Consider the following 57,671-nt stretch of genomic DNA (forward strand, 5'->3'; position numbering starts at 1 on the left):
TCAAGTGGTTCGAGGGTAGCCTGAAAGAACCGCGCGACACCGTGGTGGCAGAGCCGGAAATCGGCCTGGGCCCCTTGCATACCGGCTTTGACGGCAAGGGCAGCGCCTATACCACACTGTTCCTGGACAGCCAGATCGTGAAGTGGAGCCTGGATGCGGCCATCAAGGCCTTCAAGGGCGACAAGAGTGCCAAGGTGGTGCAGGACCGTATCGACGTGCACTACCAGCCAGGCCATGGCTTTACCTCCATGGGCGAAACCAAGGAACCGGATGGCAAGTTCTTCCTGTCCGACAACAAGTTCTCCAAGGACCGTTACCTGCCGGTAGGCCCGTACCATCCGGAAAATGCGCAGCTGATCGACATTTCCGGTGACAAGATGCAGCTGATTCACGATGCCCCGGCCTATCCGGAGCCGCATGACTCCATCATGGTGCGTCGCGACATCATCAAGACCCGTCAGATTTACAACCTGGACGAGTTCCCGCTGGCTGTCAAAAACATGAAGGACAGCCGTGTGGAGCGCAAGGGCAAGAAAGTCACGGTTTACCTGGCGTCACAAGCACCAACTTTCGGTCTGCGCGAATGGAAGGTGAAGAAGGGCGATGAGGTTACCATCATCGTGACCAATCTGGACAAGGTGGAGGACCTGACGCACGGGTTTGCCATCCCCAAGTACAACATCAACTTCGTCATCCATCCTCAGGATACCAAGTCGGTTACCTTCATCGCCGACAAGCCGGGCGTGTTCTGGTGCTACTGCACCAACTTCTGCCATGCACTGCACTTGGAGATGCGTTCACGCATGCTGGTAGAAGCCTGATCATTACTTGCAACGAGACGAGCAATGAATTCCGGGGGAGTTCGCTCCCCCATTTTTTTCCGAGGCTGGCGTGGTAAACATCCGGATTGTTTTTTCCCTGTGTCTGCTGCTGGTGCTGCAGCCGGCACTGGCTGCCACCCTGCAGATATCTGCCAGCGCTGGTGCCATTGCCACTGCGCTGCGTAATGCCCGTCCGGGCGATACCTTGCTGCTGGCACCAGGGCATTACCGGGAAAACCTGCAGATAGCCAAGGCCATCACCCTACAGGCAGCCAATCCGCAGCAGCGGCCGGTGGTGGACGGCTCGGGACTAGGCGATGTCATCCGCATTACCGCCCCAGGCGTGGTGTTGCGCCAGCTCATCATTACCGACAGTGGCAGCGACCTCACCGCACAGAATGCCGGCGTTTACGTACAACCCGGCGCGCATCGGGCGCGGATAGAAGGCTGCGATATCGCCTACAGTCTGTTTGGGCTGTGGATTGAAAAATCCAATGATGTCACCGTCAGCCACAACCTCATCACCGGCAAGCGCGACCTGCAATCCTCGCAGCGTGGCAACGGCATCGAGCTGTACAACACCACCGGTGCGCACATCGAAGGCAATCACATCAGCTATGCCCGCGATGGCATCTATGTGGATGTCTCGCACTATGCCCGCTTTGTCGGCAACCGCATCCACAATGTGCGCTACGGCACGCATTACATGAATTCCTATTACAACATCTGGGAAAACAACGAGGCCTACCACAACCGCAGTGGTCTGGCGTTGATGGAAACCCGTAACCAGATCGTGCGTGGCAACCGTGCGTGGGGCAATAGCGATCACGGCATCATGCTGCGCACCATCCAGGACTCGGTGATCGAAAACAATATCGTCGCCGGCAATCAGCGCGGCTTTTTCATCTACGACGCTGAATACAACGTGCTGCGCAACAACCTGGTGGTAGACAACACCGTGGGTGCCCACTTGTGGGCCGGCTCCTACCGCAACCAGGTGTCGGGCAATGATTTCATTCACAACCGCGAGCAGATCCGCTACGTGGCCAGCCGTGACGTGCAGTGGTCCGGCAACTTTTGGAGCAATTACGCCGGCTGGGACCGTAAGGGCAAGGGCATAGGCGAAGTGCCGTATGCCGCCAACGACGTGGTGGACCGGCTGATGTGGCGTCTGCCCGCCATCCGCCTGCTGATGGGCAGTCCCGCCATCCAGACGCTGCGGCTGATTGCACAGCAGTTTCCGCTGCTGCGTGCCCCCAGCGTGGTGGACGACCAGCCGCACATGCACCCGCTGCATCAGGGCTGGGAACAGTGGTTAGGAAAAAGCAATGATTGAAATCGACAACGTCAGCAAACGCTACGGCCCGCATCTGGCGGTGGATGGTGTCAGCCTGCAGGTGGCCGCCGGCGAGCTGTTCGGCCTGATCGGCCACAATGGTGCCGGCAAAAGCACGCTGTTTCGCATGATACTGGGCCTGATTCCGGCCAGTGACGGTGATATCCGGCTGTGCGACCAGTCCACTCGCAGCTCCGCCTTTCGCAAGGTGCGTCGTCAACTGGGTTATCTGCCGGAAAACGTAGTGCTGTACGACAACCTGACCGGTCTGGAAACCCTGCATTACTTCGCCCGCCTCAAGGGTGCTTCCTGCCAGGAATGCCTGCCGCTGCTTGAGCGCATGGGGCTGAGCGCGGCCGCCACCACGCGAGTACGCACCTACTCCAAGGGAATGCGCCAGCGGCTGGGCTTTGCCCAGGCCCTGTTGGGCAATCCGCAACTGCTGTTTCTGGACGAGCCCACCAACGGGCTGGACCCGGAAGGCGTGCGTGAGTTTTACCAGATTCTGCGCGAGCAGCAGGACCGAGGCGTCACCATAGTCATCACCTCGCACCTGCTGTCGGAAATCCAAGAGCGAGTGAGCCGTCTTGCCATCCTGCGCGCCGGACAGCTGCAGGCAGTGGGCAGCCTGGAAAAGCTACGCGAAGGCTGCAGCCTACCGCTTACCTTTGATGTCAGGTTGAGCCAGCCGGCCAGCGCCGCTCTACGCGACACCCTGCAGGCGCTGCCGGTGGACGCATTGGCTATCAGTGGCGACCGCGCACGGCTGGCCTGCCAGCGCAGTGCCAAGATGACAGTGCTGGGGGCGTTGTTGGCGCTGGGGGAGCAGATCAGCGATCTGCAGATTCGCGAACCCTCGCTGGAAGATGTGTTTCTGGGTTACAGCGGAGACGGGCAATGAGTAGCAAGCAGCACAGCACAAGGATGATGAAATGAACAGTCCTGTCTTGACCATTGCCGGCAAGGAATTCCGTGACCGCTTGCGCAACCGCTGGGTGGTGGCGGTTACGCTGGTATTTGCTGCCTTTGCCTTCACCATCAGCTATTTCGGCGCGGCCACCCAGGGCAGCGTGGGGGTGCAGGGCACCGAGGCCACCATACAAAGCCTGGTCAGCTTGGTGATTTACCTGGTGCCGCTGATTGCCCTGATTCTCGGTTTTGACACCGTGGTGGGGGAGCGCGAACGCGGCTCGCTGGACCTGCTGCTGGCCTTGCCGGTCAGCCGTATCCAGCTGTTGCTGGGCAAGTATCTGGGGTTGGCCAGTACGCTTGCTGTGGCCAGCATACTGGGCTTTGGTGCCGCTGGGGGGCTGATTCTCACCCAGTTGCCGGCCAGTGCCTGGTTTCACTACGTCGGCTTCATGCTTAGCACTTTGCTGCTTGGGCTGGTATTCCTCAGCGTGGCAGTTGCCATTTCGGTAATGGCACAGGACCGCGCCCAAGCCAGCGGCATGGCCATTTTCGTGTGGTTCCTGTTTGTGCTGGTGTACGACCTGCTACTGCTGGGCCTGCTGGTGATGAGTGGTGGCGACATCGCCGGCCCGGCCTTTCCCTATCTGATGCTGCTGAATCCGGCAGACGTGTTCCGCATTCTCAACATCTTTGGCCCGGACGATTTGCGGCTGATGTTTGGTCTTACTAGCCTGTTTCCCCCCGCACTTGCCAGTCCCTGGGTGTTAGGTGCGGTGATGTTGGGCTGGGTGAGTACGCCGCTCTTGCTGGCCATTTGGAGGTTCCGCCAATGAAACCCATCACCCGCCGTTGCTGCTTGGGCATGTTACTGGCAACGCCCTTGCTGGCCGCCTGCAGTCACGAAACCCCGCCGACCGCCAAGGCCGCACTGGAGCCGGACCGTAATACAGCCTGTAGCCTGGATGGTATGAGCCTGAGCGACTACCCCGGCCCCAAGGGGCAGCTGCAATATGCCCAAGGTGCGCCGGACTTCTTCTGCGACACCATTGAGCTGTTTGCCGTCTACCTGAAACCGGAGCAGCAACGCTTGGTGGCTGCCGTGTACGTACAGGACATGAGTAAGGCCGACTGGGAACACCCGGTGGGCCACTGGATGGATGCCCACAATGCATTCTATGTGGTTGGCTCGCGCTTGAAAGGTTCGATGGGCCCGACCTTTGCCAGCTATGGCAGCGAGGCCGCCGCGCGAGCCGTGGCCGCACGCGAGGGGGGCAAGGTTTACCGTTTCAGCGACATCACGCCGGCCATGGCCGAGCTGGACGGTGGTGTGCTCAAAGACAAATCCATGTAAGGGAGGTGCAGATGACCCAATTTTACGACCAGCTCCCGCTGGACACGGCACAGCAGATCGAGCCGCTTAGCTGGCTGTCCTATCAACTGCGGGAAAACCGCAAGGCCCTTCTGGCCCATTATGGCGTGGACAGCGCACAAGCGCTGCTGGCGCGCATCGAGAGCGGCGCGCTGGAAGAACACCCGGCCTACGAACACTATCTGTCACTCTTCATCCTAGAGCAGCAAAGGGAAGCCACGCGCGAGCAACTGCGGCTGGTACTGGCTGGTAACGAGGAGGAAGCACATGTTGCATCTGCATCTTAAGGAAGTGATAGAAGACGACCTGTTCGACATCCTGCGCGAGGAAGTCACCCTGCATCAGGATGCATTGATCGTGGCCTTGAATAATGGAGTGGATATCGAGCTGCGTTTCCGCGACGATGATGTCTATTCCATCAACTGGCGCTGGGGTGATGCCAGCTGCCGTATCGACACGGCACCGCTGCATCCCGAGTTGGCCTCCTTCCCCAATCATCTGCACGATATGGATGGGCGCTTGCGCGCCGACCCGGTCACCCGGCCTGGCGACAGCGCCTGGAGCAATGTACAGCGTCTGCTGCAAACCTTGTCACAAGACCCTTTGCTGCAAACTGTCTGACCGGCATGACCGAGGCTCAATGCTCGCCCGGTTTGCATCCTGTTCATTGCGTGCTGCCCGCCCGGGCGGCTACCGCCTGTCTTGGCACGTGATTCTCATTGTCATGAAAAGTGAAAAAAGAGCTTTATTCCATCTTTTTTTGATTGATTGGTATCAATTTAGCGAGACAAGGCTGAGTGCTAAGCTGCAAATCATTAAATCCTGATGCACAGAGGTTCTCATGCTGAAACACTTCGTCGTTCTTGGTAGTTGTGTCCTGATGCTTGCCGCGTGTGGCAAGAGCGAACCTGCAACCCCGGCGGAACAGCCTGCTTCCGCACCGGCGGCAACGGCTGCCGCATCCGCCCCGACAGCCGTGGCGGTGGCTGAGGTCAGTAATCCCGTCGGCGAAAAAACCTTTAAGTCGGTATGTTCCATGTGCCACCAGAGCGGCGCGGCCGGTGCACCCATTCTTGGCAACAAGGATGACTGGTCACCCCGCATCACCCAAGGCAAGGACACGCTGTACAAGCATGCATTGGAAGGCTTCTCCGGCCAGAAGGGTGCCATGCCGGCCAAGGGCGGCAATCCCTCGCTGTCTGATGCCGACGTGAAGGCCGCGGTTGACTTCATGGTGGCTAAGGCCAGCTAAAAGGAAAATCCATGGCCGCCCGCCTGTTGCAGGCAGCGCTGCTGCCTGCGGTGCTGGGCCTGCTGTCGCTGGCAGCGCCTATGCCATCCTTGCAAATCCTGCCGCAGCTCACTGCACGTGGCATGCCGGTATCTTGGCTTGCCGGGAGACTGCAAGCCAGGGCCGTGCAGTCCTCTTCGTTTGCCGAGGGTGGACTGCAACAGGTGGTGCTGGCTGCACCGCCATCCGCGTGGCGGCGTGGCGGTCAGTGGCAGGTGGCCCTACCGCGGCCTGCCGTCACCCTGCAACTGCAATCCGGCCAGCGCCTGCTGTATGCCTGGCGCAGTCCTCGCATTGTCATTCCCCGCCCACCGGCTGCACAGGCCGTGGCCATCATTCTCGAGCGTACACTCCCCGTGGCCGGATTGGGCCGGCTGCTGCTGGACGCCGGCCATATGCGGGCTTTTCAGGCCGGTTTTGACCGTGGCATCAGCCAGATCTTGCTGCTGGACGGTGAAGGCGGCATCTGGGTTACGCCACGCATGCTGCCTGCCGTACGTTGGCAGGATGGGGCGGCATCCTTCCAGATACTGCAAAGAGTTTGTCAGATGGGCCAGGTGAAGACCGGGCAGTAACGCTAGCCGGCAACAGCGCTGCCGGGATAACAAGACAAGGAAATCAAGGTGCTATCCGCATGTATTAGCAGATTGTCCGCCAGTCACGGTTTGTGGCGTCGTTGTGCGATATTGTTACGCATTGTCTGGCTGGGCTTGCTGTGCTGTCTGGTGTACAGCCCGGCCACACAGGCTTCCAGTTATGAACGGGAGCTGCCCAAGGCGCTGTCTACCGATCCGGACATGTGCCGCTGGGTGGACTGTGCGGCGGTATTGCCTGGCGCAACTGCCTTTTCCTTGCGCAAGGGCGCACCACCCTATGTAGAAGGCTACGGCGCGGACAAGAAGCTGAAGGGCTATGTATTTTTGTCCACCGACATCGTGGATACCCAGGGGTATTCTGGCAAACCCATTGTCACCCTCATCGGTATGGATGGCAGCGGTCACATCAGCGGCGTGCGGGTACTCAAGCACAGCGAGCCCATCCTGCTGGTGGGGATTCCGGAAAACAAGCTCACTGATTTTCTCAACCAGTATCTGGGCCGTTTTGCCGGTGCGCGCATGGAAATCGGCGGCAGCGGCAAGGACAGGCTGGATGCCATCTCCGGTGCAACGGTCACCGTGATTGCGGAAAATCAGCTGATTTCGCGCTGTGCGCAGGCCGTAGCCTACCAGGCTGGCATCATGAAACAGGCGGTACGCCCGCCGGCACGCTTTATTGACAGCAAGCAGCCCGCCAGCTGGCAGGCATTGCTGACGGACGGTAGCGTGCAACATCTGACAGTAACGCCCGCCGATATCGGCACGAGTGGTAGCGAGGCGTATCTGGACCTGTACTACGGCTATCTGAATGCCCCCGGTATTGGCCGCAGCGTGTTGGGTGACGAGGACTATGCCAAGTTGATGAAAACGCTGAAACCGGGCGAACATGCGCTGTTCATCGTCAACAATGGCAGCGGTTCGTTCAAGGGTTCCGGCTTTGTACGTGGTGGCTTGTACGACCGTATCCAGGTGCGGCAGGATCTGTCGGCCTACACCTTCCGCGATACCGATTACCTCAACTTGTATGCCTTGCGCGCAGCCGGTGCGCCGGAATTCCGCGAAAGCGGCATCTTCATCCTGCGTGATCCGCATTTTGCCGCTGCCTGGCCGTGGCGCTTTGCCTTTCTGGCCAATAAGGAAGACCAGCAAACCGGAGCCAAGCAATTCACCTCTTTCGAAAGCAATTACTGGCTGCCGGGCAATCAGCTGCAAGGTGGCCGGCCTGCAGTAGAGCTGCCGCAGGCTGCCTGGAAAAAGGCCTGGCACGACAAGCAGGCCGAAGTGCTGCTGTTTGCGGGCTGGATGGCGGCGGTGCTGGTTTTCTTCATCAGCCGCGACCGCTGGGTGCGCCGTTCGCGCCGTGGCAGCAAGCGCTGGGTGTCCTGGCCCAAGACCATCAGCTGGCTGATTGCCATCGCATTTGCCGGTGGCCTGGAAATGGCCCAGCCATCCATCACCCAGGTGCTGACGGTATTCCATGCGCTGTCTGACGGCTGGAACTGGTCACTGTTTTTGAGTGACCCCTTCATCTTCATGTTCTGGCTGCTGATTGTACCCACCACGCTGATCTGGGGACGTGGCCTGTTCTGCGGCTGGATGTGCCCCTTTGGCTCGCTGTCGGAATTGCTGTACAAGATAGGCCGCTTGCTGCATCTGCCGGTGGGCAAGCTGCCCATGGCCTGGCATAACCGTCTCAAGTGGCTGAAGTACGCCATTTTCTTCCTGCTGCTGGCGGTGTCCTTCTTCTCCATGCCATTGGCGGAGAAACTGGCCGAGGTAGAACCGTTCAAGACCACCTTCCTGGTCGGTGTGCTCAATCGCAGCTGGCCGTTTGCGCTGTTTCTGGCGGTGCTGCTGGGGCTGTCGCTGTTTGTCGAGCGTCCCTTCTGCAAATACCTGTGTCCGCTGGGGGCGTCGCTGGGGCTGCCATCCCGTTTCAACTTGCTGAAGCTGCGCCGCAAGGACGGCTGTAGCAGCTGCAAGGCCTGCGCCGTGGGCTGTGGCTCGCTGTCCATTGACGCAGTAGGACATATCGACTCGCGTGAATGCCTGATGTGTCTGGACTGCATGGTGATGTATTACGACGGCCACAGCTGCCCGCCACTGGCTCAGGAGCGCAAGCGCCGTGAAAAAGCCGGTCAGCCGCTGACGCCGATAGGCCGTGACGGGCTGTATATCCCGATCAAGCCGGTAGCAACGCCGGCCAAGGATACGCTCCGTGCCAAAGGCTGAGGTGCTGGCGGCCACTGCAGTCGGCAGGCCGACGCTAAGGCGGCGCTTGCTGGTCTGGCTGTTGCCGCTGGGCTTGCTGGCGCTGGTGCTGGGCCTGGCCCTGCGCCAGCCGGAACTGCATTCGCAGGGCAGCTATGTGTTTGGCACCCGGGTGCAGTTGTCCATCTCCGGGGTGTCGGCGGAGGAGGCGCGTCAGGCTGAAAATGCCGTGTTCAGCCTGTTTGAAGACATGCACCGCAGCCTGCATGCCTGGCAGCCATCGGAGCTGATGCGCATGAATGCGGCGTTGGCCGAGGGCAAGCCATTCACGGCTTCACCACGGCTGGTGGAAATCCTGCGTGCGGCCCAGGCGCTATCGCGGGAAAGCCAGGGCCTGTTTGATCCGGGCATTGGCCGGCTGATCCAGCTATGGGGCTTTCAGGACGATCAGTTCAATGACAGTCACTTTCCCACCGATGCCGCCGTGCAGGCGCTGATGGTGCAGCACCCCAGTATTGCTGATCTGCAGATTGCAGCCGACGGTACAGTCAGCAGCCGCAAGCGGGTGGTGGCGGTGGATCTGGGAGGCTATGCCAAGGGCTGGGCGCTGGATCTGGCGGCAGCACGTTTGCGCCAGATGGGGGTGAGCAATGCGCTGATCGACGTGGGTGGCAATCTGCTGGCTCTGGGCAGCAAGGGCGGGGAGCCGTGGCAGGTGGGCATCCAGCATCCGCGTACATCCGGCCTGCTGGCCACGCTGCAATTGCAAGATGGCGAGGCCATTGGCACCAGCGGTGACTACTACCGCTATTTCAGTCATGGCGGCATCCGTTACTGCCATATTCTCGATCCGCGCAGCGGCTACCCGGCCCGACAAAGCCAGACCGTGACCGTACTGGCCGATCCCGGCCCGCATGCGGGAGCCATGTCCGATGGTGCCAGCAAGGCACCGTTCATTGGCGGGCCAGGCCATGCACTCACCCTGTCGCGTGCTACCGGTGTCAACAAGGTACTGATGGTAGATGCCGCCGGGCAGGTATGGCTGACGCATGCCATGGCTGCCCGGCTGCACTGGCCCGGACCACGGCCAGTCATTCACTGGCTGGACGGAGGCTGATATGGACGCAGTAAGCATTACCGGTGTGTATCAGCGCCGTGGGCGGCAGCAGGTGCTGGTGGATGCCAATCTGCGCATCGCCGCCGGTGGACTGTGCGCGCTGGTGGGGGCCAATGGTGCGGGCAAAAGTACTTTGCTGGCCTTGCTGGCTACCATGCTGCAGCCCGACCGGGGCAGCATCCACCTATTGGGGCTGGATGTACGCCGTCAGGCGGCGCAGATTCGCCGCCAGTTGGGGGTAGTGTTTCAGGACAGTGCCTTGGAGCCGCGGCTGTCTGTATGGGACAACCTGTTGCTGATTGCCTGTTGCTACGGTTATTCCGGCGCGGCGGCCCGCAGCCGCTGCACGGCACGGCTGGCGGCAGCCGGCTGGGAAAACCGGGCCGGGCAGGCGGTGGAAACCCTGTCCGGTGGTCAGCGCCGGCAACTGGAGCTGATGCGGGCCAGCCTGGCTGCGCCGCGTCTGCTGCTGCTGGATGAGCCGACACAGGGCCTGGATGAGGCCGCCAGCGCAGCGTTCTGGCGACAGATCGCCGTACAGCGCCAGCAAGGGGTTACCGTACTGTTCAGCACCCACCGGCAGGAAGAAGCGGAGGCTGCTGAGCAGTGCGTACGGCTGCTGGAGGGTAGGTTGCTACCGGTGCAGGCTGCTGGGCGCGGGGTGGCGGCATGATGCTGCGGGTGCTGTTGCCGCTGGTTTGGCTGGAGTTAAAGCGTTACTGGCTGAATCCGCTACGCATTGTACTGAGCCTGGCGCAGCCGCTGATGTATCTGTTCATTCTGGGTGCTGGGCTGGCTGGTGGTACTTATGCGCTGGACAGCAGTTACCAAGCCTATATTTATCCCGGCATCGTGGCGATGGCGCTGATGTTTGCCGCCGCATCAGCCGCGGTGGGCGTGGTGCACGACCGTCAGGTAGGGGTGTTCAAGGCACTGCTGGTTTCTCCTTTGCCGCGCAGCACGCTGGCACTGGCGCGGATTCTGTCCGGTGCCGTGCTAGCGCTGGTACAGTCGCTATTGTTGCTGCCATTTGCGCCGCTGCTGGGGCTGGCCTTTTCGCCGCTGTCCTTGCTGTATTTCCTGCTGGCCATGAGCTTGTGCGCCCTGGTATTTTCTGCGCTGGGGCTAGTGATGGCGCTGCCATTCCGCTCGGTAATGGTGTTTCCCGTAGTATCCAATACCTTGACCCTGCCCATGTTCCTGCTATCCGGTGCCTTGTATCCGCTGGAGCTGGCCCCGCGCTGGCTGCAGCTGCTGGCGCGTGGAAACCCTGCCGCCTACGCGGTGGATCTGCTACGCGGTGTGCAAAGCGGCCATTTTCAGTACGGTCTGACGACGGCCGTAGGGGTGTTGCTGCTGATTGGCCTGCTGGCTGTCGGCTGGGTGGTGCGCGCGCTGCATGGCAGGGGTGGACGCGTGTAATTCACCCTATGGGAGGCTGCAGGATTGGCAGTGACTGCCGCAGTTGCATTCGTATGGTGGAGTGCAACTCGCCAAACTGGCTTAGTAAAGAGAAGATTAATCGAAGTATTCTGCATCAAACTGTTGTGCAACGCCGAACACTGCGCTGAAGGCGTACATGTTAGTGGAGTTAGCTACCCCCGACTTCCGTAGAAAAATTCGAGTGTCTGCTTGGCAGCGAAGAGCTGCCGTAAGCTGCATGGCGGCTAAATGACCGATTTGGCCAACCAGCAGTTGGTGAGTCCGCTAGGTAGACGGCAGTTCGGTCAAAGTGGACGGTCCTAGCCAAAGGCACAAAGCCCGCTTTTGTATTGATTGCAGCCGATAAGGTATCTAGAAAAGTAAGGGCGATTCACCTGCAACAGGGACCAGCAGTTTGTCTGATGAATAGGTTGGTAGCGAGAATGGCGAATTCACTCTACGCTTACCTACAAGAGAGACTAGCGACAGTAATCAACCAAGCATGCAATTGAATTCATATCCAATTCCTCCGAATGAGCCAGAACGTCTACAGCTGTTGCACGCGCTCGCCATCCTGGACACCCCTCCTGATGAAGTTTTTGACAGAATTACCCGGCTTGTTTCCAGATTGTTGAAGGTACCGATTGCACTAGTCTCCTTGGTGGACGAGGATCGGCAGTGGTTCAAGTCCAAGGTCGGTTTGACTGCTCCGCAAACACCAAGAGATGTAGCGTTCTGTGCGCATGCCATTGCTCAGACCGAACCTCTGGTTGTTGAAGATACGCAACTGGATGCCCGGTTCTCAAATAATCCCTTGGTAACAAGTTCCCCAGATATCCGTTTCTACGCTGGCGTGCAGATCAGGTCCTGCGGTGGCCTGGCGCTGGGCACCCTATGCGCTATCGATACGAGCCCTCGTGCACTTAGCCCCGAGCAGATTGCGATCCTGGTTGATTTGGCGGAAATGGTCAGCCGAGAAATGCAATTGCGTGAAACGCTCTTGTTGACTGAGGCAGAAATAAATCATTCGCAGGATGTCATTGACGCAGCGGAAATACGATTCCGTACCGTTTTCGAGCGTGCCGGTGTTGGGATCGCGATGGTTGCCCCCGACGGAGGGTGGATCGGCGTCAACGATGCTTTATGCGACATAGTCGGTTACACGCGTGAAGAACTAGCCCATATGACGTTCCAGCATATTACCTATGCTGATGATCTCAACGCCGACTTGAGCATGCTCGAGCAGCTCGTGGCCGGTGAGATTGACCGTTACCAGCTGGATAAACGATACATTCACAAAAGCGGCAAGCTAGTCTGGATCAATTTGACAGTGACCAAGCAGCTGAATAAGCAGGGGCAGTTGGAGTACTTCGTTTCAATCATCAAAGATATTCACTCCAGAAAAGAAGCCGAGAGTTCACTTGCCGACTTAAGACGGACGCTCGAGGTGCGTGTCAAGGATAGGACAAAAGAGCTGCGGTCGGCCAACGAAATGCTTGCGTCGGTCATTAACCAGCAATTGCAAACAGAGCAGGCGCTACGTAAGCGTGACACCGAGCTAAGCGCCATTCTTGAAAATGCAAATGATGCGTATGTGTGCATCAATCAGGCCGGTGTTGTGAGTGCATGGAACCAGCAAGCTGAGAGTACTTTTGGCTGGAGTAAAGATGAAGCCGTTGGTCACCTCCTGGAAGAGCTGATTATTCCTCCGGTCATGCAGGAAAGGCATCGCAAGGGAATGCAGCATTATCTTCAGTCGAGAACATCAGATGTCATTGGCCATCGGCTAGAGCTTGCCGCAATGAGAAGGGATGGCAGTATCATCCCTGTCGAGGTGCGTATCCAGGCATTACAGTTTGATGATGAGATATTGTTCAGTGCATTTCTGCATGACATTTCCGCACGCAAACAGATGGAGACATTGCGTGAGCAAGAGGCTCGGATTGATGCATTGACTGGCCTCCCGAATCGCCGTGCGTTCTTTGAAACCCTACCCAAGGCTATTGTGCGGTGTCAGCGTAGTGATCAAGCCCTAGCTCTCCTCTTTATCGATCTGGATGGCTTCAAGGCCGTCAACGATGCGCAAGGGCACCATACCGGAGATTTGCTCTTGGGCGAGATTGGTCAGCGTCTGTCCGGTCTGCTGCGGGAAACCGATACTGTTGCTCGCCTTGCCGGGGATGAATTCGTAGTCATTCTGGAAAATCTGGATCCTGAAGACCCGAGAGCGCAGGAAATAGCTCAGAAAATTCTAGCCAAAATTGCACAACCTCTCGCTTTGGACCCAGTGTCTGTTCAAGTCAGTGCCAGTATCGGTATCGCGCTACATCGGCCTGGTGATGATATCGATATCGAAGCCTTGCTCAGCCGTGCTGACAAAGCGATGTACGACGCCAAGCATGCGGGGAAGGCCAGGATTGTTCTCGCTTGATTGCACTGGCCTGTGTCCGTGACCGTTGTTTCACTGCCTATGCAGACAGAATGCGGTGGCTGCCCCGAGTCAGCTAGACAGACATGCTGTCAGGTGGTCGGCAGTTAAGAAGAGTCAAATATCTGCTTGCTGATAAGTCGTGACTGACCAGTGAAGACGACTGGTCATTCGGTACGGGCTGAGGAGCATTACCTGCTTCAGGTCAATTTTTCTACGTAAGAACTGGTCAAGAATTTGCAGCATGCAAAGCTGTCGTATATAACATCGTCATTTGATGCACTGCCGTATGGAGCCTAGCATGAATGCCGCAAAAAAATCCGCTTGCTGATCGATTCGGGAGAGAGTCCTGAGCAAGTGCAAGTCTTGAAAGAGATGACCATTGCCTTGCAAATGAAAGACGACTTCAGCATCGACCGGCTGTACCAGATTGACCAGCGCTACTTTGATGTGGCCATGGATCTGCTCAAGGAGTGGCGCTTTGACCATCACATTGCGTCACGCAGCAAGCTAATCGATATGCTGCTTCCAGAAGTCATGCCTGCAGTCCTAGCCGTTGGCAATGAGCCTTAACCACTCCATTGAGTCTGGAGACATCCTCTCCGCCGAGGAGGCAATGAGTAGAGACGAAGTATCTTATCGCGGACGGAAAATCCGGATTTTTGCCATTTACCACGAAGGTGAAAGCAAGTGGGAGGGGTGGTCGGGTATCAGCTTTACCGAAGCGGACCATTTCATTGGCAGTTACTCAGGTCTGCTTGACTTACACGAAACCAGAGAAGGTGCATTGGCGATGGCTCTCTATGTGGCCATGGCATGGCTTGATGCATTCGAGCTGGGCTTGGTGTCTTCCATTGCAGGCGATGCATTGGTCGATCGTGTAGGCTGACCACTTGCATAGCCAGAAAAATAGGTTCTTCACGGATTGCCGGGAAACGCGGCTTTGATCTTCAGAAAGAAATACGCGCTGTCCGGTAGCCGTAGGACGCGTGATATGTGGTTAAGCAACCCCAGAAAAAACAGAGCCTCCGAAAAATCGGGGGTTGGTCAGTAGTCTGACACTACCAACCAGGCGGTGTTTATGGGGCGATCCGCAGGATGGATGAAGCAATTGATAGACAGCGGTGCGATGCACTCTCCAGAGACACTGTCACTTCGGCGAGAGCTAGGAGATAGTTCTGGATTCAGATTGCAACCGGAATCACTAGTAAGAAGGCAGCCGAGGTAATTAGCGTATCGCCGGCCATGGGTTCGCGCTGGTTCCGGCATCGTGGGGCATGCCATTGTTCATGTCTCCAGCAATCAACGGAAGTGGGGCAACTCCAACTCTTGGCATGGAGGTCAAGTGCTGTCAGATACCAGTAAACATCGCAAGGCATCTATATCGATTAGCACTGCAGCAGCCATCACTTGGATGGCAAAGTTGCGGCAGGCTGGTTGTGTTCGAGCCAGACTGGCTGCCCAGGTCTCGATAGCGCCGATCTGCCCGCTGTCGATTAGTATTTTCAGTTGCTCTAATTCAGATGACGTTGGTGGAGTTAAAGCTTGTCTGGCTTGCAGTGCCTCTATCGCCTCGAGCAGTTGATGGGGTTCGGCGGGCTTGCGCAGTGTTAGGTCAAATCGAAAGGAAATATCCGCTGGCGGCTGCTCTGGTATGGCTGAATACAACAACACAGCCTGTGACATTCCCTCTGCGCGCATAGCTGATAGTAAATCCCAGCCGTTGCACTGCAGCATATGCTGCTCGCTGATTACTGCATCGATGGGATATTGAGTGAGCAGCCGTAACGCGTCTTCGACATTTTTCGCTTGATATGCCTGATGGTTGGCCACTTGCAGCCAATGCGCGGTCAATGCCCGACTATCTGCGATGTCATCAACAACTAATATGCTGTAGCTGCGTCCTGTCGCAGTAAGCGGAGCGGGGCTGGCCGGAATCTTGGCTAAAAGCTCGGTTTCTGCGCCGATATCCAACTGCAGGATAAAGGAGAAACTGCTGCCTTGGCCCAATTGGCTTTGAACTGTCAGATCACCTCCCAGTTTGTGAACCAATCTTTGGGAAATGAAAAGACCAAGGCCGCTACCCTGAACGCCGGCGCTATTGTCTCCACGCTTAAATGGCTGAAACAACCTGAACTGAGTGGCGGCTGACATACCGATTCCGTTGTCGTCTACCCGAAAAATCAGGCTAACTTTGCTCGGTTGATCCCCTTTCCCCAGGCGCTCAATATGCAAGGACAATAGACCTTGCTCGGTGAATTTGGAAGCATTGGATAGTAGGTTGGACAGCACCTGCCGTAACCGCTTGTAGTCGGTCTTGAGCACGGGCGGCAAGTCCATGGCTTGGTGCAGTTCGAACCGATTACCATGTTGCGCAGCGAGCTGACGAGTGTCTGAAGCAATGCCGTCGATAAAGGTGTACCAGTAACCCGAACGTGGACTCAGGGCGACTTCACCGTGCTCGATACAGGAGTAGTCAACCAGTTCGTCTATGAGTTCCAGTTGGTGCTGGGCATTTTCCTCGATGGCGTGTCGATATTGAGCAGGCAGGAGCCTAGCATAACCGATAATGACTGAGGCAGGCGCTCGCAAATCGTGGCTGATGTGTGCCAGCAGGGTATTTTTGGCCTGATTGGCTTGCCGGGCAGATTCGAGGGCGCGATTGATTTCTTGAGTGCGAACGGCCACCAATTGCTCCAGCGCTTCCATTTCCTGCTCCTGAAGGGCAAGCAGTAAAGAGGTCGCTTCGTCTTTCTGCTGCTGAATGCGCTGTACTTGCTGGGTAAATGCGATCAATAGCAACATGGAGCAGAGTACGCCAGCCAGTGGTGTGCCATATGCAGATAGCTGATCAGGCGTGCGCAAGCCCAGCGCCTCAAGTACTCGGGGGAGATTGCCAAGCGCAATCATGAACATGGCCATGGGATAAGCCCAACTGATGGCGGGTCCGCGCACTAAAGTCCAGAAGCAGAACAGTGGCAGTATGCCTGTAAACAACAGGCCAAGCTGGGTACCTAGGCGCGCGCCCGTGGTGTAGTCTATGAGTTGCGACAGCACTGCTGATATCACTGGGGCGGTCATCAGCGCTAGAATAAGCGTGTCATAGCGGGGCATGCGCTTGCGCGTGTCAAGAAGTTCGCGGAAGAATAGCAGGCTGCAGATGAGTGAAATACTCATACTGAGTGAAATCAACCGGGTTGCCCAGGTGCCGGCCTCTGGCCATAAATAGCGAAACCCTATGCCGCTCATGCATAGTTCATAGACAACGAAAGCCAGAGTGGAGGCACTGTGGAATGCGTAGCCGCGTTGCTTGAGCGAGAGGAACAGCATCAGGCTATAAAGCCCCAGCACCGCTAATGGCCCAAGATATAGTCCATGCACCAGGTTGGCGGTGGCCTCGTTGGCGCGAAATAGTTCTGGCGTCCAGATTCGGGGAGCAATAGAGAGCGCTGTAGCAGACGCGACTCGCCACAGCACTGGCTTACTTTCGCCTGGCTGGAGGATGATGGGGAAGACCGGTGTCGCAGTATCAAGTGGGCGGGCAGCAAACGCAAGTTTAGTGCCCGCCTGCTGTAGCTGCCAATGCTGATCAGTGAATTGGTAGAGAGTGACTTCTTGCAGCCTGGGAATACCGACCTCCAGCCATACTGTGTGAGGATGCATTGTAGGGTTGTACAGAACGGTCCGCAGCCAGAAAGCTGAACGCGAATAACCCGGAATCAGTTGCGCTTGCGTAACCGGCGCAAAGCCCCGTGTTTTCAGCGCATCCTCCAACGTGGCGCTGCCACTGCGATCTTCCAGCAGTTCAACATAGGGTTGCAAGGAGCGGCCATGCTCCTGCGGCTGCAGCGGTACTGGGCTGGCGATGGCAAGTGGCCTGAGGCACAGGCTCAGGAGGAATAGGCAGATAAAGCGATACAAGCTAGCTCGCATTTGAGACGTTCGCCACTGCTGCGCAACGCATCATTTTACGGTAGGTACTTGGGCTTACCTCAAAGCGCTCGCGAAAAGCCGTTGCAAAGTTGCCGGCATTCTGAAAGCCGAGCTGCTCAGCGATGGCCTGTATACTGCTTTCCGTTTCGGCCAGCCAGTTGCGCGCTTGCTTTAGCCGTTCTTCGCGTAGATAAGCAAACACAGTCAAGTCAGTATGCTGACGAAATACTGCAGATAGCTTTTTCTCATAACTGCCCAGCCGTCTTGCAATATCTTCTACTGTGAGTGGTTCGTGCAGGCAGCTGCGGATCAACTGGATGCCTGCTTGTAATAGCACTTCATCAGGTGTGTGCTTCAAGCCCTGGTCGAGAGCATCTGCCACGGTCATTCCGCGGGTTGACAGTTTCAGGTGTATGTGAATGCGTGCCAACACCTCCTCCGCTGAAAATGGCTTGATAACATAGTCAACTCCGCCAATGGAAAGGCCGGTCAAGCGTTCCTGCGTGCTTTGCGCGGCCGTCAGGAAAATAATAGGAATATGGCGAGTTCTGGGGTCGGCTTTCAATAAGCGACAGGCAGCGAAGCCGTCCATTCGTGGCATCTGCACATCAAGCAAAATCAAATCGGGCTGTAGAAGCTGCGCGCGCGTATAGCCCTGATGGCCATCGAAAGCAACCGATAGCTGGAAGTTGTGCGCATCCAGCAATTGCTTTAATAAGCGCAACTCATCGAGAGAATCGTCGACGACCAACAGGCGTGCATGAGGCTGTTTTTGAGTATGGTTCATAAAAAATATTACAAATTCAAACTAAATTAATTTATTTTCAATCAGCAATAGGACGGCGGTTTCGTGGTAAATCCACGCCCAAGGCTGCCTGGGTTTGCCCTTGTCTTTCAGGCGTAGGGGATCATTTTGTTGTGCATTTCGGGCCCTGTATCGATCGGCATGCTGGTTTCTGTGTAGCTCATCTGCTGATGACGCTTTTACAACGGTCAACGAGTTTACCGATAGTAGTCTGACCTGATTTTTGGTTGCTAAGGACTTGAATCTGATATCTTTCGCACTCGATGAGATGGTGGTATTGCATTCTCGTGCTCCTGACTTGCGTGTCAAAGAGCGGGGGAATTTACCTCATCTCACCACCCGCCTCCAGGCATGCCTGTCGTTGCACTTGCTCCTTGAATTCGCCCAGTTCCTGTTGGGTAAACTGGCTTAAATCGGCTCCCTTGGGCAGGTACTCCCGCAACAGACCGTTGGTATTCTCATTGATCCCACGTTGCCAAGGACTGTGAGGATCGGCGAAGTAAATCTTCAATCCCGTCCGCTCTTCCAGCCTTTGGTGGTATGCCATCTCTTTACCCTGATCGTACGTCAGGGTCTTGCATAGCTCTTCATCGAATGGCGCGAAAGCGCGGGCAAAGCCCTCCAAGGCAGCCGCTGCAGTACAGCCCTCCATCTTCGCCAGTACAACCAGTAAGGTTTTACGGCACACCAGGGTACCCACCGCGGAGCGGTTCCCAGCCCCCACCAGGAAATCACCTTCCCAGTGGCCAGGCAACAAGCGCTCATTAGCCTCCGGAGGTCGAACATGAATGCTGGCTACGTCCTGAAGCTGACCACGCCGATCTGTACCTCGCGTACGAGGCCGGCGAGCTCCTCGTCCTTGGCGCAAGAGCGCAACGAGTTCTCGACGCAAAGCCCCTTTGGGGGCGGCATAGATCGCCGTATAAATGGTTTCGTGCGAGACGTGCAAAGTCTGTTGTCCTGGGTAGTCCTGTTTTAGTCTGCCAGCGATTTGCTCGGGCGACCACCGATCCTCCCGCAGTGCACGAACCTTGGTCCATAACGGTCCCGCCGGATCCAGCTTTTTCACGCGTCGAACTTTGTATTTCAAGCGGCGAGCACGCTTTCCCGCTCGTAGTGCATCGTACCCGCCAGCTACGCGAGGGCGTCCGATTGGACCGATCTCATACGGTGGCTTATATCCATTACGGCGCAGTTCTCGACAAATTGTGCTGGGTGCCCGGTGCAATGCCTTTGCAATAGCCCTGGCACTCTCTCCCTGCTGCTTCATTGCCATGATGAACCCGCGTTCTTCGGCACTTAGGTGCTCATAAGTTCTTTGCATGCAACAACTTAACCTTTAATTGGTTCGTGTTGCACTTGGCCCTTGAAACCGCCCACCCCTATTTTTATCGGCTCTGCATAAAGCGTCTTGGCAAAAATTCAAAGTATTTTTCTGCTTTTGCAAAGTTGCAGGTCTATGTATCTGTGTAAGCTACATCGATCTCCGGTGAGCTGCTTTTCTTGTAAAACCCACTATTATCAGCGCCGATGGGTATTGTTGCATAAATCGTTGTTTTCATCCGTTTTGCATTCGTCTGGTATAGCGTCCGCCACTCACAAGCATGGGTGTAAGTTAACTTTATCCAAATTTATTTATGGAAATATTATGCGAAAAGCATCTTTAAATCATGTGTTTAGAGTGGTCTGGAATTCAACTAGCGGTTGCTGGGTTGTTGTTTCCGAAATAGCAAAAAACCATTGCAAAAAGAGCAGTAAGGTGGCTGGTGTTATCGCTTCTGCTTTCTTGATTTCCAATAGTGTATGGGCGGATGCGCCGATAGCCGTCGACTTAGACACTTATTTTGCTAATTCCACTGTCCTCAATGGAAATGGCGGGACAGGTTGCATGGTCGGTGTGTCTGCAGCCTCCTGCGGTCAGAACCCTACGTCTTCCTCATCAAGCCCGGTAACATTCACCAACTATAAAACTGTAGGCGGAACGGGTAGCGGCGGCGGCGCCGGTTTGGGCGGTGTACTGTATGTAAACACTGGCTCATCACTGACATTGAACAACGTTCAATTTACAGGTAATACCGTGCAAGGTGGTGCAGGCGGCATCGGTACGATTGGAGGTACGTTAAACAATATCAGCAATACTTCGCTTAGCTTCCTAAATGGTTCGAATGGGGCGAATGCTGATTCTAGTTACGCCAGCTACAGTAATGGTAATGGTGGTCCTGGTCATGCGGGGGCTGCCGGACTTAATGCAATTGCCAGCGTGGGTGGGAGTGGCGGTAAAGGCGGAGATGGATCGGATGGGGCAACGTCAACGACTACCTATATCATCAATGCTGCTTTGGCTATCTACAATGGTATTAAAGCAGGCCTGACTACTGCAGATACTGCTGCTTATACTGCACTTGCGGCTGCTGCTGCTGCAAACCCTTTTACGTCACCACTCGCAGCTCAATTTACAGCTTTAGCAACGGCAAGCGGCTCCGATGCAACAGCAGCAAGTGCTTCGGCTGCGGCTCAAAGCCTCTATAATACAGCCCTCTCCATACAAGCTTACGAAGCGGGTGCTTTCGGTAATGGCGGGGCCGGCGCAACTGGCGGCAAAGGAGGCAATGGTAGTTCCTTTTACGGTGGCGGTGCTGGCGGAAATGGCGGTACTGGTGGTAATGCTGCTTATGATGGCGGCGGTGGAATCGGTGGCGCGGGTGGCGCGGGTGGCGCGGGTGGCGCAGGCGGCTTCGGGGCCGGCGGCGGCTCCGGTGGTTTGGGGGCGACTGGGGGACGCTCTGAATCCGGTGTTGATGGTGCGACCGGAGTGAATGGCATAGGTGGTGCAGGCGGGTTTGGTGGTGGTGTAGGATCCAGTGGCACCCAAGGCGGTGGCGGCGGGTCTGGCTATGGCGGTGCCATTTTTGTAGGTTATGATGCGACTACATCCACCGGCGGCTCCTTGACGATTACCGGCAATGCTTTATTCCGTAACAACACGGTACAGGCTGGTTCCAGCAATAATGGCGGCACAGCCGGTCAGGCTGCCGGGGCTGATATCTTTATCATGCGCGGAGCAAATGTGACACTGGCTCCAGGTGCTGGCAATACCATCCGGATTGAAGATGGCATTGCCGATGATAGCACGGCGAGCATCAATAGCGCTTCTTGGGCATCCGGCAATGGCGCGAATGTGACAATTGCTGGTGGCGGTTTGATTCAATTTGCGGCACAGAACACCTACACAGGCAAGACTATTATTACCGGTGCAACGCTGGAAACCCAGCTTGATATTGGGATTAACAAAGATAGCAGCATCCTTTTTGCAGGGCAAGGCGCGATTGGTAGTTTGCAGCCACACTCAAATGCGGGCGTGCTGTTGTTGACTGGGGCAGTGACACGGCTTGCCGGCACTAGCGTGCCGGGGCAGATTGCCTGGAATGGTGCAGGTGGTTTTGCTGCAGATAGCACAGATGGTCTAGTAGTAAATTTTGGTCGAACTTCTAATTCAGCCAGCAGTGGTCAGACGTTATTGTGGGGATCTAACTATCTGACGACCAACTCCACACTAGTCTTTGGTTCTGAATACGGCTTGGGCTCTGTGTCCTGGATGAATGCCATCAATTTGCAGGGGAATACCGGCAATGTGGTTGTATATGATAGCCAGCAGGTTGTTGATGGCCAAACTGTTGGCGATGCCGCTTATATGCGCGGGAATATTACAAATGGTGCTTTGAATGTTGGCTCCGCTGGCTACAGCGGCACTCTCTACCTGACAGGACAGAATGCACTTACTGGTATTGCTGTAAATGCTGGAATCGTTTCCACCAGCGATGGGGCGATAACCGGTCGTCTGTTTAATAGCAATGGCGGTTATGCGACGGTGCATAGTGGTGGTGAGCTGCAGTTGCAAGGCAGTGAGAACGTTACTACGGTTAATGTTGATAATGGTGGCATTTTGCTGACAAAAGCCGGAACGACGTTAACCTCGACTAGTGGTATTAATAATAGCGGCACCATGGTGCTTGCAGGTAACTTGAGCACTACGACAGTTACCAATAATGTGTCAGGCAATTTCACCAATACTGGGACAATTAACGCTACTGGTGTTGTGAATAATGCAGGAACTTGGTCTCAGGGTTTCCTAACAAACTCTGCGAGTGATCTACAAGTTACTGATAATGCCAATATCAGCGCAGCAAGTGTTGTAAACACGGGGAGCTGGGGTGTTGTCGGTACGCAAAAGATTGCGACACAATCTCTTACCGGTAATGGCACATTCCAAATCACCAACGAGACTGGCGGCACCTCATCTACTAGCGAGCTAACCGTCGCTCTATCGGGTGATTCTACCTATGCTGGTACCTTTACTGGTGATGGTTCGCTGAACAAAACTGGCACCGGAGTGCTGACCTTGACGGGTGCAAACACCAATACAGGAGGCACTACTGTCAGCGCAGGTACGATTGATACTGCTGGTGGCGGCACCTTGGCTGATACCGGTGCGTTGACCATTCTCAGTGGTGCCACATTCAAGGCCAATACCGTGGATACGGTAGGCGCAGTCAGCAATGCCGGTACCTATGATGTCAACACCAATCAGACAGTCGCCACATTGCAAAACAATGTAGGTGGGGTGACCAATCTACAAGCAGATCTCTCCGCAGCTGGTACGGTAACGAATAATGGCACGGTGAATGTTACCGGCGAGCATCGCATCAATGCAGTGGGGTTTGCTGGCTCGAATATAGGCGTAGTCAATTTGGATAGCGCCAGTGATGTGCTGACGATCAACCAAAGTGGCAACTCTACCTATGCTGGTACCTTTACTGGTGATGGTTCGCTGAACAAAACTGGCACCGGAGTGCTGACCTTGACGGGTGCAAACACCAATACAGGAGGCACTACTGTCAGCGCAGGTACGATTGATACTGCTGGTGGCGGCACCTTGGCTGATACCGGTGCGTTGACCATTCTCAGTGGTGCCACATTCAAGGCCAATACCGTGGATACGGTAGGCGCAGTCAGCAATGCCGGTACCTATGATGTCAACACCAATCAGACAGTCGCCACATTGCAAAACAATGTAGGTGGGGTGACCAATCTACAAGCAGATCTCTCCGCAGCTGGTACGGTAACGAATAATGGCACGGTGAATGTTACCGGCGAGCATCGCATCAATGCAGTGGGGTTTGCTGGCTCGAATATAGGCGTAGTCAATTTGGATAGCGCCAGTGATGTGCTGACGATCAACCAAAGTGGCAACTCTACCTATGCTGGTACCTTTACTGGTGATGGTTCGCTGAACAAAACTGGCACCGGAGTGCTGACCTTGACGGGTGCAAACACCAATACAGGAGGCACTACTGTCAGCGCAGGTACGATTGATACTGCTGGTGGCGGCACCTTGGCTGATACCGGTGCGTTGACCATTCTCAGTGGTGCCACATTCAAGGCCAATACCGTGGATACGGTAGGCGCAGTCAGCAATGCCGGTACCTATGATGTCAACACCAATCAGACAGTCGCCACATTGCAAAACAATGTAGGTGGGGTGACCAATCTACAAGCAGATCTCTCCGCAGCTGGTACGGTAACGAATAATGGCACGGTGAATGTTACCGGCGAGCAGCAACTGAGTACTACCGGTCTTGGTGGCAGCTCAACCAACGCTCACATTACTGCCGGAACAAGCGGTAGCACTACTTCACTGACCTTGGTCCAATCCGGCAACTCGACTTATGCCGGTCAGATTGACGGAGCCGGCTCATTCATAAAGGAGGGGGAAGGTACGCTGACCTTGAGTGGCAATGCTGGTGCGGTCAACTTGGGTAATAAGCTGGTTATCAATGCAGGCATTGTAAGTTTGGCAACGGCGAATATCCTTGCTAACACTATGGATGTACAGGTGAATAGCAGTACTGTAGGAAATATCACGACAACTGGCACCCTACAATTGCTTAACGGCGATCAGTCCATTGCTGCATTGGGTGGGGCAGGTGCTATTGATTTAGAGAATGGTAATCGGCTGATTGTTCAGAATGGTGGCGAATTCACTGGTACGGTGACTGGTTCTGGTACTTTGGATATTCGTAGCGGAAGCTTTACGGTTAACAATCACCTCGATTCGACTGACCCCAATAGTATTCTCTCGATCGGTAATAATGCTGGAAACATCGGTGCGACTGCGACTGTAAATAGTGGTGACACACTCAACTACCCAAATATTAATCTTCAGAATCATGGCGGTTTGGTTGTAAATGGCACTGTCAACGCAACCAATACTAATCTGTCTGCTAACTCTTTGTTAGAAGTGCAGAGCCGCGGCACTATGACAACGAATGGTCTGACACTGACCAATAACAGTACTGCCGATGTCTTGGGGAAGCTGAATGCCACTACCATAACAGTTAATGGCTCAAGCAGCGGATCTGCCACTTTGCATCTGGGGAATGGGCAGGCGCTTAATAATGGAGGCACAGCGGGTGTCGTCATTGCTGACTCTACCACTATTACTAACGGTACACTTTCTGGTAATGGTTCGCTTTCAGGTAGAGTACTGTTTGCCAGTGGTTCTGTGCTGAGCCCAGGTAATTCTCCAGGCTTGCTCACACTTAGTGGGGATGTGACACTTGGTAGTGGATCAGTTTCTCTGATGCAAGTAGAAGGTGTTGCCGGTTCGCGTGTTGCGGGTACGGATTATGATCAAGTGCAAGTGGGTGGCAAGCTGGCTATTCAGAGCGGAGCGACCTTAGCCATTACCAAACTATCAGGGGATGAGCTGGCACAAGATGAAAAGCTGCATATTTTCTCTTTCGGCGATGGCAAAGTCAGTGGCCAGTTTAGTTCAGTTACTTCAGGCTTAACTAATGAGGTGATTTATAACATTGCTACTGGCACCGCAATCGGTATGGGCGCGAACGGGTATTCTAGTTTCTTGCAACGCGTAGCCAAGACTGATAACGAATCTGCAATTCTGAGTGCTCTAAATGTTAATTCAACGGGTGGTGTTAAGCAGTTCTATGGCGGATATCTGCTCGATCGGTTGGCCGATGCTGATTCGAATGGAAACACCAATGATGTGTTTGCTCGCTTCTCCCCTGAAGCCTATGCAGTCCTGTCTGATCAAGTGCGAGGCGCTATGTTTGACTCTGCTCCTAGCCTGCTTGATGACATCAGTAAGGGGAGTTTGGGTGGCTCGGCTGCAGCTTACTATGACACGCAGAGTACCTCTCTCGGTCAGCAGTATGCTAAATACAGCTTGTCGACGCAGGGCATCCGTTTAGGCTATAGCCGCGAATTCTCTTCTGGCACCGTGGGCAGTATTAGTGCCAGCGTGGGTGACTACTCAACCAGTAGCAACTACCTGAGTGGTAAGGCCAATGGTGTTGCGGTAACTCTGGCCATGGCCCATCACTTGCCTTCAGTGTTTGATGGACTTTATCTCTTTGGTCGTACTGGTGTCGTTTATCAAAACAATGATATGACCCGTACTACCAATCTTGGGGTGGCTAAGGCTGATGGAGTCGCATCTCAAGGCGCTTTTGCCGGTATAGGTATGGGTTACTTAACAGAATTCTCTGGGATTCGCGTGCGTTCCTCCCTTGAGGCTACAAGTTACCGGACCAGTGTTGATGGCTTTAATGAAAGCAACGCGCAGTCAGTGACAGATGCATTACATATTAACAGTCAGACACAGCGTGGTAATGGCTTGATCTTTGATCTAGCTGGTAGCGGTAAGCTCAGTGATCGTTTTGACTACGATGCTGGTGTACGTTGGACAAGTTTCGAGCAGTCTAACCATACCATCAGTGCTACGGTCAATACTGAAGTGACGCCATTCTCTGTCAGTACCCCAGGCGTCAAGCAGCATCAGCTCAGTGTTAATAGTGGTTTGAGCTACCGTCTCGATAAGGGAGAGAATGTTCGACTGGATTTACGTTCTGCCTTGTCTAATGGCACTGCGGTGAATCTCATTTACCAAAACCGTTTCTAACTCTGTAGTAATCTGGGGGGAGGGGGCGGCCTACATAGGCTGTTCTCTCCTTTTACATTATGGCTGTAAATATCCTGTGAATTGCCCCCTCCTTTCCTAGCAGGCTGTTGAAATACCCAGCAGACGAGCTTATGCCTGCCTTTACGTGCTCATGACGCCGCCTTGGGGTTTGCCTGTCATTCAACCCAAGATCTGTCATGCATGGTGCTTCAGGGGGGATTTCCCCAATATTTACCCCCTCATGCCACCTGCGGACGCAATGCTGCCAATGAGCGCAGCCGCGTCAGGTTGTAGGCCGCCATCGTCAGCGTCAGCAACTGATCCACCTTGGCCAAACCTCACACTATCACCTGACGGATCGGGCCGATCGTCTTTCCCCAGCCGAAACACTGTTCGATGCATTTGCGTCGTCACTGGCTCAGCGCGTAGTACGACCATCAATCGTGCTGCCTCCCGTTCGCCGTGTATTACACGCCACATGCGGCGTCACCTTCATCTTCCGGCATGTGCTGACGAAGCCACGTGTGTCGTGGTTTTTGTCAGCCCCGACAGTTACGCGGGCATCCGGTCGGCAAACATCAGCCAGCATGGTGGTCGCCACATCCCGTTTAGCATAGCTATCAGCGGTGCTGGCGCGCACATTGACCACTAGACCATGACGATTATCTGTCAGCACGTTGAGTCGTCTACGATGATGTCAGATGTGAACGGCTTGTGTCTTGGTTTCGTGTGATTAACCGTTTGATGAACGTAAACATGGCGGGCTCCTTGGCCTGTATGGTCTACATAAGATAGGCACCATGAAATAAAAAAGCGCTACCTTATGGAGCGCTTTTTTACTGGTATTCAGTACGATCAGATTGCCAGATCTTCCAGGCTAAAACCTTCATCCAACAGGGATTGTACCCATACCGGCTTACGGCCACGGCCAGTCCAGGTCTGGGACTCATCATTCGGGTTCTTGTACTTGGCTTCTACTGGTTTGCGCACACTAGCAGTGGCCTTGCTCAGTACGTCATCCAGGCTCAGGCCATGAAGCTTTACCAGCTCCAAGATCTGTTTCTTGGCATCTGCTTTTTCAGCAGCTTGTTGCTGCTCGATAGCAGTAGCAATTTTAGTATGCAGGTCTTGCAGTTCAGCAAAGCTCAGTTCAGACAGATTCATTTTTGTCTCCATGGTAAGTATGCTCTGCATTTCAGCAGGCGCTATCCATTAAGTCAAGAAAACTAACCATTTAACGAATTAATTTGTGTTTCAATTGGGCTGAGCAGCCAAATGTCCTGATATTTTGTGCTGTAAGCCCCATTGCAGCCCCATCTAGGGCTATTGCAGCTGCGATCTGAGTGTCTTCTTTGGCTAGGTAGGGTAAAACACGCTCAAGCAAGTAGCGGCGTTTCTGTGAGCTTCTAAGATCTATCCTGCCTAATCCACAATACTGATATTTGGCCTTGTCCCGATTGCAGTTGTAATAGCTACCTTTCCCATGCGTAATCGTCTTGATCCAGTATTGACCGATCTGATCGGCATAGTAGCAATCATTCTGGACCTTGTTGCCATCGAAGATAAAAACGCAGTGTGCATGGTAGTTACATTCTTCCGCGTATTCGATTGACCATACCCACCCTAAGCAGTGTTGAAAGATATTTGGCTTATGGCGATGATTCTTCCATAAAGCATGCACAGCCTGATGGAATGTAAAAATGCTACTGGTCTTTTGATACGGCTCCTTCAAAGATAAATCGACACGAACAACAAGTACGCGTGGATAGCCTGCTGGCTCACAGGACTGAATAAAACGCTTTGCTGTTGCGTAATGATCGCTTTGCATTGCACGCCATACAGCAACCTGTTTTTGAATGCTAGGAGCCGATGCTTCACGTTGATACTCTGCAATTGCTTGATTGAGTTGCTCAGCAACGACTTTACCATCAGCAAGTACCCTGCCAAGCTCCATAGAGCGGCATTCAAGCGCGTCAAGCTTAGTAGTAATTAACTCCACAAAAGGGTGAATAAAAACGTCAGGAAATGCATTGGTAAAGTAGTGTGACCTAGGTGTGCTGATCAGCCTGCTAGCATAGTCTATATCGTCAGGGTTAGTGGTTGTGACAGTAGCTAACGACTTTCCTTTGTTACTAATGGCAAGAATGGGTAAGTCTGCTTTAAAAAGCCATTCAGCGAGTTCAATTGTTCTACGGTATGCCAGAATGTGGCTGGCAATAGTAGGACCAGTGTGTTGCTGTAGAAGAGGGTGGTTGATTCTGCTTAAGATTAGCTCTTCCTGTGCTCCTGGTGACAGAGTGTAATTGTCTCTATTGATTGTGGACTTATTCATCGCTTACACCCTTGGATTGGTTTGTTACTTCCTAATCATTAAGTTATGAATGATATTTATAACTAAGTTATATATAAATACTGCAAGTAATAATAAATGTATACCACATTGTTCTTGTGATGAGGATGTGTTTAATGTAGTGTTATTTTCCTTTCATTGGTTGAACTCTTTTTTGAAATTGCTATAAATTATTCAATTGAGTATGTACATACTTATTCCTTGGTGAGATTGTATTGTTTTAATATTTTAACCATGATCCAACTGTTTGTAATTTGTGTCTTTTGATGTTATTTGTTTCTAACAATACATCGGGGACGCACAGTCGAAAGTCCTGGTCAATGAGGCTGTACATCGGCAATACATTATTGCAAAACTGATCGTATTCTTGTTGATTTGGAAAATCATGAGTTCCTATTCCCATTTTTCGATAATGTGATAATTCCTCTTCGCAATTAGTCACTGTTCCCTTTCCTCTTAGGATGGTGTATTTCCAATGCTCCACTACTTCTTCAAGAATTTCACTTTCTGTTTCGTTATCTGTGCCGGTATAGAAGATCATGCAGTGATAATAAAACCCTTTCCGTTCTAGATATTGAAGGTGCCAAATGAGGCCATGAATAGTTGCAGGCAGCTTCTTGTTACGAATGGCTTTTAGTAAATCATCTAACGAGTCGGACAGGAGGCGTAGATCATTTGTATTAAAAGGTTGGTTGGTAGTGCTGAGATCAAACCTGGATATGGTCGGTGTATGATCTGTGTTTTTGAGCATTAAATTGAATTTTGCTACGGTATCATTGTATTGCTTGTTGGGTTCATATTCCCATTCTGCAATTTTCTCTTCGTTCGCCGGCTTTCTTAGGAAAGTACGAAACTTGTCAAGCCATCGGTCAAAGTGAGTTGCTGCTAGTTCGCCATTTGACATGGTCTGATTAGGATGGCATCCAACCCATTCTTCATTGCAAAGTGTTTCACGTAAAAGAGTAAGCATCGGGTGTAGTTGCATGTATGGCATCTTTTCTTTAATGGCTTGTAAATCAATACGGTTTGATAGTGCGTTATAAGCTAATTTATACTTTTCACAGCCAATGAATTTAGCCCTGTTTTTAAATTCATCTATTTGAAAAAAATATCCATTTTCTCTGCTAAGTTGTTTTGCGATTTTTCGTAAATACTTTAGATCGTGGTAAATTTGATTATTAATAGGAATGATAATTGTTGGTTTGTCGTTTGCAGGTGTTTTTTCGACTAAATGAGTATCCCTGGCGTAAATTGAGAAGCTATCAATAGAGGGGGTCGGGTGGGGGCGTTGATGTATGATGTTTTGCTCAGTATCGTGACTCAATTCGGGTTGGACGCTGTTGTGGATGTTGTTGGGTGTGAAAGTGTTGTTCTTCCAAGTGCTTTCTGTGAATGATGGATTTAATGGTAAGTTGATGTTATTTGGTTTGAAGTAATTTGTTATCTGTGGTGTGAAATTTCCCCAGTATTGATTGTTTGCCATGTTCATGTTCATTGTTGTTGGGAACATACCTGCTGAATTGTTGAAAGGCATTGTGTACGGGGTGGTGTTAATTGAAATTTTATTTTGCTGGGTGTTATTTACGTTGCCTTTGTGATGTGGACCTTTCATGTATTGCACGGTAAATTCCTTTTTGGTTTGGTGAAGTGTTGCTAACCCTCAATCAGTGCTTGTTCTATTGCCTTGACGGTGTTTTGTTGATTGTTACAACCCTGCTATTCTTGCTATTCCTGCTACAAATAGCAGGAATAGCAAGAATAGCAGGGTATACTTTTCGTAGTTGCTACGGTTTAAAGTACTTTACGGTAAGATGATTGGTTCTATGTACATGGTTTTCCCATACATGAATTTGCGAAGTCTTCCTTGTTGTATTAAATAGTCCGTGGCCTTATTTCTTTCAGTTTTGTCTCTTGAAATGCCTCGTCCGTATTGAAGAATTCGATTGAATGGAATGCAATTTTTATTCAAATTTCTACATTCGGACAAGATGAAATTTATTAAATTTTCAGCATATTGCTCTAAGGGGGTGCTGATGGGGTTTGTCGAAAATATTCCAAGAAATTCATCAGCGAACCAACTGCAAATTTTCTCAGCCCTATTTAATGTGCTTAGGCATATCTCCCCAGTTGACTGATCAAATATGTGAAGAAGCGCAGCAATCCTGGCGACATTGTCAGGCCACTTTGCGGCGTATTCATGGTGGTGTTCAAAGTAACCACCTGGTTCACATGCACGATTTACGTCCTCTATAATTTGATGCCAACGCTCAGAAGCTTTTTTTGAGAAATTCAAGCACTCTCTTTCTGAAGTACTGTTATTGCCATCAAATGTTTTATCAAGGAGCTTATTTGTGAATGAGTAAAAGATATTTAATTTCTCTTCTTTGTACTCTGCTGTTGATGATGGTTTTTTCTTCTCTGTAATTTCCATGAATAGGGTTCTTGCATCAAATCCTATTTCCTTTGCGTTTTTTCCATTTCCCGATCTGAATTGATCAAATTGCGCTTTGTTTGTCAGTGCTGTAAGGGAGAGTCGATATTCGTTAAGATTGACGTTCTCGGTGTTGTGTCGTATTTTTCTAATACTTTCACTTCCCCATCCTTTTAGTAGTAGTGTTGGGTTTTTGAATTCTTTGCTGTTAAGTATTTCGGCAGCCTCCGCTGATATTAGCGTAAATGTTTTGGGGTTGTTATTAAGTTCCTTGATAAGTCCAGCGTTGGAGTAGTCACTGGCTGCGATGGATTTTTTCCTTGGTAGTTTTGGTTTATTTTTTTGGTGTTCTTTTATTTGGTTGCTAATTTTTTCATCGGCAGTTTTAGTAATTTCTCCTATTAAGTCTTTGCTTATGGCATCCCAGATGACTAGATCTGCATTGTATTCTTCAAGTTCATTTTTATATTTATCATCCAATTTTTGTTCATATTCAAAAATTGACTTGAATAGTATTTCAACGGCCGTAGTTTTCCCTATTCCGGATTCTCCTATTCCGATGATGGATAGAGTTATGGGTCTTATAAAGCCAGGTGTCGGGCTGACGTCATAAAGCCCTTGGGCCGAAGTGCACATTGCTGCCAGAATTATGTGAGCAAGTAACCCTTTACTGATGCCTGTGTTCTGATGTGCTTCGTCAACTGTATTTTCAGATATGAGGGGTAGAGATTCGAATGGAAATGATTTTTCTCCCATTGTATAATTTTTGACAAGTTCTTTAATGTCGATTTTGAACTCGTATGGGGGGTAATAATTAGTTTCCATTCACGTTCTCCACTGTATGAAAACATTTCGATGTTTCTAAAATCCATTGTTCAATATCGCCTTCTAACCAGCCAATTGCTCTTTCTCCAAGCTTGAATGATTTTGGAAATGATTTGTCGTAATAGATGCTCTTTGGGCTAATTTTGTTATATATCGAGGATCGACTTAATCCTGTTACTGCAATTACATCTTTTATTCGCAGAATTTGTACTGGGGAATTTTGATTAGACATGACTCACCCCCATGCGTGACGAGGTTGATATGTCGATTTGAAATGGTATTAAGGCTAAGTAATAAAGCCAGATGAGAAGCGTGGAAATAGCATGGCATAAATAGCCATTGCTGGAGTGTGCTATTGATTTACTAGAGGAGTTTACTGCGGTGTTACTGGAAAAGCTGAGGTAATGCGGAAGAGAGGTACGGTAGACGATACGTCGATCAGATGTGTCTGACGCAGCGGGGCCTCCGTCGGAGTCGGATGAACCTGATGGTTTTGCACGCTTGGTAGAGCTACGACGGGTACTGCGCTGAGCACGGTGCGTACCAATACGCTTCACACTCAACGAAATGCGAGAACAGAGATTTACGGCCTGCTGGCGGTTTTTTATAAAACTAACAATAGGTTCTAGAACTTTTTTTGCTTTTTGGATGTGATTTAGAACTTGATTGAAAATTTCCTTTACTGCTTCCGATGCGGTAGGCCCGGAATCTGTTTCTACGGCTTGGACCGCTTGCCGCCTACCTTCCATTGAGTCGGCGAATGTGTTGCAAACATAGGTGATGTCCGGCGTTAAAAGCTCGCTTGTAGCTGTGAGATCCATGCTTACTCCTGTTTGGTTAAAGTAAAAATCACCAGTTAAGCTGGCTTTTTTACAATACTCTGCACTTTGTTGGTTTGAAAGTCACACAACCAATTTTTTTGCTTTTGCCACAGTGTTTTTCCTAATTTATTATCTATGTTATTGTTTTTTAATTGAAACTTATGTTCTGCCTTTATGAGCCACCATGTGGCTGAGTGTTGCGAAGTTATCTTCCTGTGATGAATGAGGCCCATGCGTCCATCATGGGGCGTCGCTGCTCAAGCAGGTCAGTACGGTGATAGGCTGCTTCGACTTTGTTTTCCACGGTATGTGCTAGTGCGCGTTCTGCCAGATCCCGCGCAAAGCCGTTCTCACTGCACCAGTCGCGGAAGCTCGAACGAAATCCGTGAGCGGTTGCAACCCGCCCCTCCACATCACTGATAGCGCGTACGCGCCGCAGGTATGCCGTGAGAACCATGTCTGACAAGACAACTGCATCTCGAGGTGAGGGAAAGACCAGTTCTCGATGTAGTCCCATCTGGCGACGAAGAATTTCAATGGCGACATCACTCAATGGAACGCGGTGCTGAACTTTTGCTTTCATGCGATCTGGAGGAATGACCCAGACCTTAGCTTTCAGGTCGACTTCACTCCAGGTCATCCCGCGCACTTCGCCCGAGCGTGCTGCGGTCAGAATCAGGAACAGAAGGGTAGAGCGTGTGATGTCATAGGTTTTTCGTGCCTTGAAATGATCGACATAAAACTGGGGAAGATCTTGCCAAGGCATGGCGGGCTGGCGCTGAGTGCGAACAGATTTACCTGGTTGCTGTGGAAGCAGGTGTACGACGACATCCACTGGATTGGCCTGGTTATGACCATGAGCCCATCCCCAGGCCATAACAGCATGGAGACGCTGCTTTACGCGGCTTGCAGTTTCCGCTTTTTCGAGCCAGATAGGACGTAAAACGTCAGCGATATGGCGTGGCTCAATTGTGTTGAGCGGCATGGAACCAATAGTTGGAAATGCAAATTTTTCCAGCGTGCTTATCCATTGCACGGCGTGTTTGGCATTTTTCCAGCCAGGCTTGAGATCACCATGTAAAAGTTCAGCGGCTTCGTGGAATGTTGGTGTGGGCTGTACTTGCGGCAGTGGTTCTTCTGCCGCAAGTGGGTCTACGCCTTGGGCAAGCAGCACGCGTAACTCCTGAGCAACTTTGCCAGCTTCCGCAATGCCGACCTCGGGGTAGGGGCCAAGTCCTTTGTTGCGGCGTTTGTGGGTAGTCGGGCTGACGTAGCGGAAAACCCACTTCCCTCGTCCCTTGGTCTCAGACGGGTGGAGGGTCAGCCCTGTAACTCCGCCATGAGGGAGGTTTTTGTCACCGGGTTTGATTGCGCGCGCTTTGGTATCAGTAAGGACGGCCATGAGCAGTTCCTGCAGATGTGGTATGCCAGTTAGTATGCCATTTATTCGCGCTGCTACGAGATGTCGTTGGACACTAAAAGACTTTATATTCTCGTAGTGTTATGATTTTACTAGGTTAAATGGCTATCTTTGAGTCGTGTTGGATGATATTCAAGCGGTCCCCCTCTCCGCCAGATTCAAAAAAAGCCCGCTTTTGCGGGCTTTTTTGCGTCCGATCCGGGCATTTCGCTACATTATTGGCAGCCTAGTCATCATCCATGCTGGTGTGTTTCAAGCAGTAAACCGCAGTCCGATTGATCCCTCGTTCCAGCTAACCGCTTTCCATGCATTAACGTCAGTTGCGGTAGCCTTGTCGCCGTTGTGAATGGTAGCTGGCAACACCCCGGCTATTTGTCACTATCTGTGCTTGCGTGTCGTCCGTGCGCAAAAATCACGGTGGATTGAGCACGCCCTTCATCGCTGCTTTTCCTGCCATGGTGGAGGAGTGCTCAGTCCTGCTATGGCTGTCTTGCTGGTGTCGGTGGTCTGCAGTTTTTACATAGAACCCAATTGCAAAAGAGAATGATTTGCATATAGAATGCGAAAAATTATCATTCTCTTGCAGCCATTCCGCATCCTGTCTGTGGTCATGCTGCTCAAATAAAAGGGTATCTCATGCGTTCTACCATCAGCACCGTATTGCTGGCTTCTGCCGCCTTGACTCTGAGTGCCGTAGCGGCGGCCAAGGAATATCCAATTGGCAAGCCCGCCATCAAGAATGGCATGGAAATCGGCGCGGTTTACCTGCAGCCGACCAAGATGGAACCGGAAGGCATGATGCGCAAGGCGGAAGAGTCCGACGTGCATCTGGAAGCCGACATCCACGCAGTGAAGAACAATCCCAACGGTTTTGAAGAAGGGGCGTGGATGCCCTACCTGATGGTCAAGTACGAACTGACCAAGGTGGGCGGCAAGGGCAGCATCAAGGGCGACATGATGCCGATGGTGGCCAACGATGGCCCGCACTATGGCGACAATGTGAAGCTGCAAGGCCCCGGCAAGTACAAGCTGAAGCTGACCATTCTGCCGCCGTCGGAAAACCCGCACGCTCACTTTGGCCGCCATGTGGACAAGGAAACCGGCGTTGGCCCGTGGTACAAGTCTTTCGAGGTGAACTACGAATTCACCTATGCCGGCATTGGCAAGAAGGGCGGCTACTAAGTCGCAGCGCCCGACGGCAAAGTGTAATGCGAATCTAAACGCAAACCATTCCCGTTGGAGTATGATAAGAAACAGCGCTGCCTGATTTGAGCAAGCGCTGTTTTCCATTCAGGGGTTGCACATGAAAGTTGCGATGTTTCTGGCGGCAGCACTGCTGTCGATGTCGGCGCTGGCTGACGACATGCCTACCTACAAGCTGGAGCTGAAGGATGGCGTACTCAAGCCGGCGCGGCTACAGGTGCCGGTCAATACCAAATTCCGCCTGGAAGTGAGCAATACCGGCAAGACGCCGGCTGAGTTCGAAAGCACCCAGCTGCGCAAGGAAAAGGTCTTGGCACCGGGGGGGACTTCTTCGGTGGTGATCCTGCCGCTGGCGGCGGGCGAGTACAAGTTCTTTGATGATTTCCACATGGCAACCGCACAGGGTGTGATTGTTGCCAAGTAAGTGACACGCGCAGGAAGAAGGTAAAGATGGGTCAGGTACTGTTCATTGTCTGGCGCGAAAGCGTGGAAGCCTTGCTGGTGGTGGGCATTCTTAATGCCTGGATGAACCAGAACCCGCAGGGCAAGGCCGGTAAACCCTATTTGTGGGGTGGCGTGGCCCTGGGTATTGCGCTAGCCATTTTGCTGGCGGTGGCGCTGTTTTCTGCCAGTACGCTGATGGCCGGTTCGCAAGACGTGTTCCAGACTGTCATGGAGTTCATGGCTTCCGGCCTGATCGTGCAAATGGTGCTGTGGATGCGCGAGCATGGCCGCACGCTGAAGAAAGAGCTGGAATCCGGCCTGGCCGACAATGCCAGTTCGGCCAACTGGTGGGGCGTCACCACGCTGGTGGCCATTGCCGTGGCGCGTGAAGGCAGCGAAACCGTGGTGTTTCTGTATGGCATGCTGGGCAGTGCCGACGGTCAGACCCTGCTGAACATGAGCGGCGCGGCACTGTTGGGGCTGGGGCTGGCCTTCCTCACCTTCTATGTGTTGCAGCTGGGTGGCAAGGTGCTGTCGTGGCGGCTGTTTTTCCGTTTGACCGAAATCATGCTGCTGCTGCTGGGTGCCTCGCTGTTCCTGGCTGCGGTGGAAAAGCTGATTTCCATGGAAATCCTGCCGGCGCTGATCGACCCGCTGTGGGACAGCTCGGCCCTGCTGGATGACATGACGCCCGCTGGTGGCGTGGTGGCTTCGCTCACTGGTTACCGTGCCCATCCGGCCTTGATGAGCCTGCTGGCTTATCTCTCATTCTGGGCAGGCGTGTTTGGCCTGTTCTTCTGGCGCAAGCGTCGTCAGGCCGCATGAAACCGTTTGCTGATCACCGGCGTCGGCCCGAACTGGCGCGCCCGCTGACTGGCGGTTGCGGCAGCCACGCGGCAGCCGGCCATGGCCGCCTGGCCGTGGTGGGCAACTGGCTGCGCGACCATGCCGGCACCCTGCGCCTGCTGCAGTGGTTGGTGGTGCTGGTGTATGCGGCGCTGCTGCTGATTCCGGCCTGGCTGCCGCTGCCGGGTGACAGCGCGCGCATCGTCAACAATCTCACCATCTTTGCCCAGTTTGTGTTCTGGGGTATCTGGTGGCCTTTCGTGCTGCTGTCCATGGTGCTGTTTGGCCGGCTGTGGTGCGGCGTGCTGTGTCCGGAAGGGGCGCTCAGCGAATGGGCGGCCAAGAAGGGCCTGGGCCGACCGATTCCACGCTGGATGCGCTGGGACGGCTGGCCCTTTGTCGCTTTTGCCCTTACCACCTTGTACGGCCAGCTGGTGAGTGTTTACCAGTATCCCAAGGCGGCGCTGCTGGTGCTGGGCGGTTCCACCGTGGCCGCCATTGCCATCGGCCTGGTGTATACCCGTGGCAAGCGCGCCTGGTGCCGCCATCTGTGCCCGGTCAACGGCGTGTTTTCCCTGCTGTCCAAGCTGGCCCCCATGCATTACAAGGTGGATGAACAGCGCTGGCTGGAATCCACCCGCCAGTCCGTCATTCGTATTCAGGCGGTAGACTGCGCACCGCTGCAGCCCTTGCGCCACATGCAGGGCGGCAGTGGCTGTCATATGTGCGGCCGTTGCAGCGGTCACCGCGATGCCATCAGCCTGGGCCTGCGCTCACCGGCAGAAGAGGTGGTGAAGGTGGCGGCCAAGGAAGCCACGGTGTGGCAGACCTTGCTGATTGTCTACGGCTTGCTGGGCATTGCCATGGGGGGCTTTCACTGGACGGCCAGCCCCTGGTTTGTCGACATGAAACAGGCGGCGGCGGAATGGCTGGTGGACCACGACATCATGTGGCCGCTGGATACCGATGCGCCGTGGTGGCTGCTCACGCATTACCCGGATCACAACGACGTGTTTTCCTGGCTGGATGGCATGGCCATCATCGCCTACATGCTGGGTACCGCGCTGGTGATCGGCAGCGGCCTGCTGCTGGCCTTGTCCTGTGCGGTGCGTCTGGCCGGCACGTGGCGCAGCCAGCGCCTGCATCATCTGGCACAAAGCCTGATTCCCTTGGCCGGTATCGGCGTGTTTCTGGGCTTGTCGGCGCTGACGGTGACCCTGCTCAAGGCCGAGGGCATTGCCACCGGTTGGGCCAATGACCTGCGCCTGGGCCTGCTGCTGCTGGCCAATGTCTGGTCGTTGTGGCTGGCGGCGGGCATCGTACGGCAATGGCAGGCCGGCTGGCGCATGCTGCCGGCACTGGCTTGCCTGCTGGCAGGCATGGCGCTGGTGGATGCGGCCTGGGGCTTCATGTTCTGGTGGTGGTAAACCACCAGGCGTGTATGGCAGACAGGGCGGCTTGACCGCCCTGTTTTGCGTCTGGAGTCAGGCGGCGGCCGGTACCCGCAGTAGCTGCAGTACATGACTGCCTGCGGATCGATCCCAATACACGGTGCTTGTCCATGCGCAGTCTCTGCGCATTTGTACTGATGCTCGCGCTTACCCCGCTTGCACTTGCCCAACCGGCGGGAGGCTTGGCTGGCTGGCCTCGTATTACGCGGTCTGGCATTGGCCGGTCTTGTTTGTCTTAAAACATGGTTACAGGCACGATTATTGCGAGTCGGTATCAACGACTTCCTGACGCTGCCATGACTGCTTCCTCTCCATTACGACTGTTGCTGGTCAACGATACCGACCGCCCGATGGCGCAGCTGCATGCCGCGCTGACGGCGGCCGGCTATCTGGTGATCGTCCAGGCCCAGGGTGCGGCCGAGCTGCTGCAGCTGGTGGACAGCCAGGCCCCCGACATCATCATCATCGATACCGAATCCCCCTCGCGTGACACCTTGGAACAACTGGCGCTGATGGGCCATGCCGCGCCACGCCCGGTGGTGATGTTTGCCGAGCAGGGCGGGCTGTCTACCATTCAGGCCGCAGTCAGCGCCGGGGTCACCGCCTATGTGGTGGACCAGGTGGCAGCCAGCCGGCTGGCTCCCATCATCGATATGGCGCGGGTGAAATTTGAAGAAGACGCTCGGCTGAAAAAGCGCCTGGCCGAGGTGGAAGAACAGCTGGCCGACCGCAAGCTGATCGAGCGCGCCAAGGGCATCCTGATGGAGCGCCGCCAGCTCACCGAAGCGCAAGCCTATGCGCTGCTGCGCAGCCAGGCCATGCAAAGCGGCCTGCGTCTGGTGGAGCTGTCCCGACAACTGATCAATTCCAGCAAGCTGCTGGGCTGAAAGCCTTTGATGACTGCTCCTGCATCCCTACACACGCTGAATCTGGGCTTTGTTGCACTCACCGACTGTGCGGCACTGGTGGTGGCCCGCAAGCTGGGGCTGGACCGGGAGCTGGGCCTGCAGTTCTGCCTGCAGCGCCAGCCGTCCTGGTCTGCCGTGCGCGACAAGCTGATGAATGGACAACTGGATGCCGCCCATGCCTTGTATGGCTTGGTCTACGGCATGCAACTGGGCATGGGCAGTCCGCAATGCGAGATGGCCATCCTGATGACGCTGAACCAGAACGGGCAGGGCATCAGTCTGGCCCCGGCGCTGGCGCAGCAATACCGCGAGGGTGTCAGCCTGACCGAGATCAGCCAGCAGCTGGGCCGCCCGCTGACGCTGGCGCACACCTTTCCTACCGGCACCCACGCCATGTGGCTGTATTACTGGCTGGCGGCGCAAGGCGTGCATCCGTTGCGTGAGGCCCGCTGCGTGGTGATTCCCCCGGCCCAGATGAGTGACGCGACGCAGGGCGGCCTGCTGGACGGCTTTTGCGCCGGCCAGCCCTGGCACGCCCTGGCACAGCAGCAGGGTGTGGCCAGCCTGGTGGCCGACAGCGCCGCCATCTGGCCGGATCATCCGGAGAAAGTATTGGCCTGCCGCCGTGAGCTGGTGCAGCAACAGCCCGAGCTGGCCGGGCGACTGGTGCAGGCGTTGTTGCTGGCCAGCCACTGGCTGGACCAGCCGGAAAACCATGCGCAGACGGCCGCCTGGCTGGCGGAGGATGATTGTCTGGCCATGCCGGCCGAGCTGATCCTGCAGCATTGGGAAACCGCCACTGCAGGCCAGCTGCGCTTTTGTGATGAGGGCCGGGTCAACTATCCCTATCTGTCGGACGGGCTGTGGTTCCTGCGGCAATACCGGCGCTGGGGCATGTGGCAGGGCGAGGCCGAGCAGGGCGTGGTGGCCGCCGTCAACCAGACCGCGCTGTACCAGCAGGCGGCGCGGGCTTGCGGTCTGCCGCTGCCTGCAGCCGGCGAGCGCCACAGTGTGCTGATGGATGGCTGCCACTGGCCAGCGCTGGCGGATGCTGCGCCCAGTGTCGGTGCGCTGCAGCATTTCACGCACTAATGCAGTGCAGCATAAGGCCGCAGGCGACGTGAAACAGCTATATACCGGCATTTTGCTGCTGGCACGCTCTTTGCATTGATTAGCTCGCAGCGGCGCAATGGCGTGCCGCCTGCACCAGACATCGCGACAGCGGCCAACGGCGGCCACTGCCGACCCGGACAACGGCGTCCTCTCCTGATTTCACCATCAGGGAGGACGCCGTTTTTGTTTTGGCCATTTGGCGGGAAGCACGCTTCCCCGACAGGAGCACTACATGGACCGCACTTTCTGGCAAGCCGGACACAAGCCGACCCTGTTTTCAGCCTTTTTGTATTTCGACCTCAGTTTCATGGTGTGGTATCTGCTGGGGCCCCTGCAGGTGCCCATTGCCACTGCCCTGCATCTGTCCACCCAGCAGCGCGGCCTGATGGTGGCCACGCCGATTCTGGCCGGGGCCATCCTGCGCTTGCTGATGGGCGTGCTGGTGGACCGCATCGGCGCACGCGCTGCCGGCATCATCGGCCAGCTGATCGTGATTGCCGCCTTGCTGGCGGCCTGGCAGATCGGCATTGCCAGCCTGGGCGGTGCGCTGCTGCTGGGCCTGTTCCTCGGTGTGGCCGGGGCCTCGTTTGCGGTATCGCTGCCGCTGGCCTCGCGCTGGTATCCGCCGCAGCACCAGGGCACGGCCATGGGCATTGCCGGGGCGGGTAATTCCGGCACCGTGCTGGCAGCCTTGTTTGCCCCCGCGCTGGCGGTGGTTTACGGCTGGCAGAACGTGTTCGGCCTGGCCTGCATTCCGCTGCTGGCTGCGTTGGCCATTTTTGCTGTCTGTGCCAAGGACGCACCGAATGCGCCGCCGGCCAAGAAGCTGGCCGACTATCTGGCCGTGCTGAAGGAAAAGGACGCCTGGTGGTTCATGTTCTTCTACGCCATGACCTTTGGCGGCTTCTCCGGTTTTGCCAGCGCGCTGCCGGGCTATTTCCACGACCAATTCGCTTTTGATGCCAAAACGGCTGGCCTGTATACCGCGGCCTGCGTGTTTGCCGGTTCGGTGATGCGGCCGCTGGGTGGCATGCTGGCCGACCGTCTGGGCGGTACCCGCTCGCTGCTGGCGGTTTACCTGTGCTGTGCACTGCTGATTGGCGCGGCCGGTTTCAATGTGGGTGGCCCGTCTGCGGCGCTGGTGTTGTTCATCCTGGCCATGCTGTGCCTGGGGGCCGGCAACGGCGCGGTGTTCCAGCTGGTGCCGCAACGCTTTGGCAAGGAAATCGGCGTGCTGACCGGCCTGGTGGGCATGGCCGGCGGGGTGGGGGGCTTTGCACTGGCCGCCAGCCTGGGGGCGATCAAGCAGGCCACTGGTGGCTATGCGGCTGGCTTGTGGCTGTTTGCCTGCTTGTGTGGCCTGGCCTGGCTCAGCCTGGCCGGCGTGAAACAACGCTGGCGCAGTGGCTGGACCGTCGCCGCGGCCCGCGTATAAGAAGCGAAGGAGAGCACGATGGATATGGCAGAACTGCAGGGCAAGACCCGGCAAAAGCTGGTGGTGGTGGGTAACGGCATGGCCGGCATCCGCACCGTGGAAGAGTTGCTGGGCCTGGCACCGGAGATGTACGACATCACCGTATTCGGTGCCGAGCCGCACCCCAACTACAACCGCATCCTGCTGTCGCCGGTGCTGGCCGGGGAGCAAGACTTCAAGGACATCATTCTCAACAGCGTGGCGTGGTATGCCGAGCACGGCATCACCCTGCACATGGGCAAGAACGTGGCCACCATCGACCGGGTAAGGCGCAAGGTGATTGCCGAGGACGGCACCGAGGCCGCCTACGACCGCCTGCTGCTGGCCACCGGCTCCACGCCCTTCATGCTGCCGGTGCCGGGCAAGACGCTGGATGGTGTCATCAGCTACCGCGACATCCGCGATACCGAGTTGATGATGGATGCCGCCAAGACCAAGCGCCAGGCAGTGGTGATCGGCGGTGGCCTGCTGGGGCTGGAAGCCGCCAATGGCCTCAAGCTGCGTGGCATGGACGTGACCGTGGTGCATCTGGGCGACTGGCTGCTGGACCGCCAGCTGGACGATGTGGCCGGCGACCTGCTGCGCCGGGCGCTGGAAGAACGAGGCATCGATTTTTTGCTGGGCAAGCAGACCGCCGCCATTCTGGATGACGGCCAGGGCGGGGTGGCCGGGGTGCGCTTCAGCGATGGCGAACAGCTGGACGCGCAACTGGTGGTGATGGCGGTGGGCATCCGCCCCAATACCGCGCTGGCCGAATCCTGCGGCCTGCATTGCGAGCGCGGCATCGTGGTGAGCGATGCGCTGCAAACCTACGACCCGCGCGTGTATGCCGTGGGCGAATGTGTCAGCCACCGTGGCGTGGCCTATGGCCTGGTGGCCCCGCTGTTCGAGCAGGCCAAGGTGTGCGCCAACCATCTGGCCCAGCTGGGAATCGGCCGCTATCAGGGCTCGGTGCTGTCCACCAAGCTGAAAGTGACCGGGATTGATCTGTTCTCCGCCGGCGACTTCATGGGTGGGCAGGGCATGGAGGATATCGTGCTGTCCGACCCGGCTGGCGGTGTCTACAAGAAACTGGTGATCAAGGACGACAAGCTGGCCGGGGTCTGCCTGTATGGCGATACCGCCGATGGTGCCTGGTATTTCAAGCTGCTGCGCGAGGGCCGCTCGGTAGCCGACCTGCGCGACACGCTGATGTTTGGCGAATCCGCCATTGGCGACGCCGGGGTGCAGGGCCAGAGCAAGGCCGCCTGCATGCAGGACAGCGACGAAGTGTGCGGCTGCAACGGCGTGTGCAAGGGAACCATCGTCAAGACCATCAAGGACAAGGGCCTGTTCACGCTGGACGAGGTGAAAAAGCACACCAAGGCCGCCAGCTCCTGCGGTTCCTGCTCCGGGCTGGTGGAACAGATCCTGATGAGCGTGGTGGGCACTGATTTTCAGGAAACCCCCAAGACCAAAGCCGTGTGCGGCTGTACCGAACGCAGCCATGGCGAAGTACGCAAGGCCATCCGCGAACAGCACCTGCTGACCCATGCCGAGGTGTTCCACTTTCTGGAATGGCGCACCCCCAATGGCTGTGCCACCTGCCGCCCGGCCATCAACTACTACCTGCTGTCCAGCTGGCCGCACGAGGCGGTGGATGATCCGCAAAGCCGCTTCGTCAACGAGCGGGTGCACGCCAATATCCAGAAAGACGGCACGTTCTCGGTGATTCCGCAGATGAAGGGCGGCGTCACCACCGCCAGCGAGCTGCGCCGCATTGCCGACGTGGCCGACAAATACCAGGTGCCAATGGTGAAAGTCACCGGTGGCCAGCGCATCGACCTCTTGGGGGTGAAGAAGGAAGACCTGGTCAACGTGTGGCAAGACCTGGGCATGCAGTCCGGCCACGCCTACGGCAAATCCATCCGCACGGTGAAAACCTGCGTCGGCAGCGAGTTCTGCCGCTTCGGCACCCAGAACAGCACCCAGATGGGCATTGATCTGGAAACCATGCTGGCCAATATGTGGTCGCCGCACAAGGTGAAGCTGGCGGTGTCCGGCTGCCCGCGCAACTGTGCCGAAGCCGGCATCAAGGACGTGGGGGTGATTGCGGTGGATTCCGGCTGGGAGCTGTATGTCGGCGGCAACGGCGGCATCAAGACCGAGGTGGCGCAGTTTCTGTGCAAGGTGAAAACCGCCGAGGAAGTGAAGGAATACAGCGGGGCATTTTTGCAGCTGTACCGCGAGGAAGCCTATTACCTGGACCGCACCGTGCACTACATCGCCCGCGTCGGCCTGGATGTGATCAAGGCCAAAGTGGTGGCCGATGCCGCCAGCCGCCAGGCGTTGTACCAGCGGTTGCTGTTTTCCCTGCAAGGCCTGCCCGACCCATGGGCGGCGCGCATTGCCGGTACGCAGAAAAACGAATTCATTCCGATCAAGCTGCACGCCTGAGGAGCGCACGCCATGACAGACAGCCAACACTGGGTACACATCTGCGCCCTTAGCGACATTCCGCCGCAAGGCAGCCGGGTGGTGGAACGCGCCAGCGGCAATGTGGCGGTGTTCCGCACCCATGACGACCAGGTGTTTGCCCTGCTCGACCGTTGCCCGCACAAGGGTGGGCCGCTCAGCCAGGGCATCGTCCACGGCCATGGGGTGACCTGCCCGCTGCACAGCTGGAATATCGATCTGGCCAGCGGCGAGGCTCGCGCACCGGACCAGGGCTGCGCCCGCCATTTTCCAGTGAAGCTGGAGCAGGGCATGGTGCTGCTGGGCTTGTGAACAAGGCCGATTGCAACGGGTTGCAACGGGTTGCAACGGGACCTTGTCATCAGAAAAGGATGAGCAAAATGGGCAAGACTGAAACCCGCTCCACCTGCTGCTATTGCGGCACAGGCTGTGGCGTGCTGATTGCCAGCGAAGATGGACGCATTAGCGGTGTGCGTGGCGACCCCGAACATCCGGCCAATTTTGGCCGGATGTGCAGCAAGGGGCTGAACCTGGCGGCCAGTGCCGCCAGCGACAGTGGCCGTGCACTGCACCCGGAAATGCGGCTTACCAGCGATGCGCCGCGCCAGCGCGTCGGCTGGGATGAAGCGCTGGACAGCGTGGCCGAAAGTTTTGCCCGCATCATCCGCCAGCACGGGCCGGACGCGGTGGCTTTTTACGTGTCCGGCCAGCTGCTGACCGAGGACTACTATCTGTTCAACAAGCTGGCCAAGGGCGTGGTGGGAAGCAACAATATCGACACCAATTCCCGCCTGTGCATGTCCAGCGCCGTCACCGCCTATAAAAAAGCCTTCGGGGCCGATGGCCCGCCTACCTGTTATGCCGACCTGGAGCAAGCCGACTGTGTGCTGTTTGCCGGCAGCAATCTCGCCTATGCCCACCCGGTGCTGCTGCGCCGGCTGGAAGAGGCCCGGGCGGCGCGTCCTGATACGCGCTGGATCGTCATCGACCCGCGCCGGACCGACACCGCCGCCATGGCCGACCTGCACTTGCAGATTCAGCCCGGCACCGATGTGGCGCTGTTCAACGGCATGCTGCATCACCTGATCTGGGAAGGGCTGGTGGCGGAGGATTACATCAGCGCCCACACGGAAGGCTTTGCCGAACTCAAGCAGATGGTGCGCAATACCACGCCGAAAATGGCGGCGGAAATCTGCGGCATCCGCGAGGAAGACCTGATCCAGGCCGCCGAGTGGTTTGGCCACAGCCCGGCCAGCCTGTCGCTGTACTGCATGGGGCTGAACCAGTCCAGCCACGGCACCGACAAGAACCTGGCGCTGATCAACCTGCATCTGGCCACCGGGCAGATTGGCAAGCCCGGTGCCGGGCCGTTTTCGCTCACCGGCCAGCCCAACGCCATGGGCGGGCGCGAGGTGGGCGGCATGGCCACCATGCTGGCCGCACATCGCGATATCGATAATGCCGCACACCGTGCGGAAGTGGCTGCCCATTGGGGCGTGCCGTTCGAGCGGCTGTCGGCCACCCCCGGCCTGCCGGCCATCGCCATGTTTGAAGCGCTGCAGCAAGGGCGTATCAAGGCCATCTGGATTGCCTGCAGCAACCCGGCGCACTCGCTGCCCAATCTGCCACAGGTACGCGCCGCACTGGCGCAGGCCGAGCTGGTGGTGGTGCAGGACGCCTTTGCCCACACCGACACCACCGCGCTGGCCGACATCCTGTTGCCCGCCGCCACCTGGGGCGAGAAAGAGGGCACGGTCACCAATTCCGAACGCTGCATCAGCCGGGTACGCGCCGCCGTGCCGCCACCGGGCGAGGCGCAGAGCGATGGCTGGATCGTCAGCCAGGTCGCGCGCCGGCTGGAGGCGCTGCTGTATCCCGGCAGCGCCAGCTTGTTTGGCCATGCCGCTGTCGCCAGCGTGTTCGATGAACACCGCGCACTGACTGCCGGGCGCGATCTGGACATCAGCGGGCTGGACCATGCCTTGCTCGACAGCGCCGGACCGCAGCAATGGCCGCTGCCGGCCGGTGCGGCACGGGGTCAGGCACGGCGCTATGTCGACGGCGTGTTTGCCACCGCTGATGGCCGGGCGCGCTTTCATGCCGTGCGCTACCAGCCGCCGGCGGAAAATGTCTCGGCGCATTACCCTTTCCGCCTGCTGACTGGTAGGTTGCGTGACCAGTGGCACGGCATGAGCCGCACCGGCCGCCTGCCGCAACTGTTTGCCCACAGCCCGGAACCGGCACTGGAGATGCACCCGGACGATGCCGAGCGTCGTGGCCTGCAGGCGGGTGACCTGGTGCGTATCAGCAGCAAGCGCGGCCAGTTGGTGCTGCCGCTCTCCCTCAGCCGCGAGCTGCCCGGTGGCACGGTGTTTGCCGCCATGCACTGGAATGGCCAGTTCCTCAATAGTGGCGGCATTAACGAGGCCAGCCAGCCACAGGTGGATGGCCAGTCTTTCCAGCCAGAACTCAAACATGCGGCGGTCAAGGTGGAAAAAATCAGCCTGCCGTGGCGGGTAACGGCCGCGCTGCGCTGTGACGATCTGCCGGCCTTGCAGGCGCGGCTGGCACCGCTGTTGCGTCAGTGCAGCTATGCCGCCATCTCGCTGCAAAACCCGGATGTGCTGCTGCTGCGTGCCGCGCACCAACAGGCCGTGGCGGGCTGGCTACAACCATTGCTGGATGTGCTGGGCCTGCACACCGGGCCTGATGTGCTGGAATACCGTGACGACCGGCGCAGCGTGGTCAAGCGCGTGGCCTGGGCCGATGGCGTGCTGGCGGGGTTTGTTTTTGCCAGCAGTAGCGCCGCCGATGGTCTGGCAGCGGAAAGCCTGCTGCAGCAACTGCAAGCCGGTGAGCCGTGGCAGGGTTCGCGGCTGGCGGTGTTTGCCCCGGCCGGCCAGCGTGCCGTGGTGCGGGAGAAGATCATCTGCCAGTGCAAGCAGGTGGGAGAACACGCCATCCGCCAGTGTCTGGAGCGGGGCGAGAGTGTGGAGCACATCAAGGGCGCACTGGGCTGCGGCAGCGTCTGCGGCTCCTGCGTGCCGGAAATCAAACGCATGGCCGCCACTGTGGCGCAGCCTGCCTGAACAGGGAGTCGGAACATGAAACGCGCAACAGGCAAGGTCGTGCTGCTGGGGGCTGGCCCTGGCGATCTGGAACTGCTCACCCTCAAGGCGGCGCGCCAGCTGCAGGCCGCCGAGGTGCTGCTGCTGGACGAACTGGTGAATCCGGACATCGTCAGCCTGGCCCCGCAGGCGCAGGTGGTGCGTGTGGGCAAGCGCGGCGGCTGCAAGTCCACGCCGCAGGATTTCATCCAGCGTCTGATGCGCCGTTATGCGCTGCAGGGCCGACGGGTGGTGCGGGTGAAGGGCGGCGAAGTGCTGCTGTTTGGCCGTGCCGGCGAGGAAATCCGCTATCTGCAGCAGCATGGCATTGCCGTGGAAGTGGTCAATGGCATCAGTTCGGCACTGGCGGCAGCCGCCAGCCTGAATGTGTCGCTCACCCATCGCCAGCATTGCCGTGGCGTGACGCTGGTGACGGCGCATGCGCAGGATCACAGCGAGCCAGACTGGCAGGCGCTGGCTGCCACCGGCACCACGCTGGCCATCTATATGGGCATGAGCCGCATCGGCAGCCTGAACCAGGCGCTGTTGCAACACCTGCCGGCGACTACCCCAGTGGCGGTGGTGCAGTGGGCCAGCACACCACAGGAACGGCGTTTGCTGAGCACCCTGGCCACGCTGGAGGCCGATGCCGGTGCCGCCGGCATGGGCAGCCCGGCCATCATTCTGGTGGGCGAGGCGATGGCTGAGTCAGAAGGGTTTGTATGTCCTGACATGAATGATCCCGTCGCCATTCATGCCTAATCAATACGCAGGCCGTGTGCTTGGTGTGGTAAGCCGCCACGCCGGCGGAGCAAATAATGGCTTACTGAATCGTCCCTGCTTTTCTCGATGTGTGAATGTGGGTAGTCAATACAGAAGACGACATCGAGACGCGGCTGTGGCTGGCCGCTTCAGCCTATTTTCGGCCAAGCGCAAAGGGGGCGGCTGCCCCCTTCGCCTGCTCTGCTATCCCGGCCTCTACCTGGCTTGACTCGCTGACCAAGCTCATCGTTGATCCGGGAGCCTGTCTACAGCCCCAGCGCCGACAGCGACGGATGCTCATCCGGCCGCCGGCCTTGCGCCCAGTGGAACAGCCGCGCGGATGCGGTGATGGCAAGGTCATTGATGCTGGCGTGGCGGATCGCCATCAGGCCGTGTTCGTCGAATTCCCAGTTTTCATTGCCATAGGAGCGGTACCACTGGCCTGCCTGGTCATGCCATTCGTAGGCAAAGCGCACGGCGATGCGCTTATCGCTAAAGGCCCACAGCTCCTTGATCAGCCGGTAGTCCAGCTCGCGCTGCCACTTGCGGGCAAGGAAGGCTTCAATCGCTTCCCGGCCCTGGATGAACTCATTGCGATTGCGCCACTGGCTGTCGGGCGTGTAGGCCTGTGCGATGCGGGCGGGGTCGCGGCTGTTCCAGGCGTCTTCGGCCAGGCGGACTTTCTGGGTGGCAGTGGTGGAATCGTACGGCGGTAAAGGCGGGCGGCTCATGGGTGGCTCCTTGGCGATGGCCCCGGCGCGGGCCGGGGCTGGGGGTCAGGCGGTCAGCGGCTGTACTTCGGGGAAGTCGATGTCGGTACCGGCTACCGAGTTAATGTAGTTGGTCCAGGTATTGAGTGCGACGTGCAGCACGATTTCGATGATCTGAGCGTCGTCATAACCGGCTTCCTTGATGGCCTGCAGCGGGCCGCTGCCGACATGGCCGCGTTCACGTGCTACTTGGGCGGCGAAGCGCACGGCGGCATCGGCCTTGGCATCGGTGGAGGTGCCGCGGCGGTTGGCCAGGATTTCGGCATCGTCGAGCTTGGCGAGATTCTTGCCCAGGTAGCTATGGGCGGACAGGCAATAGGCACAACGGTTGATTTCTGCCACGGCCAGGGCGATGCGTTCGCGGGTCTGCGCCGGCAGGGCGCCACGGCCCAGTGCGCCAGATAACGCGAGATAGCCTTCCAGGGCTTGCGGGCTGTTCGATACCAGGCGGAACAGGTTCGGGACGATGCCAAACTGCTTGTTGACTGCTTCCAGCAACGCTTGCGATGCGGCAGGGGCGTCAGCGATGGTGGCGGGGGTGTAGAGATGCGACATGTTCTGGCTCCGTTCAGGGTGGTGGGGTGCGACAAGCCAAATCATACTTACCTTTATGTTTGATGATAATGAGGTAAAATTATGAATAACTATCCCGAAAATTGAGAATATGGCTGATCGACTGGAAGCAATGTCGCTGTTGGTGGCGGTGGTGGATGCCGGTGGTTTTTCGGCGGCGGCGCGCCGGCTTGCCCTGCCGCTGGCAACCGTCAGCCGCAAGGTGGCGGATCTCGAAGCGCATTTGGGCGTGCAGCTATTGCAGCGCTCCACGCGCCATATCGCGCTGACTGACGCCGGCCGTAGCTATGTGGAAGCGTGTCGGCGCATTCTCGACGATGTGAACGAAACCGAGCGCGCAGCCACCGGCGAATATGCAGCGCCAAAGGGCGATCTGGTCATCACCGCGCCCGTGGTGTTCGGCCGCCTGCATGTCACACCGGTGGTGGTGGCTTTCCTCAAGGCCTTTCCCGCTATCAATATCCGCCTGCTGTTGAGCGACCGCATCTCGCATCTGCTGGAAGAGCATATCGATCTGGCGGTGCGCATTGGTCCTCTGCCGGATAGCAGCCTGGTCGCCACCCGCGTGGGCGAAGTTCGCCAGGTGGTCTGTGCCTGCCCGGAATACCTGGCCCAGCGCGGCGTGCCGGTGCTGCCCGAGGACATCAGCGCGCACGACTGCATCAGCTATGAAGGGCTGGCTGGCACACAGGCCTGGGCTTTTTATCGGGGCGAGCAGGTTTCGCTGCTACCCATCAAGCCGCGACTGATCGTCAACGGCGCGGAGGCAGCGCTCGATGCCGCCTGCGGCGGCCTTGGCCTTACCCGTGTGCTGTCCTACCAGTGCGAGCCAGCCCGGCAGGCCGGCAAGGTGCAGATTGTACTGGAGGATTTTGAGCCGGCACCGTGGCCGGTGAGCCTGGTGTATGCCGGGCAGGGCAGGTTGCCAATCAAATTGCGGGCCTTCCTGGATTTCGCCGCGCCAAGATTGCGTAGTCAGCCGCTGCACCCTGGGCAGGAACGATAGCTGCTGATCGTAGCGCAGCAGAAGCTTTCCCATGAAAACAGCAGACATGCTGGCTTATTACGCAGCAGATTTATCCCGGGCAATGCCGGATAACCGAGGCAAGGTCCGCTGGGCCTTGCAGCTGCTGGGGGAGTTCATGCCGCCTGTGCCAGTGCAGCCGGACACTACGGCCGCCGACAAAGCCAAGCGCGACTGGCCCGCGCCAAGCTCGTCCTGAGCAAGAGAATGGGTCTGTCTGAGCAAACAGGGAGCGCGCAAGCTGGGCGTGTTGTAGCCATTTCTCTTGTCTTCTTGTGCAAGCCGCCCTGTGGCGGCATTTCTTGTTGCTATCTACCCGGTGACGCCCCCATGCGTGAGTGTCAGTCGCGCCCTCTGCGTTCTGGCTCCATGGCGTGAACAAATACCGTATAAGTGTCGGCTGGGCGCAGCCCGCCCGCCATGTCCAGAGCGCGACCGATAGCCCCACGGTGATAGCTGCCGTGATTGACCAGATGGAACAGAATCTCTTCACGGCTCATCGAGCCAGTTTTCCCATCCAGAAAGCGAAAGTGGATTATTTCGCCCAGCTTTTCCGGCAACAGTGCTGCTGCATAGGGCTGCAGCCAGTCATTTGAGTCTGACAAGCGTTTGCCCAGTTCCTCCAGCGCAGGGACGATTTCCGAGTTCGTGCTTGCATGCGGCTCGGGCATACCCGTCAGCCTGGCCCGGAACACTTCCTCCACCCGCACCATGTGATTCAACTGCTGGCGCGCAAAGGCCAGCTCTGCCGGAAAGGCCTGTGCATCAATCAGCGCAATGGCCGCAAGCGTGCGCTGGTCGGCCCAATGCTTGTAGCGCAGCTGGTTCAGGATTTGTGTTGAAGGCATGGGAATGATCTCGTCAATTTTTGAAGCCGCAGTCAGGCCGCTGGCTGAATGGCGCAGCGCCGGGTGGGCTGCCGTGGTCGGCCCGCACCTTTACTGTCAGGCAAAGCCATGCCTCCAGTCAGTAGCAAGGGGGATTCAGCGAGCTGCTGATGTCGCAAGCTTCAGGCCCAGTGCAATCATCACCCCGCCAGCGATGCGATCCATCGCAGTTTTGTAGCGCAAGTATTGCTTGCGTGGCGCTGCGGATGAAAGCGCTAATGCCACCAACGCATACCATCCGGCTTCAATGCAAAAAACCAGCAAGACAATGGTGCTGCTGAATGCGATGGAAGGGAGCTGCGGCAGAAATGTGGCAAAAACACTGGCATAAACAATCGCGGTTTTGGGATTGCTCAGCTGGGTACTGGCACCGGTCATGGCACTTCTCATGTAACTGCTATCGGTCGACACCGTGCCATCCGAGGGCATGGCTAGTGCTTGCTTGGCTCCACGCCAGATTTTCAGTCCCAGATAGGCCAGATATAAACCACCAGCCATCTTGAGAAAGAGATAAAGCGCTGGCACGGCCAGCAGCAAACCATTCAGGCCAAGCAATGACAGCGCGGCAAAGATAAAACCACCCACGCCCATGCCAAGCGCAGTGCAAAGACCATTGATGCGGCCGGATGTCACCGCAGTTTTGGCTACCATCACAAAACTTGGCCCCGGGCTGATGGCACCAATAAAGAGTGCAGACCCGATGCTGATTAATGCGGTTATTTCTTGCATTTTCTTCTCCTGAATATTATTGGATGGCAACTTAGCTGATTGTGAATAATATCTTTCAGCGCAAGATTGTGCTGTTGTCGGTAGCCTTAATATGGAGCATGTGGCTATTCGGAGTGTGCATTTTGTTGGATGTCTGCAAATTATCCAATGACTACCAGTCAGAATTAACTAAATTTTCTTCGCTCTGGTGAGTGCGATATTTAACAATGCTACACCAGCCACAAAACACCAAAATTGAAAAGGTGGTAAGTTGCCAGACATGGCTCCGATAATTAAGCCAGACCCTAATTCTGCGAATATTTTTGACATTCTCTTTGCTCTCTAGTTACTACGTCTGGGAAGACGTTACTCGTTAAGCCCAGATATGAAAGTTGAGCGTAATATTATCCGGCGTAAATAAATGCAACCCGATTGATTAACGGCATAAGCACGATGATCCCATGCTCGGAATAAGCATACCAACTACCCTGTGCGGAGACTGCACGGTTGATCTCACTTGCAACCTCAGCTTTGATTGGAATGCCAAAGCCATACTGATTTAAGTAATTTTCCAGTAAAGGCCCTGATTCTGTACGTGAAGCCCCTTCCCCCTCAAACCACTCTCGATGACCTTGCAAGGGAGTGGCCTCCCATGTCAGTTCAGGTACCAATACGCTCGGATTTTTGTGGGTCATATGCGAAGGAAGCTCATACAAGATGACTCCCGTTTCATTTCCTCTGGGGCCAAAACCCCAAGAGTTAGTCTCAGTGTACAGAACCTTCTGCACTTCTAGCTGCGGAGGAAGCAGGGATAAGCGATTTGGTGTTCCGATAAACCATACTGCAGCCGATAGGGCTATGCAAAGAAGCAAACATGACAGTACGCAACCCAGCATTCGACGGTTCATATGAATGCTGCGTAGAAAAGTTTCCATCAGACGGTTCCTGTCCTATAGCATCCCGGCATCAATGTCTTCCAACGACCCTAAGCTGACGTTACATTGTTGGTGAGTATTGAAATATTTTAATTAGACGAGGACAGTTGATAAGCTAAAAGTGTTTGAAATATCAATCCGCTATCAACCTTAAACCATCGGGTTGGAATTTTTATGCTTTCACTGGAGTTTTTCATTGTTAGCCATAAGCATTCCTTGCGATTCTTTCCGCCGCCATCGAAAGTGATTTTCCCAATGTCACGCCACTTCAATTGCCATTTGGTAATGCCTTTGTGAATCATTGAAATTCCATCAGAATTTAATGCAAGGTTGGACTTTAGGAAATATTGAGTGAATTCAATATTTTTTGTCGTGTTAATTTTATATTTTAGCCAGTTAGCATATCTAAGATATTGAAAGAAAACATAAGAAAGTGGGAAATAAAGAAGAAACAAAGGCAAGGGATGGTGGCTTATTTCTAGTAATTTTGAAAAAAGCACACCTGCACCAACAAACATCATCAACATGTGAGTGAGTGATATATAGCCCCCATGCTTTCGAAGAAATGAAGGGAAGTTTTCCACAAGCTTATCAGAATCCAGCATATGTACCTCATTTGATTTATTGCCGTTGATTGATTCGAATGGCTCTTATTATGCAGGTGTTATCTGTCTGCTCCTGGTCGAGAGCAGCCTGCAGTCAATTTCTTAAAACGATCCAGATCGGAAGTTGATTGTTTGAGAGATCTGTGCTTAGTCTGTCAGCTTGGTTAAGCATGCAGTGAATTTCCTGAAAACTAATATGATTCACAATTGATGCTTCATGGTAATCACTAATTTTAATTCATGCGGCTGTGTTGGTGTTTTTATTTTCAGTAACATTCATTACTCTAAGCTTATTTGATATTTCAGTTATATTTACTTGTTTTTCTGTAAATACATACCAACCTTGCTCGGTTGATATTTTTAATATTCTTAAAGATTTTTTTCGTCGCTGTCTCCAAATTGTAAAATTGGAAGCCAGCCCAGCAATTGCTAGAGAGAAGAAGCCTGATAAATAGTTATTTTCAGAATAATTTTTATTGTCTTCCTGTTGTGGCTCAAGAATTTTGCATTCGATCAGGAAAAATTTTATATCATTTACTTTGAAATAATTCTCACAAATTTTTATTTGTGTATTGAGCATGGCTGTGAGTTCTTTTCTTGTAAATTATTGGCGAAATAGTAAATTAAATTTTAATGTCGCTGAGCGCAGCTTTTAAAAGTCAGACTGCCAGTGACAGCAGGAAATGGCCGACAGCAGCCAATGCATACGTGTTGATGCGATTAAATTTAATCACACCCCGGCCGTCATTCTAAATTCTGATATCTTCAGGACCAGCCGGGGGATTCCACCATCAGTGCGTTTGTTTCATCAAAGGAAATGGATTGGTTGGCAAAGGAGAAGGTGCCATCATCAATAATTTCTCTTGCGGCGTTGATTAGTCCGCTTAATGCGGCGCGGCTAAGCGATGAGCCGAGGCTGACTCGTTTGACGCCAAGCGCTGTTAACTGCTCCATGGTGTAGGGATATCCCCGCAGACCCATTACCACATTGACCGGTTTGGTTACCGCAGCGCATACCTCGCGGATGGCTTCTGCACTGGGTAGCCCGGGAGCGAACAAAACATCAGCGCCGGCGGCTTCGTAGGCTTGTAAGCGGCGGATGGTGTCATCGAGATCCGGTTTGCCGTGCAGGAAGTTCTCTGCTCGAGCCACTAGTACAAATGGAAACGGCAGGCTGCGGGCCGACTCTACCGCAGCGGCGATGCGTTCTACCGACAAAGAAAAGTCATAAATAGGATGTTCTTTTCTCCCCGATGCATCTTCAATCGAGCCACCCACCAGCCCACATTCGGCAGCCAGACGGATTGTTTCTGCCACCACTGCGGGTGCATCTCCAAAGCCATTTTCCAAATCGGCTGCTACCGGTAAATCTGTTGCCTGGACAATCTGTTGCGCATTGGCCAGGGTTTCAGTGCGAGTGAGGGCACCTTCGGCATCGCGTCTGCCCAGGCTGAAGGCCAAGCCTGCACTGGTGGTGGCCAGGGCTTCAAAGCCTAGCGATGCCAGGATGCGTGCTGTACCGGCATCCCATGGATTGGGAATGACAAAGGCCTTTTCGCGCTGATGCAAGGCCTGAAAGCGTATTGCTTTATCGAGCTGATTCATTTGGGGACTCCCAAGTAAACAGATGGAAACGCTATTTGAAATGCATGGCGTGGTGATGCTGTTCTACAAAGGGCGGCTTTGTCGAATTGGGGGGTACGCACGGCCGATCTGCAACAACCGCACCTGGCAGCTCCCAGCCACCTTACACCCAATCCATAGTGCATAAAAGGGGCGTCGACTCCCCTTGTCTTTGCTGCCATCCGGTACGGTATGTGGGCTTCTCGGTTGGGTGATTTCCACTCGCTGCTTGGCAGCCTGGGCCATGAGTGATGGCGTGCATGTCTGCAGCGGCGCTCATGCTTTAGCGATGCACAGGTCTGGTAAGCGCGCAGTGAGCCAGTGACTTGAATGGGGAGGGGCGGGCTGGATGGCGAGGGCTGTGAGCGGGGGAAGGTCATGCACTGTGAGCGACACCGCCAGCCGGGCAGGCGTGGTGGTGCTGGCTTATCGCAGGTGCTGCAGCAGCTGGTCGGCCACGGCTTGCCATTTCGAACTGGAAATCACTGCATGGCCGGCATCTTCGATCATCACCGCTTCGGTGTCGTAGGAGCGGGCGGTGGCGGCGACCACATCGGGCGGGATCAGGCGGTCGCGGCTGCCGCCGATGACCTGGACCTGCGCGCTGATATTGTCCGGATTGACATAGGCGGGCTTGCCTTCGGCTGCCTGCAGGGCGATGGCCTTGCCCAGCGGGTCGCCCATGAATTCGACCACCGGTTCCAGGGTTCCCGGCAGCAGGCCCCAGGGCGGTACCGAGCAGATCAGGCTGGCCTTGCGTATGCTCTGGTTGCCGTCCAGCACGCGCTGGGTGAGAAAGCCGCCCATGGAGTGGCCCACGATCAGCACGGGTTTGTTGGCCAGCTGGTCGAGGACGTGGTAGACGTCTTCTTCATAGCCGCGCAGGGTCTGGTTGGCGCGGGCCGGGCTGCCACCATGGCCGCGCAATGACAGCGCGGTGCTGCTGAGGCCGTGGCGGGCAAAGTAGGGCAGGAAATTTTCCCGCCACTGCCAGCCGTCACCGGCCACCCCGTGAATGAACAGCACGTGAGCACGCGCAGCGGCGGCATCGGCATGAAACAGTTCGATGCCGTCGTTCATTTCATAGCGGCAGGCTTCGGCCGGGTCGGCTTCGGCCAGCTGGATCAGGCAGGAGGTTTCCTCGCCGTCCTGGGCAAAGCGGGTGCTCAGGCCACGGCATAGCGAGGCCATGCGGCCGTTGCGCCGCAGATACTGGATGCGCAGGCTGTTTACCTTGCGGCGGCGGGCATGTTCCAGCGCCTGGTTGAACAACATGCGCCCTATGCCCTTGCCCTGGCAAAAGCTGTCTACGCTGATGCCTAGCTCGCCGCAGGGGTGACCTTCGTGCTGGAACACGGCGATATGTACCACGCCGATCAGCAGGCCACGGTACAGCACGCCCATGACGATGTCGCGATTGAAGTTGATGCGGTCGACGTAGTCGGCGAGGGCGGCCTCGCTCATTTCCAGACCAAAGCGGGTAAAGCGGTCTTCGTCGTTGAGTATTTGCAGGTGGGCAAGAATGGCCGGGCGGGTGGTTGCCTGAAGCCGGTTGAATTCGACGTTCATGGGGCTTCCTTTATTGTGCATTGCAGCAATTTCTAGTGTAGGCCTTTCCTCCGGCAATGCAAGCAGTCGTGGCAGCCGGCCGCTGTCACCCATGACAAAGCCCCGCCGTGGCGGGGCTTGGCTGGCTGGAGCTGGCGGGCTGCGGGGCTAGAAGCCCAGGCTTTCCAGCAGGTCGTCCACTTGCTGCTGGTTGGACACTGCGTCGGGCTGACCTTCCGGATTGATGACCGGGCCGTTGAGCAGGCTGCTGTCCAGATCACCTTTTTTGTGCTCGGGTGAAAACTCGACCAGCAAGGTCACCATTTCGGTTTCCAGGTTCTTGAACATGTCCATCATCTTCTTGATGACCTGACCGGTCAGATCCTGGAAGTCCTGCGCCATCACGATTTCCAGCAACTGGGTATTGGTTTCGTGGGTTTGCTGCGGCACCTGGTTCAGGTACTGGTGGGTGTCATCGGCCAGCTTTTTGAATTCCTCGGTGGACAGCTGGTTGGCATAGAGCAGGTTCCAGCGTTCCGACAGGGTTTTCGAGTGGTTGCCCAGATGGTCTTGCAGCGGCTGGGCGACATCGATGGCATTGAGCACGCGGTCGGCCGCACTCTTGGTCAGCGAGGCGATGTAGCTGAGCCGGTCGCGGGCATCCGGTATGGCGTCGGCCACGCGCTCCAGCGACTTGTCGTAGCCCATGTCACGCAGGGCATTGTGCATTTTGCGGGTGATCTGGCCGATCTGTTCATACATCTCTTCGTTATTGTCGTTCGCGCCGCCGGCATTGGGCTGGGCTGCGACTGCCACTGGGGCAGGAGCCTCTTCCTCTTTGTGCTGGCTGGCAATGCTGTCAAACAGTGCTTCGAGATCCGGTGAATCTCCGCTATCAAGAATGTGATCCGGCACGATAGCCTCTCCTCTGTGTTGACCTGGCAAGTCTGTTGGCCATGTTGATGCGTTTATTTGTTCATTGTCTGGAAGATTTTGTTCATCTTTTCTTCCAGCGTTGCGGCGGTAAAAGGTTTGACGATGTAGCCGCTGGCACCGGCCATGGCCGCTTCGACAATGTTTTCCCGCTTGGCTTCGGCAGTAATCATCATGAAGGGCAGGTGCTTGATCTGCTGGTCGGCACGTACCGCCTTCAGTAGCTCGATGCCG

Annotated in this window: 51 protein-coding genes and 3 pseudogenes (2 of these 54 only partly in view); 31 read left to right on the forward strand and 23 right to left on the reverse strand. The window is 55.6% G+C overall.

Features of this window, described 5'->3' with window-relative positions; genetic code table 11:
- From nosZ to FAZ30_RS20775, 17 genes and pseudogenes are all read left to right on the forward strand, one after another.
- Positions 1-821 carry the final stretch of a TAT-dependent nitrous-oxide reductase gene (nosZ, locus tag FAZ30_RS12055; protein WP_137009501.1) on the forward strand. 1,135 nt of this gene lie to the left of the window's left edge, so 821 of the gene's 1,956 nt are visible here — the last part of the coding sequence; its start codon lies beyond the left edge, outside the window; it ends in the stop codon at positions 819-821.
- A 70-nt stretch (positions 822-891) separates the two neighbouring features.
- Entirely contained in the window at positions 892-2,157 is a 1,266-nt protein-coding gene (locus FAZ30_RS12060) for a nitrous oxide reductase family maturation protein NosD (protein WP_124645547.1), read from the forward strand.
- Positions 2,150-3,058 (forward strand): ABC transporter ATP-binding protein, encoded by a 909-nt coding sequence (locus FAZ30_RS12065; protein WP_137009502.1) that lies wholly within the window; start codon positions 2,150-2,152, stop codon positions 3,056-3,058. The genes FAZ30_RS12060 and FAZ30_RS12065 overlap by 8 nt, the downstream gene beginning before the upstream one ends.
- Positions 3,059-3,089: 31 nt before the next feature.
- The gene (locus FAZ30_RS12070) at positions 3,090-3,902 is read left to right on the forward strand and encodes an ABC transporter permease (RefSeq protein ID WP_137009503.1); all 813 of its coding nucleotides are present in this window, start codon (positions 3,090-3,092) and stop codon (positions 3,900-3,902) included.
- Positions 3,899-4,420 carry a nitrous oxide reductase accessory protein NosL gene (locus FAZ30_RS12075; protein ID WP_124645544.1) on the forward strand — a complete coding sequence of 174 codons (522 nt, stop codon included), beginning with the start codon at positions 3,899-3,901 and terminating at the stop codon, positions 4,418-4,420. Before FAZ30_RS12070 ends, FAZ30_RS12075 begins: the two co-directional genes overlap by 4 nt.
- 11 nt (positions 4,421-4,431) lie before the next feature.
- Positions 4,432-4,725: a hypothetical protein gene (locus FAZ30_RS12080; protein ID WP_124645543.1), complete on the forward strand. Its 294-nt coding sequence runs from the start codon at positions 4,432-4,434 to the stop codon at positions 4,723-4,725.
- The gene (locus FAZ30_RS12085; RefSeq protein ID WP_124645542.1) at positions 4,706-5,059 is read left to right on the forward strand and encodes a phospholipase D-like domain-containing protein; all 354 of its coding nucleotides are present in this window, start codon (positions 4,706-4,708) and stop codon (positions 5,057-5,059) included. The genes FAZ30_RS12080 and FAZ30_RS12085 overlap by 20 nt, the downstream gene beginning before the upstream one ends.
- A gap of 220 nt (positions 5,060-5,279) precedes the next feature.
- A complete protein-coding gene (locus FAZ30_RS12090) occupies positions 5,280-5,690 on the forward strand; it encodes a c-type cytochrome (protein ID WP_124645541.1) in 411 nt (136 codons plus the stop codon).
- An 11-nt stretch (positions 5,691-5,701) separates the two neighbouring features.
- Positions 5,702-6,304 (forward strand): hypothetical protein, encoded by a 603-nt coding sequence (locus FAZ30_RS12095; protein ID WP_137009504.1) that lies wholly within the window; start codon positions 5,702-5,704, stop codon positions 6,302-6,304.
- A 111-nt stretch (positions 6,305-6,415) separates the two neighbouring features.
- Positions 6,416-8,557: a NosR/NirI family protein gene (locus FAZ30_RS12100; protein ID WP_246043354.1), complete on the forward strand. Its 2,142-nt coding sequence runs from the start codon at positions 6,416-6,418 to the stop codon at positions 8,555-8,557.
- The gene (locus tag FAZ30_RS12105; protein ID WP_246043355.1) at positions 8,544-9,653 is read left to right on the forward strand and encodes an FAD:protein FMN transferase; all 1,110 of its coding nucleotides are present in this window, start codon (positions 8,544-8,546) and stop codon (positions 9,651-9,653) included. Before FAZ30_RS12100 ends, FAZ30_RS12105 begins: the two co-directional genes overlap by 14 nt.
- A gap of 1 nt (position 9,654) precedes the next feature.
- Positions 9,655-10,326, forward strand: a complete 672-nt coding sequence (locus FAZ30_RS12110; RefSeq protein WP_168190832.1) for an ATP-binding cassette domain-containing protein — start codon at positions 9,655-9,657, stop codon at positions 10,324-10,326.
- Positions 10,323-11,075: an ABC transporter permease gene (locus FAZ30_RS12115; protein ID WP_233578682.1), complete on the forward strand. Its 753-nt coding sequence runs from the start codon at positions 10,323-10,325 to the stop codon at positions 11,073-11,075. The genes FAZ30_RS12110 and FAZ30_RS12115 overlap by 4 nt, the downstream gene beginning before the upstream one ends.
- A gap of 502 nt (positions 11,076-11,577) precedes the next feature.
- Positions 11,578-13,506: a PAS domain S-box protein gene (locus tag FAZ30_RS12120; RefSeq protein ID WP_205676592.1), complete on the forward strand. Its 1,929-nt coding sequence runs from the start codon at positions 11,578-11,580 to the stop codon at positions 13,504-13,506.
- Between the two features lie 321 nt (positions 13,507-13,827).
- The gene (locus FAZ30_RS12125; protein ID WP_137009506.1) at positions 13,828-14,076 is read left to right on the forward strand and encodes a hypothetical protein; all 249 of its coding nucleotides are present in this window, start codon (positions 13,828-13,830) and stop codon (positions 14,074-14,076) included.
- Positions 14,066-14,392, forward strand: a complete 327-nt coding sequence (locus FAZ30_RS12130; RefSeq protein WP_137009507.1) for a hypothetical protein — start codon at positions 14,066-14,068, stop codon at positions 14,390-14,392. Before FAZ30_RS12125 ends, FAZ30_RS12130 begins: the two co-directional genes overlap by 11 nt.
- Positions 14,393-14,605: 213 nt before the next feature.
- Positions 14,606-14,813, forward strand: a pseudogene (locus FAZ30_RS20775) (IS30 family transposase); the annotation flags it as partial.
- A 31-nt stretch (positions 14,814-14,844) separates the two neighbouring features.
- Here the strand turns inward: FAZ30_RS20775 and FAZ30_RS12140 are convergent.
- The 4 genes from FAZ30_RS12140 to FAZ30_RS12155 form a co-directional block, all read right to left on the reverse strand.
- Positions 14,845-17,424, reverse strand: a complete 2,580-nt coding sequence (locus tag FAZ30_RS12140; protein ID WP_168190833.1) for a hybrid sensor histidine kinase/response regulator — start codon at positions 17,422-17,424, stop codon at positions 14,845-14,847.
- A gap of 1 nt (position 17,425) precedes the next feature.
- Complete coding sequence (locus tag FAZ30_RS12145) at positions 17,426-18,223, reverse strand: response regulator transcription factor (RefSeq protein ID WP_137009509.1); 798 nt, start codon at positions 18,221-18,223, stop codon at positions 17,426-17,428.
- Positions 18,224-18,401: 178 nt separating this feature from the next.
- On the reverse strand, positions 18,402-18,524 hold the full coding sequence (locus FAZ30_RS21010) for a helix-turn-helix domain-containing protein (RefSeq protein WP_137009510.1): 123 nt from the start codon (positions 18,522-18,524) through the stop codon (positions 18,402-18,404).
- Positions 18,525-18,563: 39 nt separating this feature from the next.
- Entirely contained in the window at positions 18,564-19,565 is a 1,002-nt protein-coding gene (locus FAZ30_RS12155) for an IS30 family transposase (RefSeq protein WP_137009511.1), read from the reverse strand.
- A gap of 228 nt (positions 19,566-19,793) precedes the next feature.
- Between FAZ30_RS12155 and FAZ30_RS12160 the strand changes: the two genes are divergently transcribed.
- Positions 19,794-26,222 carry an autotransporter-associated beta strand repeat-containing protein gene (locus FAZ30_RS12160; protein ID WP_168190834.1) on the forward strand — a complete coding sequence of 2,143 codons (6,429 nt, stop codon included), beginning with the start codon at positions 19,794-19,796 and terminating at the stop codon, positions 26,220-26,222.
- Positions 26,223-26,461: 239 nt separating this feature from the next.
- On the opposite strand, the pseudogene FAZ30_RS12165 reads toward FAZ30_RS12160, so the two are convergent.
- The 8 genes and pseudogenes from FAZ30_RS12165 to FAZ30_RS12200 all read right to left on the reverse strand — a co-directional run.
- Positions 26,462-26,901, reverse strand: a pseudogene (locus tag FAZ30_RS12165) (transposase); the annotation flags it as partial.
- A 176-nt stretch (positions 26,902-27,077) separates the two neighbouring features.
- A complete protein-coding gene (locus FAZ30_RS12170) occupies positions 27,078-27,386 on the reverse strand; it encodes an H-NS histone family protein (RefSeq protein WP_137009513.1) in 309 nt (102 codons plus the stop codon).
- A gap of 70 nt (positions 27,387-27,456) precedes the next feature.
- A complete protein-coding gene (locus tag FAZ30_RS12175; RefSeq protein WP_137009514.1) occupies positions 27,457-28,554 on the reverse strand; it encodes a YagK/YfjJ domain-containing protein in 1,098 nt (365 codons plus the stop codon).
- Positions 28,555-28,792: 238 nt separating this feature from the next.
- Positions 28,793-30,193: a hypothetical protein gene (locus FAZ30_RS12180; protein WP_137009515.1), complete on the reverse strand. Its 1,401-nt coding sequence runs from the start codon at positions 30,191-30,193 to the stop codon at positions 28,793-28,795.
- Between the two features lie 180 nt (positions 30,194-30,373).
- Positions 30,374-31,828, reverse strand: a complete 1,455-nt coding sequence (locus FAZ30_RS12185; RefSeq protein WP_137009516.1) for a DUF3987 domain-containing protein — start codon at positions 31,826-31,828, stop codon at positions 30,374-30,376.
- Positions 31,818-32,060 (reverse strand): AlpA family transcriptional regulator, encoded by a 243-nt coding sequence (locus tag FAZ30_RS12190; RefSeq protein ID WP_137009517.1) that lies wholly within the window; start codon positions 32,058-32,060, stop codon positions 31,818-31,820. Before FAZ30_RS12190 ends, FAZ30_RS12185 begins: the two co-directional genes overlap by 11 nt.
- Positions 32,053-32,649 carry a hypothetical protein gene (locus FAZ30_RS12195; protein WP_137009518.1) on the reverse strand — a complete coding sequence of 199 codons (597 nt, stop codon included), beginning with the start codon at positions 32,647-32,649 and terminating at the stop codon, positions 32,053-32,055. Before FAZ30_RS12195 ends, FAZ30_RS12190 begins: the two co-directional genes overlap by 8 nt.
- Before the next feature lie 205 nt (positions 32,650-32,854).
- Entirely contained in the window at positions 32,855-34,051 is a 1,197-nt protein-coding gene (locus tag FAZ30_RS12200) for a tyrosine-type recombinase/integrase (protein ID WP_137009519.1), read from the reverse strand.
- A 654-nt stretch (positions 34,052-34,705) separates the two neighbouring features.
- Between FAZ30_RS12200 and FAZ30_RS12205 the strand changes: the two genes are divergently transcribed.
- The 11 genes and pseudogenes from FAZ30_RS12205 to cobA all read left to right on the forward strand — a co-directional run bounded on the left by FAZ30_RS12205 (position 34,706) and on the right by cobA (position 47,831).
- Positions 34,706-35,251: an iron transporter gene (locus FAZ30_RS12205; protein WP_124645534.1), complete on the forward strand. Its 546-nt coding sequence runs from the start codon at positions 34,706-34,708 to the stop codon at positions 35,249-35,251.
- Positions 35,252-35,372: 121 nt separating this feature from the next.
- A complete protein-coding gene (locus tag FAZ30_RS12210; protein WP_137009520.1) occupies positions 35,373-35,696 on the forward strand; it encodes a cupredoxin domain-containing protein in 324 nt (107 codons plus the stop codon).
- A 26-nt stretch (positions 35,697-35,722) separates the two neighbouring features.
- Complete coding sequence (locus FAZ30_RS12215) at positions 35,723-36,541, forward strand: FTR1 family iron permease (RefSeq protein WP_124645532.1); 819 nt, start codon at positions 35,723-35,725, stop codon at positions 36,539-36,541.
- Positions 36,538-37,989 carry a 4Fe-4S binding protein gene (locus FAZ30_RS12220; protein WP_124645531.1) on the forward strand — a complete coding sequence of 484 codons (1,452 nt, stop codon included), beginning with the start codon at positions 36,538-36,540 and terminating at the stop codon, positions 37,987-37,989. Before FAZ30_RS12215 ends, FAZ30_RS12220 begins: the two co-directional genes overlap by 4 nt.
- Before the next feature lie 320 nt (positions 37,990-38,309).
- Positions 38,310-38,900 (forward strand): ANTAR domain-containing response regulator, encoded by a 591-nt coding sequence (locus tag FAZ30_RS12225; RefSeq protein WP_124645530.1) that lies wholly within the window; start codon positions 38,310-38,312, stop codon positions 38,898-38,900.
- A gap of 9 nt (positions 38,901-38,909) precedes the next feature.
- Positions 38,910-40,013 carry a CmpA/NrtA family ABC transporter substrate-binding protein gene (locus FAZ30_RS12230; protein WP_124645529.1) on the forward strand — a complete coding sequence of 368 codons (1,104 nt, stop codon included), beginning with the start codon at positions 38,910-38,912 and terminating at the stop codon, positions 40,011-40,013.
- Positions 40,014-40,266: 253 nt separating this feature from the next.
- Positions 40,267-41,469, forward strand: coding sequence for a nitrate/nitrite transporter (locus tag FAZ30_RS12235; protein ID WP_124645528.1), 1,203 nt, complete (start codon positions 40,267-40,269; stop codon positions 41,467-41,469).
- A gap of 24 nt (positions 41,470-41,493) precedes the next feature.
- Positions 41,494-43,875, forward strand: a pseudogene (gene nirB / locus FAZ30_RS12240) (nitrite reductase large subunit NirB); the annotation flags it as partial.
- An 81-nt stretch (positions 43,876-43,956) separates the two neighbouring features.
- Entirely contained in the window at positions 43,957-44,274 is a 318-nt protein-coding gene (nirD, locus tag FAZ30_RS12245) for a nitrite reductase small subunit NirD (RefSeq protein WP_124645527.1), read from the forward strand.
- 68 nt (positions 44,275-44,342) lie between these two features.
- A complete protein-coding gene (locus FAZ30_RS12250; RefSeq protein ID WP_137009521.1) occupies positions 44,343-47,051 on the forward strand; it encodes a nitrate reductase in 2,709 nt (902 codons plus the stop codon).
- A gap of 15 nt (positions 47,052-47,066) precedes the next feature.
- Complete coding sequence (gene cobA, locus FAZ30_RS12255) at positions 47,067-47,831, forward strand: uroporphyrinogen-III C-methyltransferase (protein WP_137009522.1); 765 nt, start codon at positions 47,067-47,069, stop codon at positions 47,829-47,831.
- Positions 47,832-48,097: 266 nt separating this feature from the next.
- Here cobA and FAZ30_RS12260 read toward each other — a convergent pair whose 3' ends face one another.
- Together FAZ30_RS12260 and FAZ30_RS12265 are read right to left on the reverse strand one after the other, a co-directional pair.
- Positions 48,098-48,562 carry a nuclear transport factor 2 family protein gene (locus FAZ30_RS12260; protein WP_137009523.1) on the reverse strand — a complete coding sequence of 155 codons (465 nt, stop codon included), beginning with the start codon at positions 48,560-48,562 and terminating at the stop codon, positions 48,098-48,100.
- Positions 48,563-48,607: 45 nt separating this feature from the next.
- Positions 48,608-49,156: a carboxymuconolactone decarboxylase family protein gene (locus FAZ30_RS12265; protein WP_137009524.1), complete on the reverse strand. Its 549-nt coding sequence runs from the start codon at positions 49,154-49,156 to the stop codon at positions 48,608-48,610.
- A 109-nt stretch (positions 49,157-49,265) separates the two neighbouring features.
- Here FAZ30_RS12265 and FAZ30_RS12270 point away from each other — a divergent pair, with 109 nt between their 5' ends.
- Together FAZ30_RS12270 and FAZ30_RS12275 are read left to right on the forward strand one after the other, a co-directional pair.
- Positions 49,266-50,180: a LysR family transcriptional regulator gene (locus FAZ30_RS12270; RefSeq protein WP_205676593.1), complete on the forward strand. Its 915-nt coding sequence runs from the start codon at positions 49,266-49,268 to the stop codon at positions 50,178-50,180.
- Positions 50,181-50,211: 31 nt separating this feature from the next.
- Positions 50,212-50,397 (forward strand): hypothetical protein, encoded by a 186-nt coding sequence (locus FAZ30_RS12275; RefSeq protein WP_137009525.1) that lies wholly within the window; start codon positions 50,212-50,214, stop codon positions 50,395-50,397.
- 142 nt (positions 50,398-50,539) lie between these two features.
- On the opposite strand, the gene FAZ30_RS12280 is transcribed toward FAZ30_RS12275, so the two are convergent.
- The 9 genes from FAZ30_RS12280 to cheY all read right to left on the reverse strand — a co-directional run.
- Positions 50,540-51,046, reverse strand: a complete 507-nt coding sequence (locus FAZ30_RS12280) for a DinB family protein (protein WP_137009526.1) — start codon at positions 51,044-51,046, stop codon at positions 50,540-50,542.
- A gap of 135 nt (positions 51,047-51,181) precedes the next feature.
- On the reverse strand, positions 51,182-51,814 hold the full coding sequence (locus FAZ30_RS12285) for a LysE family translocator (protein WP_124645521.1): 633 nt from the start codon (positions 51,812-51,814) through the stop codon (positions 51,182-51,184).
- A gap of 383 nt (positions 51,815-52,197) precedes the next feature.
- A complete protein-coding gene (locus FAZ30_RS12290; RefSeq protein WP_137009527.1) occupies positions 52,198-52,728 on the reverse strand; it encodes a hypothetical protein in 531 nt (176 codons plus the stop codon).
- Between the two features lie 89 nt (positions 52,729-52,817).
- A complete protein-coding gene (locus FAZ30_RS12295; protein ID WP_124645519.1) occupies positions 52,818-53,333 on the reverse strand; it encodes a hypothetical protein in 516 nt (171 codons plus the stop codon).
- Positions 53,334-53,571: 238 nt separating this feature from the next.
- Positions 53,572-53,913, reverse strand: coding sequence for a hypothetical protein (locus tag FAZ30_RS12300; protein ID WP_124645518.1), 342 nt, complete (start codon positions 53,911-53,913; stop codon positions 53,572-53,574).
- Between the two features lie 185 nt (positions 53,914-54,098).
- Positions 54,099-54,938 carry an isocitrate lyase/PEP mutase family protein gene (locus tag FAZ30_RS12305; protein WP_124645517.1) on the reverse strand — a complete coding sequence of 280 codons (840 nt, stop codon included), beginning with the start codon at positions 54,936-54,938 and terminating at the stop codon, positions 54,099-54,101.
- A 444-nt stretch (positions 54,939-55,382) separates the two neighbouring features.
- Positions 55,383-56,525: an alpha/beta fold hydrolase gene (locus FAZ30_RS12310; protein ID WP_168190835.1), complete on the reverse strand. Its 1,143-nt coding sequence runs from the start codon at positions 56,523-56,525 to the stop codon at positions 55,383-55,385.
- 147 nt (positions 56,526-56,672) lie between these two features.
- A complete protein-coding gene (gene cheZ, locus FAZ30_RS12315) occupies positions 56,673-57,419 on the reverse strand; it encodes a protein phosphatase CheZ (protein WP_124644362.1) in 747 nt (248 codons plus the stop codon).
- 53 nt (positions 57,420-57,472) lie between these two features.
- Positions 57,473-57,671, reverse strand: partial view of a chemotaxis response regulator CheY gene (gene cheY, locus FAZ30_RS12320; protein WP_059284316.1) — the 3' portion only. It continues 191 nt past the right edge of the window; 199 of the gene's 390 nt are visible here — the last part of the coding sequence; its start codon lies off the right edge, out of view; the stop codon is at positions 57,473-57,475.

This window comes from Aquitalea aquatilis (assembly GCF_005155025.1).
Classification (GTDB): Bacteria; Pseudomonadota; Gammaproteobacteria; order Burkholderiales; family Chromobacteriaceae; genus Aquitalea; species Aquitalea aquatilis.

Coding starts and splice junctions, on each gene's coding strand:
- nirD (WP_124645527.1), top strand. CDS start 43,957: ATGACAGACAGCCAACACTGGGTACACATCTGCGCCCTTAGCGACATT.
- FAZ30_RS12155 (WP_137009511.1), bottom strand. CDS start 19,565: ATGCAAAGAACTTATGAGCACCTAAGTGCCGAAGAACGCGGGTTCATC.
- FAZ30_RS12170 (WP_137009513.1), bottom strand. CDS start 27,386: ATGAATCTGTCTGAACTGAGCTTTGCTGAACTGCAAGACCTGCATACT.
- FAZ30_RS12225 (WP_124645530.1), top strand. CDS start 38,310: ATGACTGCTTCCTCTCCATTACGACTGTTGCTGGTCAACGATACCGAC.
- FAZ30_RS12075 (WP_124645544.1), top strand. CDS start 3,899: ATGAAACCCATCACCCGCCGTTGCTGCTTGGGCATGTTACTGGCAACG.
- FAZ30_RS12290 (WP_137009527.1), bottom strand. CDS start 52,728: ATGGAAACTTTTCTACGCAGCATTCATATGAACCGTCGAATGCTGGGT.
- FAZ30_RS12250 (WP_137009521.1), top strand. CDS start 44,343: ATGGGCAAGACTGAAACCCGCTCCACCTGCTGCTATTGCGGCACAGGC.
- FAZ30_RS12205 (WP_124645534.1), top strand. CDS start 34,706: ATGCGTTCTACCATCAGCACCGTATTGCTGGCTTCTGCCGCCTTGACT.
- FAZ30_RS12285 (WP_124645521.1), bottom strand. CDS start 51,814: ATGCAAGAAATAACCGCATTAATCAGCATCGGGTCTGCACTCTTTATT.
- FAZ30_RS12300 (WP_124645518.1), bottom strand. CDS start 53,913: ATGCTCAATACACAAATAAAAATTTGTGAGAATTATTTCAAAGTAAAT.
- FAZ30_RS12115 (WP_233578682.1), top strand. CDS start 10,323: ATGATGCTGCGGGTGCTGTTGCCGCTGGTTTGGCTGGAGTTAAAGCGT.
- FAZ30_RS12265 (WP_137009524.1), bottom strand. CDS start 49,156: ATGTCGCATCTCTACACCCCCGCCACCATCGCTGACGCCCCTGCCGCA.
- FAZ30_RS12260 (WP_137009523.1), bottom strand. CDS start 48,562: ATGAGCCGCCCGCCTTTACCGCCGTACGATTCCACCACTGCCACCCAG.
- FAZ30_RS12295 (WP_124645519.1), bottom strand. CDS start 53,333: ATGCTGGATTCTGATAAGCTTGTGGAAAACTTCCCTTCATTTCTTCGA.
- FAZ30_RS12095 (WP_137009504.1), top strand. CDS start 5,702: ATGGCCGCCCGCCTGTTGCAGGCAGCGCTGCTGCCTGCGGTGCTGGGC.
- FAZ30_RS12090 (WP_124645541.1), top strand. CDS start 5,280: ATGCTGAAACACTTCGTCGTTCTTGGTAGTTGTGTCCTGATGCTTGCC.
- FAZ30_RS12280 (WP_137009526.1), bottom strand. CDS start 51,046: ATGCCTTCAACACAAATCCTGAACCAGCTGCGCTACAAGCATTGGGCC.
- FAZ30_RS12110 (WP_168190832.1), top strand. CDS start 9,655: ATGGACGCAGTAAGCATTACCGGTGTGTATCAGCGCCGTGGGCGGCAG.
- FAZ30_RS12190 (WP_137009517.1), bottom strand. CDS start 32,060: ATGTCTAATCAAAATTCCCCAGTACAAATTCTGCGAATAAAAGATGTA.
- FAZ30_RS12270 (WP_205676593.1), top strand. CDS start 49,266: ATGGCTGATCGACTGGAAGCAATGTCGCTGTTGGTGGCGGTGGTGGAT.
- FAZ30_RS12210 (WP_137009520.1), top strand. CDS start 35,373: ATGAAAGTTGCGATGTTTCTGGCGGCAGCACTGCTGTCGATGTCGGCG.
- FAZ30_RS12305 (WP_124645517.1), bottom strand. CDS start 54,938: ATGAATCAGCTCGATAAAGCAATACGCTTTCAGGCCTTGCATCAGCGC.
- FAZ30_RS12185 (WP_137009516.1), bottom strand. CDS start 31,828: ATGGAAACTAATTATTACCCCCCATACGAGTTCAAAATCGACATTAAA.
- FAZ30_RS12145 (WP_137009509.1), bottom strand. CDS start 18,223: ATGAACCATACTCAAAAACAGCCTCATGCACGCCTGTTGGTCGTCGAC.
- FAZ30_RS12235 (WP_124645528.1), top strand. CDS start 40,267: ATGGACCGCACTTTCTGGCAAGCCGGACACAAGCCGACCCTGTTTTCA.
- FAZ30_RS12310 (WP_168190835.1), bottom strand. CDS start 56,525: ATGAACGTCGAATTCAACCGGCTTCAGGCAACCACCCGCCCGGCCATT.
- cobA (WP_137009522.1), top strand. CDS start 47,067: ATGAAACGCGCAACAGGCAAGGTCGTGCTGCTGGGGGCTGGCCCTGGC.
- FAZ30_RS12215 (WP_124645532.1), top strand. CDS start 35,723: ATGGGTCAGGTACTGTTCATTGTCTGGCGCGAAAGCGTGGAAGCCTTG.
- FAZ30_RS12200 (WP_137009519.1), bottom strand. CDS start 34,051: ATGGCCGTCCTTACTGATACCAAAGCGCGCGCAATCAAACCCGGTGAC.
- FAZ30_RS12070 (WP_137009503.1), top strand. CDS start 3,090: ATGAACAGTCCTGTCTTGACCATTGCCGGCAAGGAATTCCGTGACCGC.
- FAZ30_RS12220 (WP_124645531.1), top strand. CDS start 36,538: ATGAAACCGTTTGCTGATCACCGGCGTCGGCCCGAACTGGCGCGCCCG.
- FAZ30_RS12175 (WP_137009514.1), bottom strand. CDS start 28,554: ATGAATAAGTCCACAATCAATAGAGACAATTACACTCTGTCACCAGGA.
- FAZ30_RS12230 (WP_124645529.1), top strand. CDS start 38,910: ATGACTGCTCCTGCATCCCTACACACGCTGAATCTGGGCTTTGTTGCA.
- FAZ30_RS21010 (WP_137009510.1), bottom strand. CDS start 18,524: ATGCAATACCACCATCTCATCGAGTGCGAAAGATATCAGATTCAAGTC.
- FAZ30_RS12195 (WP_137009518.1), bottom strand. CDS start 32,649: ATGGATCTCACAGCTACAAGCGAGCTTTTAACGCCGGACATCACCTAT.
- FAZ30_RS12085 (WP_124645542.1), top strand. CDS start 4,706: ATGTTGCATCTGCATCTTAAGGAAGTGATAGAAGACGACCTGTTCGAC.
- FAZ30_RS12130 (WP_137009507.1), top strand. CDS start 14,066: ATGAGCCTTAACCACTCCATTGAGTCTGGAGACATCCTCTCCGCCGAG.
- FAZ30_RS12065 (WP_137009502.1), top strand. CDS start 2,150: ATGATTGAAATCGACAACGTCAGCAAACGCTACGGCCCGCATCTGGCG.
- FAZ30_RS12275 (WP_137009525.1), top strand. CDS start 50,212: ATGAAAACAGCAGACATGCTGGCTTATTACGCAGCAGATTTATCCCGG.
- FAZ30_RS12120 (WP_205676592.1), top strand. CDS start 11,578: ATGCAATTGAATTCATATCCAATTCCTCCGAATGAGCCAGAACGTCTA.
- FAZ30_RS12080 (WP_124645543.1), top strand. CDS start 4,432: ATGACCCAATTTTACGACCAGCTCCCGCTGGACACGGCACAGCAGATC.